Source organism: Citricoccus sp., from assembly GCF_035445025.1.
In the GTDB taxonomy this organism is placed as follows: domain Bacteria; phylum Actinomycetota; class Actinomycetes; order Actinomycetales; family Micrococcaceae; genus Citricoccus.
This window is the reverse complement of sequence record NZ_DAOMPX010000022.1, coordinates 1-52,891: the sequence shown is the minus strand read 5'-3', so window position 1 is coordinate 52,891 and position 52,891 is coordinate 1. Positions and strand designations below refer to the sequence as shown.

47 protein-coding genes and 1 tRNA gene are annotated in these 52,891 nt (G+C 72.0%); 17 read left to right on the top strand and 31 right to left on the bottom strand.

Features of this window, described 5'->3' with window-relative positions; genetic code table 11:
• Both PLJ28_RS09045 and PLJ28_RS09040 read left to right on the top strand, forming a co-directional pair.
• Window positions 1–696, top strand: a 696-nt coding sequence (locus tag PLJ28_RS09045; protein ID WP_324590047.1) for a DapH/DapD/GlmU-related protein, incomplete at its 5' end; no start/stop codon positions are given.
• Window positions 697–711: 15 nt separating this feature from the next.
• Complete coding sequence (locus PLJ28_RS09040) at window positions 712–1,566, top strand: hypothetical protein (RefSeq protein ID WP_298045550.1); 855 nt, start codon at window positions 712–714, stop codon at window positions 1,564–1,566.
• A 102-nt stretch (window positions 1,567–1,668) separates the two neighbouring features.
• On the opposite strand, the gene PLJ28_RS09035 is transcribed toward PLJ28_RS09040, so the two are convergent.
• The 13 genes from PLJ28_RS09035 to PLJ28_RS08975 form a co-directional block, all read right to left on the bottom strand.
• Complete coding sequence (locus PLJ28_RS09035) at window positions 1,669–2,952, bottom strand: citrate synthase (RefSeq protein WP_010144451.1); 1,284 nt, start codon at window positions 2,950–2,952, stop codon at window positions 1,669–1,671.
• 121 nt (window positions 2,953–3,073) lie between these two features.
• The gene (gene dapC, locus PLJ28_RS09030) at window positions 3,074–4,216 is read right to left on the bottom strand and encodes a succinyldiaminopimelate transaminase (protein WP_324590046.1); all 1,143 of its coding nucleotides are present in this window, start codon (window positions 4,214–4,216) and stop codon (window positions 3,074–3,076) included.
• Window positions 4,216–4,548: a ferredoxin gene (fdxA, locus tag PLJ28_RS09025; protein WP_010144448.1), complete on the bottom strand. Its 333-nt coding sequence runs from the start codon at window positions 4,546–4,548 to the stop codon at window positions 4,216–4,218. The genes dapC and fdxA overlap by 1 nt, the downstream gene beginning before the upstream one ends.
• 84 nt (window positions 4,549–4,632) lie before the next feature.
• Window positions 4,633–5,121, bottom strand: a complete 489-nt coding sequence (locus tag PLJ28_RS09020) for a hypothetical protein (RefSeq protein WP_298045546.1) — start codon at window positions 5,119–5,121, stop codon at window positions 4,633–4,635.
• The gene (gene typA, locus PLJ28_RS09015; protein WP_298045545.1) at window positions 5,108–7,015 is read right to left on the bottom strand and encodes a translational GTPase TypA; all 1,908 of its coding nucleotides are present in this window, start codon (window positions 7,013–7,015) and stop codon (window positions 5,108–5,110) included. The genes PLJ28_RS09020 and typA overlap by 14 nt, the downstream gene beginning before the upstream one ends.
• A gap of 110 nt (window positions 7,016–7,125) precedes the next feature.
• Entirely contained in the window at window positions 7,126–8,946 is a 1,821-nt protein-coding gene (locus PLJ28_RS09010) for an ABC transporter ATP-binding protein (protein ID WP_298045543.1), read from the bottom strand.
• Between the two features lie 14 nt (window positions 8,947–8,960).
• Window positions 8,961–10,349 (bottom strand): ABC transporter permease, encoded by a 1,389-nt coding sequence (locus PLJ28_RS09005; RefSeq protein ID WP_324590045.1) that lies wholly within the window; start codon window positions 10,347–10,349, stop codon window positions 8,961–8,963.
• Window positions 10,350–10,354: 5 nt separating this feature from the next.
• On the bottom strand, window positions 10,355–11,872 hold the full coding sequence (locus tag PLJ28_RS09000; RefSeq protein ID WP_183527099.1) for an ABC transporter permease: 1,518 nt from the start codon (window positions 11,870–11,872) through the stop codon (window positions 10,355–10,357).
• A gap of 187 nt (window positions 11,873–12,059) precedes the next feature.
• The gene (locus PLJ28_RS08995) at window positions 12,060–13,898 is read right to left on the bottom strand and encodes an ABC transporter family substrate-binding protein (RefSeq protein WP_298045541.1); all 1,839 of its coding nucleotides are present in this window, start codon (window positions 13,896–13,898) and stop codon (window positions 12,060–12,062) included.
• 272 nt (window positions 13,899–14,170) lie between these two features.
• A complete protein-coding gene (locus tag PLJ28_RS08990) occupies window positions 14,171–15,055 on the bottom strand; it encodes an HTTM domain-containing protein (protein WP_298045540.1) in 885 nt (294 codons plus the stop codon).
• The gene (locus PLJ28_RS08985) at window positions 15,052–15,819 is read right to left on the bottom strand and encodes a hypothetical protein (RefSeq protein WP_298045538.1); all 768 of its coding nucleotides are present in this window, start codon (window positions 15,817–15,819) and stop codon (window positions 15,052–15,054) included. Before PLJ28_RS08985 ends, PLJ28_RS08990 begins: the two co-directional genes overlap by 4 nt.
• Window positions 15,816–17,369, bottom strand: a complete 1,554-nt coding sequence (locus PLJ28_RS08980; protein ID WP_324590048.1) for a phytoene desaturase family protein — start codon at window positions 17,367–17,369, stop codon at window positions 15,816–15,818. Before PLJ28_RS08980 ends, PLJ28_RS08985 begins: the two co-directional genes overlap by 4 nt.
• A 243-nt stretch (window positions 17,370–17,612) precedes the next feature.
• The gene (locus PLJ28_RS08975; RefSeq protein ID WP_298045537.1) at window positions 17,613–18,713 is read right to left on the bottom strand and encodes a serine hydrolase domain-containing protein; all 1,101 of its coding nucleotides are present in this window, start codon (window positions 18,711–18,713) and stop codon (window positions 17,613–17,615) included.
• 134 nt (window positions 18,714–18,847) lie between these two features.
• Here PLJ28_RS08975 and zupT point away from each other — a divergent pair, with 134 nt between their 5' ends.
• Both zupT and PLJ28_RS08965 read left to right on the top strand, forming a co-directional pair.
• The gene (gene zupT, locus PLJ28_RS08970) at window positions 18,848–19,651 is read left to right on the top strand and encodes a zinc transporter ZupT (protein WP_183527117.1); all 804 of its coding nucleotides are present in this window, start codon (window positions 18,848–18,850) and stop codon (window positions 19,649–19,651) included.
• A 50-nt stretch (window positions 19,652–19,701) separates the two neighbouring features.
• Window positions 19,702–21,018: an MFS transporter gene (locus tag PLJ28_RS08965; RefSeq protein ID WP_324590044.1), complete on the top strand. Its 1,317-nt coding sequence runs from the start codon at window positions 19,702–19,704 to the stop codon at window positions 21,016–21,018.
• A 4-nt stretch (window positions 21,019–21,022) separates the two neighbouring features.
• Here the strand turns inward: PLJ28_RS08965 and PLJ28_RS08960 are convergent, their stop codons facing one another.
• Both PLJ28_RS08960 and tpx read right to left on the bottom strand, forming a co-directional pair.
• Window positions 21,023–22,384, bottom strand: coding sequence for a S1C family serine protease (locus PLJ28_RS08960; RefSeq protein ID WP_324590043.1), 1,362 nt, complete (start codon window positions 22,382–22,384; stop codon window positions 21,023–21,025).
• Between the two features lie 10 nt (window positions 22,385–22,394).
• Entirely contained in the window at window positions 22,395–22,895 is a 501-nt protein-coding gene (gene tpx / locus PLJ28_RS08955; protein ID WP_298045530.1) for a thiol peroxidase, read from the bottom strand.
• Window positions 22,896–22,926: 31 nt separating this feature from the next.
• On the opposite strand from tpx, the gene PLJ28_RS08950 reads away from it, so the two are divergent.
• Window positions 22,927–23,820, top strand: coding sequence for a patatin-like phospholipase family protein (locus PLJ28_RS08950; protein ID WP_183527129.1), 894 nt, complete (start codon window positions 22,927–22,929; stop codon window positions 23,818–23,820).
• Window positions 23,821–23,859: 39 nt separating this feature from the next.
• On the opposite strand, the gene PLJ28_RS08945 is transcribed toward PLJ28_RS08950, so the two are convergent.
• On the bottom strand, window positions 23,860–24,423 hold the full coding sequence (locus PLJ28_RS08945; RefSeq protein WP_324590042.1) for a PACE efflux transporter: 564 nt from the start codon (window positions 24,421–24,423) through the stop codon (window positions 23,860–23,862).
• A gap of 369 nt (window positions 24,424–24,792) precedes the next feature.
• Between PLJ28_RS08945 and PLJ28_RS08940 the strand changes: the two genes are divergently transcribed.
• Both PLJ28_RS08940 and PLJ28_RS08935 read left to right on the top strand, forming a co-directional pair.
• Window positions 24,793–25,752, top strand: coding sequence for a diaminopimelate dehydrogenase (locus PLJ28_RS08940; protein WP_298045528.1), 960 nt, complete (start codon window positions 24,793–24,795; stop codon window positions 25,750–25,752).
• Between the two features lie 212 nt (window positions 25,753–25,964).
• Window positions 25,965–27,029, top strand: a complete 1,065-nt coding sequence (locus PLJ28_RS08935; RefSeq protein ID WP_298045527.1) for a DUF808 domain-containing protein — start codon at window positions 25,965–25,967, stop codon at window positions 27,027–27,029.
• A gap of 31 nt (window positions 27,030–27,060) precedes the next feature.
• On the opposite strand, the gene PLJ28_RS08930 is transcribed toward PLJ28_RS08935, so the two are convergent.
• Window positions 27,061–27,495 (bottom strand): VOC family protein, encoded by a 435-nt coding sequence (locus PLJ28_RS08930; RefSeq protein WP_298045525.1) that lies wholly within the window; start codon window positions 27,493–27,495, stop codon window positions 27,061–27,063.
• A gap of 167 nt (window positions 27,496–27,662) precedes the next feature.
• Here PLJ28_RS08930 and PLJ28_RS08925 point away from each other — a divergent pair, with 167 nt between their 5' ends.
• Together PLJ28_RS08925 and PLJ28_RS08920 are read left to right on the top strand one after the other, a co-directional pair.
• On the top strand, window positions 27,663–28,571 hold the full coding sequence (locus tag PLJ28_RS08925; protein WP_298045524.1) for a macrolide 2'-phosphotransferase: 909 nt from the start codon (window positions 27,663–27,665) through the stop codon (window positions 28,569–28,571).
• Between the two features lie 122 nt (window positions 28,572–28,693).
• Entirely contained in the window at window positions 28,694–29,533 is an 840-nt protein-coding gene (locus PLJ28_RS08920) for a patatin-like phospholipase family protein (RefSeq protein WP_298045523.1), read from the top strand.
• Here PLJ28_RS08920 and PLJ28_RS08915 read toward each other — a convergent pair.
• Complete coding sequence (locus PLJ28_RS08915; RefSeq protein ID WP_298045522.1) at window positions 29,488–31,104, bottom strand: SDR family oxidoreductase; 1,617 nt, start codon at window positions 31,102–31,104, stop codon at window positions 29,488–29,490. The genes PLJ28_RS08920 and PLJ28_RS08915 overlap by 46 nt on opposite strands.
• A gap of 143 nt (window positions 31,105–31,247) precedes the next feature.
• Between PLJ28_RS08915 and PLJ28_RS08910 the strand changes: the two genes are divergently transcribed.
• A complete protein-coding gene (locus PLJ28_RS08910) occupies window positions 31,248–31,727 on the top strand; it encodes a pyridoxamine 5'-phosphate oxidase family protein (RefSeq protein ID WP_183527143.1) in 480 nt (159 codons plus the stop codon).
• Window positions 31,728–31,783: 56 nt separating this feature from the next.
• Here the strand turns inward: PLJ28_RS08910 and PLJ28_RS08905 are convergent, their stop codons facing one another.
• From PLJ28_RS08905 to PLJ28_RS08880, 6 genes are all read right to left on the bottom strand, one after another.
• Window positions 31,784–32,713 (bottom strand): NADP-dependent oxidoreductase, encoded by a 930-nt coding sequence (locus PLJ28_RS08905; RefSeq protein ID WP_298045521.1) that lies wholly within the window; start codon window positions 32,711–32,713, stop codon window positions 31,784–31,786.
• A 47-nt stretch (window positions 32,714–32,760) separates the two neighbouring features.
• Window positions 32,761–33,108: a hypothetical protein gene (locus PLJ28_RS08900; RefSeq protein ID WP_183527149.1), complete on the bottom strand. Its 348-nt coding sequence runs from the start codon at window positions 33,106–33,108 to the stop codon at window positions 32,761–32,763.
• Between the two features lie 147 nt (window positions 33,109–33,255).
• Window positions 33,256–35,031: a glycoside hydrolase family 15 protein gene (locus PLJ28_RS08895; RefSeq protein WP_298045519.1), complete on the bottom strand. Its 1,776-nt coding sequence runs from the start codon at window positions 35,029–35,031 to the stop codon at window positions 33,256–33,258.
• A gap of 32 nt (window positions 35,032–35,063) precedes the next feature.
• Entirely contained in the window at window positions 35,064–35,873 is an 810-nt protein-coding gene (locus PLJ28_RS08890) for an alpha/beta fold hydrolase (RefSeq protein WP_298045517.1), read from the bottom strand.
• Window positions 35,874–35,892: 19 nt separating this feature from the next.
• Window positions 35,893–36,867: an SRPBCC family protein gene (locus PLJ28_RS08885; RefSeq protein WP_298045515.1), complete on the bottom strand. Its 975-nt coding sequence runs from the start codon at window positions 36,865–36,867 to the stop codon at window positions 35,893–35,895.
• A 32-nt stretch (window positions 36,868–36,899) separates the two neighbouring features.
• On the bottom strand, window positions 36,900–37,280 hold the full coding sequence (locus tag PLJ28_RS08880) for an ArsR/SmtB family transcription factor (RefSeq protein WP_298045514.1): 381 nt from the start codon (window positions 37,278–37,280) through the stop codon (window positions 36,900–36,902).
• Between the two features lie 196 nt (window positions 37,281–37,476).
• Here PLJ28_RS08880 and PLJ28_RS08875 point away from each other — a divergent pair, with 196 nt between their 5' ends.
• Window positions 37,477–38,283, top strand: a complete 807-nt coding sequence (locus tag PLJ28_RS08875) for a SurA N-terminal domain-containing protein (protein ID WP_298045512.1) — start codon at window positions 37,477–37,479, stop codon at window positions 38,281–38,283.
• Here PLJ28_RS08875 and PLJ28_RS08870 read toward each other — a convergent pair whose 3' ends face one another.
• Both PLJ28_RS08870 and PLJ28_RS08865 read right to left on the bottom strand, forming a co-directional pair.
• Window positions 38,284–39,066 (bottom strand): SCO1664 family protein, encoded by a 783-nt coding sequence (locus PLJ28_RS08870; protein ID WP_183527180.1) that lies wholly within the window; start codon window positions 39,064–39,066, stop codon window positions 38,284–38,286.
• 9 nt (window positions 39,067–39,075) lie between these two features.
• Entirely contained in the window at window positions 39,076–39,726 is a 651-nt protein-coding gene (locus tag PLJ28_RS08865) for a histidine phosphatase family protein (RefSeq protein WP_298045509.1), read from the bottom strand.
• 76 nt (window positions 39,727–39,802) lie between these two features.
• Here PLJ28_RS08865 and PLJ28_RS08860 point away from each other — a divergent pair, with 76 nt between their 5' ends.
• From PLJ28_RS08860 to PLJ28_RS08850, 3 genes are all read left to right on the top strand, one after another.
• Window positions 39,803–41,236, top strand: coding sequence for a sigma 54-interacting transcriptional regulator (locus PLJ28_RS08860; protein ID WP_183527186.1), 1,434 nt, complete (start codon window positions 39,803–39,805; stop codon window positions 41,234–41,236).
• A 9-nt stretch (window positions 41,237–41,245) separates the two neighbouring features.
• Window positions 41,246–43,252 carry a vWA domain-containing protein gene (locus PLJ28_RS08855; RefSeq protein ID WP_298045508.1) on the top strand — a complete coding sequence of 669 codons (2,007 nt, stop codon included), beginning with the start codon at window positions 41,246–41,248 and terminating at the stop codon, window positions 43,250–43,252.
• A 67-nt stretch (window positions 43,253–43,319) separates the two neighbouring features.
• Window positions 43,320–44,006 carry an HD domain-containing protein gene (locus PLJ28_RS08850; protein WP_298045506.1) on the top strand — a complete coding sequence of 229 codons (687 nt, stop codon included), beginning with the start codon at window positions 43,320–43,322 and terminating at the stop codon, window positions 44,004–44,006.
• Window positions 44,007–44,030: 24 nt separating this feature from the next.
• Here PLJ28_RS08850 and PLJ28_RS08845 read toward each other — a convergent pair whose 3' ends face one another.
• Entirely contained in the window at window positions 44,031–45,197 is a 1,167-nt protein-coding gene (locus PLJ28_RS08845) for an FAD-dependent oxidoreductase (RefSeq protein WP_298045504.1), read from the bottom strand.
• A gap of 274 nt (window positions 45,198–45,471) precedes the next feature.
• Between PLJ28_RS08845 and PLJ28_RS08840 the strand changes: the two genes are divergently transcribed.
• Together PLJ28_RS08840 and PLJ28_RS08835 are read left to right on the top strand one after the other, a co-directional pair.
• Entirely contained in the window at window positions 45,472–46,632 is a 1,161-nt protein-coding gene (locus PLJ28_RS08840; protein ID WP_298045502.1) for a trypsin-like serine peptidase, read from the top strand.
• Window positions 46,629–47,126 (top strand): hypothetical protein, encoded by a 498-nt coding sequence (locus tag PLJ28_RS08835; protein ID WP_298045501.1) that lies wholly within the window; start codon window positions 46,629–46,631, stop codon window positions 47,124–47,126. The genes PLJ28_RS08840 and PLJ28_RS08835 overlap by 4 nt, the downstream gene beginning before the upstream one ends.
• Window positions 47,127–47,141: 15 nt before the next feature.
• Here the strand turns inward: PLJ28_RS08835 and PLJ28_RS08830 are convergent, their stop codons facing one another.
• The 4 genes from PLJ28_RS08830 to PLJ28_RS08815 all read right to left on the bottom strand — a co-directional run bounded on the left by PLJ28_RS08830 (window position 47,142) and on the right by PLJ28_RS08815 (window position 52,019).
• Complete coding sequence (locus PLJ28_RS08830) at window positions 47,142–48,608, bottom strand: hypothetical protein (RefSeq protein ID WP_298045499.1); 1,467 nt, start codon at window positions 48,606–48,608, stop codon at window positions 47,142–47,144.
• A 108-nt stretch (window positions 48,609–48,716) separates the two neighbouring features.
• Window positions 48,717–50,525, bottom strand: a complete 1,809-nt coding sequence (gene selB, locus PLJ28_RS08825; protein ID WP_298045497.1) for a selenocysteine-specific translation elongation factor — start codon at window positions 50,523–50,525, stop codon at window positions 48,717–48,719.
• Between the two features lies 1 nt (window position 50,526).
• Window positions 50,527–51,873 carry an L-seryl-tRNA(Sec) selenium transferase gene (gene selA / locus PLJ28_RS08820; RefSeq protein WP_298045496.1) on the bottom strand — a complete coding sequence of 449 codons (1,347 nt, stop codon included), beginning with the start codon at window positions 51,871–51,873 and terminating at the stop codon, window positions 50,527–50,529.
• Between the two features lie 51 nt (window positions 51,874–51,924).
• A tRNA-Sec gene (locus PLJ28_RS08815) sits at window positions 51,925–52,019 on the bottom strand.
• Window positions 52,020–52,058: 39 nt separating this feature from the next.
• Here PLJ28_RS08815 and selD point away from each other — a divergent pair.
• A partial coding sequence (selD, locus tag PLJ28_RS08810) for a selenide, water dikinase SelD (protein ID WP_324590041.1) occupies window positions 52,059–52,891 on the top strand: 833 nt, incomplete at its 3' end.

Below are 52,891 nucleotides of genomic sequence, written 5' to 3'. Positions count from 1 at the left end.
CTGCTGTCCCACCGCCTGGCGGCCCCCAACACCCTCAACCTGGACGGGATCTTCGGCACCCTGGCCAACGTGGTGTGGACCAGCGCCGGTCCCTGCTCGACCGACGGCTTCGAGGCGACCCGGCTGAAGCTGCGCGCCCGCGGCCCCGTGGCGGTGTACGGCGTGGACAAGTTCCCGCGGATGACGGACTACGTGCTCCCCTCCGGGGTCCGGATCGCCGACGCCGACCGGGTGCGGCTCGGAGCCCACCTGGCCGCGGGCACGACCGTGATGCACGAGGGCTTCGTGAACTTCAACGCCGGCACGCTCGGCGCCTCCATGGTGGAGGGCCGGATCTCGGCCGGTGTGGTGGTCGGTAACGGTTCCGACGTCGGCGGCGGGGCCTCCATCATGGGCACCCTCTCCGGCGGTGGCACGCAGCGCATCGTCATCGGTGAGCGCGTGCTGCTGGGCGCCAACGCCGGCGTGGGCATCTCCGTGGGCGACGACTGCGTGGTGGAGGCCGGGCTGTACGTGACCGCCGGGACCCGGGTGACCGTGAAGCAGGACTCGGGGACCGAGTCCGTGGTCAAGGCGCTGGACCTGTCCGGGGTCCCGAACCTGCTGTTCCGCCGCGACTCCTCCACCGGCCAGGTCCAGGCCCTGCCCCGGGCCGGGCAGACCGTCGTGCTCAATGACGCGCTGCACGCCAACTGACGCCCGGGCGTACCGATGAGCCCCCGCCGGACGCGGCGCCGGCGCGCACTCGGGGTGCTCGTGGTCTGCGCGGTGCTCGTGGCGGGCGGGTTCTGGGCCGCCTCCCGGTTCATCGACTCCTCCGAGATCCTGGTGCGGGAGCGGTGCACCGCCGTGGTCGGCACGGAGTCCTTCGGCCTCGCCCCGGACCAGGCGGCCAACGCCGCCCTGATCGCGGCCGTGGCCATGGACCGCGGGCTGCCCGCCCGGGCGGCCTCGATCGGCATCGCCACCGCCGTGCAGGAGTCCAAGCTGCGCAACATCGACTACGGGGACGAGGCCGGGCCCGACTCCCGCGGGCTGTTCCAGCAGCGGCCCTCGCAGGGCTGGGGGTCCGAGGAGCAGGTCATGGACCCGGTGTACGCCACGAACCGGTTCTACCAGGAGCTCGAGCTGCTGGTCCCGGACTTCGAGGACCTGGACATCACCGTGGCCGCCCAGACCGTCCAGCGCTCGGCGTACCCCGATGCCTATGCCGACCACGAACCGGAGGGCCGGGCCTACGCGTCCGCCCTGACCGGGCACTCCCCCGCCGGGCTGAACTGCGTGCTGCGCTCACCCGAGGGCCCCGGGGACGCCCGGGCCCTGGTGGCCGCCCTGACGGACCAGCTCTCGGACGTGGATCCCGCGGTCTCCGGGGACGGGCACACCGTGACCATCCCGGCCACGGGCGCGCGCGGCTGGGCCCTGGTGCAGTGGGCCGTGGCCAACGCGCGGCAGTACGGCGTCACGGCGGCGTCCTTCGGCGGCCAGGGCTGGGTCCGCGCGGACCACGGCTGGTCGCCGGCCACCGGGACCGAGGGCGCGGTCACCATCACCCTGGCGGGTTGAGCGGTCCCCAGACGCACGAATCCCGGTCATCCCGACCACGCCCCCGCCGGGACGGCCGGGGTGTCGTCGGGATGACCGGGAGACGCGGACGGGTGCTCGGGCTCAGCGGCCCGGGTAGTCCCGCAGGTCGTAGCCGGTGTAGACCTGGCGCGGCCGGCCGATCTTGGTGGACGGATCCTGCATCAGCTCGCGCCACTGGGCGATCCAGCCGGGCAGGCGGCCCAGGGCGAACAGCACGGTGAACATCTTCTCCGGGAAGCCCATGGCCTTGTAGATCACGCCGGTGTAGAAGTCGACGTTCGGGTAGAGGCGGCGCTCCACGAAGTAGTCATCGGCCAGGGCCTTCTCCTCGAGGCGCTGGGCGATCTCGAGCAGTTCGTCGTGGCCGCCGAGCTTGCCCAGGATGTCCTCGGCGGTCTTCTTGATGATCTTGGCGCGCGGGTCGTAGTTCTTGTAGACCCGGTGGCCGAAGCCCATCAGCTTGATGCCGGCCTCCTTGTTCTTCACCTTCTCCATGAAGTCCTCGGGGCTGACACCCTCGTCCTTGATGCGGTGCAGCATGTTCAGCACCGCCTCGTTGGCCCCGCCGTGCAGCGGGCCGTAGAGGGCGTTGATGCCGGCCGAGACGGAGGCGAACATGTTGGCCTGCGAGGAGCCCACGAGGCGCACGGTGGAGGTGGAGCAGTTCTGCTCGTGGTCGGCGTGCAGCATGAGCAGCATGTCCAGGGCCTTGACCATGTCCGGGTCCAGCTCGTAGGGCTCGGCCGGGACGCCGAAGCACTGGCGCAGGAAGTTCTCCACCAGGTTCAGCGAGTTGTCCGGGTACAGCATCGGCTGGCCCAGCGACTTCTTGAACGCGTAGGAGGCGATGACCGGCAGCTTGGCCATCAGCCGGATGGTGGAGATGTGGACCTGTTCCTCGTCGAACGGGTCCAGGGAGTCCGGGTAGAACGTGGACAGCGCGGACACCGCGGAGGACAGGACCGGCATCGGGTGGGCGTCCCGCGGGAAGCCGCCGAAGAAGCCCTTGAGGTCCTCGTGGAGCATGGTGTGGCGGCGGATGTTCTCGTCCCAGGCTCCCAGCTGGTCACCGGTGGGCAGGTCGCCGTAGATCAGCAGGTAGGCGACCTCCAGGAAGGAGGAGTTCTCGGCCAGTTGCTCGATGGGATAACCGCGGTAGCGCAGCACGCCCTCGTCGCCGTCGATGAAGGTGATGGCCGACTTGGTGTTGGCCGTGTTCATGAACCCCGGGTCGTAGGTGACCAGACCGGTGTTCTTCAGCAGGGGCCCGATGTTCAGACCGTCGTTGCCGGCGGTCGCCTGCTCGCGGGGTAGGTCGACGCTCGTGCCGTCGACGGACAGCGCTGCCGAAGTGTTCTCGGTCATGGGTACTCCCTCATGAGTTCGTCGGTGACGCGGACCACGGCACCGAGGGGTGGGGGTCGCGATGATTCAATCCTCGTCAACGCTACCAAGCACCGGGCTGATGCACGGAATCGGTGACGACCTAACGCCAGGCGCGAAGCCGTTCCGCGGCCCGGGCGACGGCGTCGTCCGTGGCCGTGATCGCGACCCGGACGTAGCCGTTGCCGGCCGTGCCGTAGAACGTGCCCGGGCCCACCAGGATGCCCCGTTCCGCGAGCTGTCCGACCAGCGCCCAGCTGTCCGCCTCGCTGGGCGCACCGTCCCGGGTGCCGTCCCGGGTCCAGAGGTAGAGCCCCGCCTCGGAGTGGTCCACGACCAGGCCGGCCGAGGTCAGGGCGTCCTTCAGCAGCGACCGCCGGGCGCGGTACCGGTCCTTCTGTGCGGCCACGTGGGCGTCGTCGCCCAGCGCGACCGTCATGGCGGCCTGCACCGGCGCCGGGACGATCATCCCGGCGTGCTTGCGGCTGTTGACGAGGTTCCTCACCAGGCCCGGGTCCCCCGCCGCGAACGCGGCCCGGTAACCGGCCAGGTTGGACTGCTTGGAGAGTGAGTACACGCTGAGCAGGCCCGTGTGGTCCCCGCCGGAGACCTCCTCGGAGAGGATGCAGGGCGTGCCGGCCGCGGAGTCGTCCCACCGGTCCCAGCCGAGCTCGGCATAGCACTCGTCCCCGGCCACCACCGCGCCGAGCCGCCGGGCCTGGTCGACGACGGAGCGCAGCCGGTCGGCGGAGGCCACCTGCCCGGTGGGGTTGGCCGGGGAGTTGGTCCAGACCAGTCTCACGCGGGCGCGGGTCCCGGCGTCGAGGTCGTCCAGGGAGTCCGCGGCGACGGCCTCGGCACCCACCAGCAGCGCGCCGATGTCGTAGGTGGGGTAGGCGACGGTCGGGCGGACCACCACGTCCCCGGGGCCGATGCCGAGCAGCAGCGGCAGCCAGGCGATGAACTCCTTGGAGCCCACGGTGGGGATCACGGCCTGCGGGTCCAGCCCGGGCACGCCGCGACGTCGGGCGTACCAGGCGGCGATGGCCTCGCGCAGTTCGGCCGTGCCGTGCGTGGTCGGGTACCCGTGGGCGTTGGCCGCCGCGGCCAGCGCACGCTGGATCAGTTCCGGGGTGGCGTCCACGGGCGTGCCGATGGACAGGTCGCTGATCCCCCCGGGATGGCCCGCTGCGGTGCGCCGGTAGGGCGCCAGGGACTCCCAGGGGTACTCGGGCAGTGTGAGCACTACAGGTCGGCCGGCTGTGGCTGCGGGGGCAGCGCGGCGACGAGCGGGTGGTCCTTGTTGATCAGGCCCATCTTGGCCGCACCGCCCGGGGAGCCGAGGTCGTCGAAGAACTCCACGTTGGCCTTGTAGTAATCGGCCCACTCCTCGGGCGTGTCGTCCTCGTAGTAGATCGCCTCGACGGGGCACACCGGTTCGCAGGCGCCACAGTCCACGCACTCGTCGGGGTGGATGTACAGCATCCGCTCCCCCTCGTAGATGCAGTCCACCGGGCATTCATCGATGCAGGCCTTGTCCTTCAGGTCCACACACGGCAGGGCGATGACGTACGTCACTTCAGACCGTCCACCTTCCAGCGGTTCGTCGGTTCGGGTCCGGGCACCACGCGGCGTGCCGGACGAGAGGTTTCTGCGGACAGTCTAGTCCCGTGACGCGGGCACCCGCAGGAGCGGCTGGGCCACGAGCATCGTGAGCACGGCCACCACGGGCAGGCCCCACAGCCAGACCGCGCCGGAGACCGCCGGGCCCGGGACCACGCGCAACGTGTACTCGGTCAGGGCCACCGCGAAGGTGTCCAGTCCCGGCCAGGCGGACAGCCCCAGCGCGGTGGTGAAGGCCACGATGGCGCTCACGCCACCGGCCCACGCGACCGAGCAGCGCAGCGTCCACCACAGCTGCGCGGACGCGGCCAGCACCAGCGCGAGGACGGCTCCCCACGGCAGGACGGTCTCACCCAGCCAGGCGAAGTGCGTGTGCAGCACGGTGCCCAGGACCCCGACGCCCGCCCCGACCAGGACCGCACCCAGCGCGGCGCGCCAGGGGGCCATGACCGCGGACGGGGCGTCGTTGTGCCGGCCGGGACCGTCCGGTGTCGGGGTGTTGCGCCGGGGCGCCTCAGGCGCGGGCACGGGCGCGGTTGGCCTTGTTCCGCTCGTTGGCGTCCAGGATCACCTTGCGGATGCGGATGTCCTCGGGGGTGATCTCCACGCACTCGTCCTCGCGGGCGAACTCGAGCGACTCCTCGAGGGTCAGCCTGCGCGGCGGGGTCAGCCCCTCGAAGGAGTCCGAGGAGGCCGCACGCATGTTCGTGAGCTTCTTCTCCTTGGTGATGTTCACGTCCATGTCATCGGCGCGCGAGTTCTCGCCGACGATCATGCCCTCGTACACCTCGGAACCGGGCTGGATGAAGAACGTGCCGCGTTCCTGCAGGTTGATCATCGCGAACGGGGTGGCGGTGCCCGAGCGGTCGGCCACCAGCGAGCCGTTGGTGCGGTACTCGATCGGGCCGGCCCAGGGCTCGTAGCCGTTGGCGATGGAGGAGGCGATGCCGGCCCCGCGGGTGTCCGTGAGGAACTGGGTGCGGAAGCCGATCAGGCCGCGGGCGGGGACGTTGAACTCCATCCGGATCCAGCCGGTGCCGTGGTTGGACATCTCGGTCATCCGGCCCTTGCGGGCGGCCATCAGCTGGGTGATGGCGCCCATGAACTCCTCCGGGGTGTCGATGGTCATCAGTTCCATCGGCTCGTGGACCTTGCCGTCGATGGTCTTGGTGACCACCTGGGGCTTGCCGACGGTCAGCTCGAAGCCCTCGCGGCGCATCTGCTCCACCAGGATGGCCAGCGCCAGCTCACCGCGGCCCTGGACCTCCCAGGCGTCGGGACGCTCGGTGGGCAGGACCTTCAGCGAGACGTTGCCGACCAGCTCGGCGTCGAGGCGGTCCTTGACCTGGCGGGCGGTGACCTTGGCGTTCTTCACCCTGCCCGCCAGCGGGGAGGTGTTGATGCCGACGGTCATCGAGATCGCCGGGTCGTCCACCGTGATCAGCGGCAACGGCTTCGGGTTCTCCGGATCGGTGAGGGTCTCGCCGATCATGATGTCCTCGATGCCGGCGACGGCCACGATCTCCCCCGGGCCCGCCGACTCGATCGGCTCGCGGGACAACCCCTTGGTGCCGAGCAGCTCGGTGATCTTCACCGTCTTCAGCTGCCCGTCCTGACGCGCCCAGGCCACCTGCTGGCCCTTCTTCAGGGTGCCGTTGAAGATGCGCAGCAGGGCCAGGCGGCCCAGGAAGGGAGAGGCGTCCAGGTTCGTGACGTGGGCCTGCAGCACCTCACCGGGCGTGTAGGTCGGGGCCGGGATGTGCTCCAGGATGGTCGCGAACAGCGGCTCCAGGTCCTCGCTGTCCGGCAGCTGGCCGTCCGCCGGCTGCTCGAGGGAGGCCCTGCCGGCCTTGCCGGAGGCGTAGACGATCGGCAGGTTCAGCACGGAGTCCAGGTCCAGGTCCTCGACCTCGTCGGCCAGGTCCGAGGCCAGGCCCAGCAGCAGGTCCATGGAGTCGGAGACGACGCCGTCGATGCGCGCGTCCGGACGGTCGGTCTTGTTGACCACGAGGATGACGGGCAGCTTGGCGGCCAGGGCCTTGCGGAGCACGAAGCGGGTCTGGGGCAGCGGTCCCTCGGAGGAGTCCACCAGGAGCACGACGCCGTCCACCATGGACAGCCCGCGCTCGACCTCACCGCCGAAGTCGGCGTGGCCGGGGGTGTCGATGACGTTGAAGGTCACCATCTCGCCCTTGGCCGCGGGACCGGAGTAGAACACGGTGGTGTTCTTGGCCAGGATGGTGATGCCCTTCTCGCGTTCGAGCTCACCGGAGTCCATCACCCGGTCCTCCACCTCACCGTGGCTGGAGAAGGCGCCGGCCTGGCGCAGCATCGCATCCACCAGGGTGGTCTTGCCGTGGTCGACGTGGGCCACGATGGCGACGTTGCGGAGATCGGTGCGCTGGGTGAGGGTTTCAGTCATAGAGGTGCCTGTTCATCGAGGACGGCGGAAGGTACGGGGCTGCCGGCAAAGCCGTCTACAGGCCCCGTCCGATTGTACGGGACGCCGGCAAGCGCTCCCGTCCGCCGTCCTCAGTAGGGGGTCTCGCCCAGGGACTGCAGCAGCTGGCGCCGCTCGGTCCGCTTGGCCAGCTGCTCGTCCGGGTCCGGGGCCGGGGCGGCCGCCAGCAGGCGCTTCGTGTAGTCCTCGGCCGGGTGGTGCAGCACCTCGGCGGTGGGGCCCTGTTCCACCTGGCGGCCGTCCTTGAGGACCAGCACCCGGTGGGCCAGCATGTCCACCACGGCCAGGTCGTGCGAGACGAACAGGCAGGCGAACTCGTACCGGGACTGCAGCTCGGCGAACATGTCGAGCACGGCGGCCTGCACGGACACGTCCAGGGCCGAGGTCGGCTCGTCCGCGATCAGCACCTCGGGGTCCAGGGTGAGCGCCCGGGCGATGGAGATGCGCTGACGCTGACCACCGGAGAGCTCGTGCGGGTACCGGTTGACCACCGAGCGCGGGAGCTTGACGGCGTCCAGCAGCTCGTAGGCCCGCTGCATCTGCGACGCCCTGTTGCCCACCTTGTGGATGACCATCGGTTCGGTGATGACGTCACCGATCGGGAAGCGCGGGTCCAGGGAGGCCGCGGGGTCCTGGAAGACGACTCCGATGCGCTTGCGCATCCGGCGGGCCTCGCCACCGGCCATCCGGGTCAGGTCCTCCCCGCGGATCCTCAACGAGCCCTGGGCCACGGGCAGCAGCCCCAGGACGGCCTTGGCGATCGTGGACTTGCCCGAACCGGACTCCCCCACCAGCCCGAGGATCTCCCCCGGGGACACCGTGAAGTCGATGTCGTGCACCACGCGGTTCTTCTTGCCGCGGTGGTCGTACTCGATGCACATCCCCTCGGCCTCGATGGCATAGCTGACCCTCGACTGGGTCTCGGTGACCGGCTCCGGTTCGGCGACCTCCAGCTCGGCACCGAGCCGCGGCACGGACGCCAGCAGCCGTTGCGTGTATGGGTGCTGGGGGTTCTGCATGACCTGGTGGACCTCGCCGGACTCCACCAGCTCGCCGCGCAGCATCACGCAGACGCGATCGGCCATGTCCGCCACCACGCCCATGTTGTGCGTGATGAGCAGGATGCCGGTGTTCAGCTGGTCCTTGAGCGAGCGCAACAGCTCGAGGATCTCGGCCTGGACCGTGACGTCGAGTGCGGTGGTCGGTTCGTCGGCGATGATCACCTCGGGCGAGCAGCTGATCGCCATGGCGATGACGATGCGCTGGCGCTGGCCTCCGGAGAACTGGTGCGGGTACTGCCGCAGCCGGTTCTTCGCGTCCTGGATCCCGACCATCTCCAGCAGCTCCGCGGCCCGGCGGTCCGCCTCGGTGCCGAAGGCGATCCCGTGCAGGTTCAGCGCCTCGGTGAGCTGGTCACCCACGGTCAGCACGGGGTTCAGCGCGGTCATCGGCTCCTGGAAGACCATGGCGGCATGGCGGCCACGGATCCGGCGCAGTCCGGAGGCGTCCAGTGCGGTGACGTCGCGGTCGCCCAGCATCACCGTGCCGGAGACGTTCGCGTTGTTCGGCAGCAGGCCCATGGCGGTGGCCGAGGTGACCGACTTGCCCGAGCCCGACTCACCGACCAGGGCGACGACCTCACCCGGCTTGATGTCGAAGCTGACCCCCTTGACCGCCTCGACCTGGCCGAACTCCGTGTCGAAGGTCACCGAGACGTCCTGGAAGGACAGGATCGGCCTGCCGTCGCGGTCCGGGTGGCGCTGGACCACCCCCAGCGAGCCGGTGGCCGGGGACGAGCCCGACGTCGGCCGGGCCGCGTGCGAGCCCGGCCCGGGAGCCTCGTCCACCACGTCGGCGGTCCCTTCACGGTTCTTGCGTCCGAAGATGCCCATGGCCTCTCCCCTCCTCAGTCTCTCGGTTCCTGGTCGTCACGACGGTGCTCGTCCGGGCGGTCTCCGCCCGGGTGGTCTCCGTCCGGGCGGTTCCTGCCCTTCCGGCGGTCCCCGTGCCGGCGGGGCCCCCCGTGCGGCTCATCGTCCGAGTGGATCTCGTCGCGCAGTTCCGCGGAGGTCGTCGTCGGCCTCAGCGCCCCGGTGGCGGGCACGTCCCGGCCGCCGGCTCCGGCGCTGGTCTCCGTGGCGGCCCGGTCGAGGGCCTTGTCCCGACCGGAGATGCCGAAGGTGCCCAGGCGGCGGTTCCTCCGCGCCGTGCGCGCGCCCTGGCGGGGGTCGAACGCGTCGCGCAGGCCGTCGCCCAGGAAGTTCACGGACAGGGCGATGGCCAGGATGAGCATGCCGGGCCACCAGAACAGCCACGGACGGGTGGTGAAGGCGTTCTGGTACTGGCTGATCAGCAGGCCCAGCGAGGACTCGGGGGCCTGGACGCCGAAGCCCAGGAAGGACAGCGAGGTCTCCAGCAGGATGGCCGAGGCGATCGCGAAGGTGGCGTTGACGACGATCACGCCGATGGTGTTCGGGAGCAGGTGCCGGCCGATCACGCGGGCCGGGTGGGCTCCCATGGCCACCGAGGCCGCCACGAACTCCTTCTCGCGCAGGGACAGCACCTCACCGCGCACCAGCCGGGCCAGGGAGGTCCAGGTGACCAGTCCCAGCACGACCGCCAGGGGGATGATGCCGGCATCGAGGCTGGAGGTCATCCGGCCCAGCACGGCGGCCAGCACCAGCAGCGGGATCACGATGATCAGGTCGGTCAGGCGCATCAGCAGGGAGTCGATCCACCCGCGGAAGTACCCGGCGATGGCACCGATGGTCGCACCGATCACGGTGGAGACCAGGCCGACCACCAGCGCGATGATCAGGGACTGCTGGGTGCCGCGCATGACCAGGGCGAAGTAGTCCTTGCCCGTGTTGTCCTGGCCGAACGGGTGCTCGCCCCAGCGGATGCCCTCCCCGCCCAGCCACTGCGGGACCAGGGACAGGGTGGGGGCGCCGCCGTCGACCACCGTGGACGAGGTCAGGTAGCTCTTGTCCCACCAGCCGGGGATCCCGGCCCAGCCGATCGAGCTGAACGCGAGGATGAAGATCAGGACCAGGAACACGGCCGAGGGCATGGCGGCCCTGTGGTTCCGGAACTTGCGCAGGACCATCTGGCCCTGGCTGTAGGACTTGCCGGTCTTCTGCCGCAGCTTCGCGTCCTCGACCTCGGCGAGGTTGGCCATGTCGACGGCCTGCTGGGAGGGGCCGGTGCCGTCCCGCAGGGTCGTGGCGGTTCGTGACGGGTTCTCGTCCATGGTCTTCGGGTCCTGCTCGTTGCGGGGGTCGGTGTCGTTGCGCATGCCGCTCACACCCGGATCCGGGGGTCGAGGACCGCGTACAGGATGTCGGCCAGCAGGTTGAACAGCACCGCGGCCGTGCCGGTGACCAGGAAGAAGGCCATCACCGGCGCGGGGTCCACCTGGTCCAGTCCGGTGGCGAACATCTCGCCCATGCCCTTCCAGCCGAAGACCCGTTCCGTGATGACGGCACCGCCGATCAGGGCCGCGAAGTCGAAGGCCATGATCGTGGTGATCGGGATCAGCGAGTTGCGGAAGGCGTGCTTGAGGATGACCTGCCGCTCGCCGAGCCCCTTGGCACGGGCGGTGCGGATGTAGTCCTGCTGGCTGACCTCGAGCATGGACGCGCGGGTGTAGCGCGAGTAGGTCGCCAGGGAGACCAGGGCCAGCAGGATGGTGGGCAGCAGCAGCTGGGTCCCCTTGTCCAGGAAGTCCTCCCAGAAGGTGCCGGAGAAGTTCGGGGTCTGCGAGCCGATGGTGGAGATCGGCCGCCCCACGATCTCGAGGTATCCCGGCCAGGCGCGGAAGAGGTGCTCCACGATGATCAGCAGGCCCATGACCCCGGCCGTGAAGAGGGACACGATGGTGGCCGCGCCCTTGGAGAACCCGCCCATCAGGCGACCCACGGCGACCGCCACGATGACCAGCACGACCGCCAGGACGAGCAGGGTCGTCCAGGTCGGGTCCCACAGCAGGGTGTAGGTGGCGTAATAGGACACGACGCCCAGGGCGGCGGTCACCAGCCCCGCGTACAGCACGCGGCGGTTCTGCAGGCCGGCGCCCAGCGCGGTGGCCCCGACGGCGGCCGCGGCCCCGACGAGCGCGATGACGACCGGGCCCAGTTGCGGGTACTGGGCGAAGTTCAGCCAGTCCAGGTACGGGATGGCCAGGACGGTGAAGAGGAAGGCGCCCAGGAAGGTGAAGAGGCGGCGCCTGGCCGGACCGGCCAGTACGGCCTGCAGGACCACCCCGAGCAGCAGTCCGGCGACGATCGCCGCGGGCCAGGTGAAGCCCGGGTCCGCCATCCAGTCGTTGAACCCGATGGCCAGGTACTCCTTGAGCAGCACGGCCGCCCAGAAGACCGGCAGCGAGAAGAACAGGAACGTCAGGAAGGTGACCGCGTAGTCCATGCCGGAGTACTGGCGGATGGCGGTCAGGATGCCGATGACGATGCCGAAGACCATGGCGATCACCGTGGCCAGCACGACCAGGCGCAGGGTCGAGGCGGCGGCCAGCCCGAGCAGGTCGACGACCTCCTGGCCCTGGCGGTTGGTGCCGAGCTCACACTGGCCGATGAAGCACTGGCCCACGCCGGTGAGCCAGGTCCAGTACCGCTGGTACCAGGGCATGTCCAGGTTCATGAACTGGGTGCGCTGCTGCATGAGGTAGTCGCGGTTCTCCGCGTTGGACTCGCGCAGGTCGGCCAGGGGATCGCCGGAGTTGATGGTGAGCACGTAGAGCAGCACCGAGGCTCCGAGGAGCACCAGGAACGAGCTGCCGAAGCGCCTGAGGATGAATTTCAGCACAACTGAACGTTGCCTTCCGTACCAAGGGTGTCGTGGACGTGGTCATGATCACACCACGGGCCGCTCCCCCGACACGGCCGGACCCGCCGGGTCCGGCCGGTCGTGGGGAGCACGGCTGAGGCCCGGCCGGATGATGGCCGGGCCTCAGCAGTGGTCATGGATCATCCCCGTGGGGGTCAGCCGAGGGTCACTCGGCGCGGACCCACTGCTGGGCGTTCCAGACGGCCCCGGACTGGGTGGCGGTGTCGCGGACGTTGGCCACGTCCGCCGAGTGCGCCACGACGCCCGGGTGCGCGTACAGCGGGATGCCGAACAGGTTGTCCCACAGGCCCTTCTCGATGACCTTCACCTGCTCGGCGTGCACGGCGGGGTCGACGGATCCGGCCAGGGTGTCCCAGGCGGCGTCGACCTCCTTGTTGGAGAACTTGCCGTAGTTCTGCTGACCGGTGGAGTGGTAGATGTTGCGGCCCGAGGCGATCTGGCCGGAGCCGGCCCAGGCGAACAGCGCGACCTCGTAGTCACCCTGCGGCATGGTCTTGTCGAAGAAGTCGGCGGAGCCCACGTCCTCGATCACGAAGCCGGCCTCGTCACAGGAGGACTTGATGGCGGCCACGGTATCGGAGCGGCGCGGGTTCGGGGCCGAGTAGCCGATGCGGACCTTGGTGCCCTCGGCGCCCTCGGCCTCGACGATCTTCTTGGCGCCCTCGACGTCGACCTCGTCATAGCTGCCGTCATAAGCGGCGTCCACGACCTCCTGGTAGGTGTCCTGGAACGGGAACACCTCGCGGGCGTTCATGACCACGGCCTCGGGGTCGACCGGCTTGATCAGGTTGTCCACGATCTGCTGGCGCGGCACGCACATGGCGAAGGCCTTGCGCAGTTCGAGGTTGTCCGCGAACGGCGAGCCGTCCATGAAGTTGAAGTCCAGGTGCTCCCAGGTCAGGGAGGCACCGGTCTGGATGACGATCTGGTCGCCCAGGTCCTCCAGCTGGGACAGGGTGTCCACGGTGGCCTGCGGCTCGATGACGTTCAGGTCACCGTTGGCGAGGGCCTGGACGTGGGTGTCGGCGGCCGCGAAGCGGATGACCAGTTCCTTGGTGGCCGGCGGGGTGCCCCAGTAGTTCTCGTTGGCCGTCAGGGTGATGGACTGGCCCGGCTCCCAGCTCTTGAACGTGTAGGGGCCGTTGGAGGGGGCGATCGACTCGTCCGGAAGGGTGCCCGGGGAGGTGTTCCAGCCGGTGTTCCAGAACTCGGCGGCGGGGGCCAGGGCCTTCGCGTCCTCGTTCCGGACGGCCTCGAGCATGGCGTCCATGCCCATGCCGGACTCCTCGGCGACCACGTGGGCCGGCAGGGCGGTGTCCACGAGGATCGGCCAGTCGGCGTAGGGCTCCTTGAAGGTGATGGTGAATTCCTTGCCGGCGGGATCACCCTCCGGCGCCTCGCTGACGTACTCGCCGAAGGACTGCGAGATGGCATTGAACAGCGGCGCCGCCTCCTCGCCCGAACCGGTGGTGATGCGCGGGTTCTCGACGCCCCACTTGAGGATGTAGTCGGCGGCGGTGACGGGGGTCCCGTCCGACCACACGGCCTCCTCGTTGATGGTGTACTTCACCGTCAGCGGGTCATCGGAGACCTTCTCGTAGGTGCCGTACTCCTCGTTCTGGTAGATCTGTCCGTCGGTGCCGAAGTAGGCGAAGGTGGAGATGAGCCGCTCGGTGACCGCCGAGTTGTAGGTCGAGTAGGTCTCCGGCGTCATGGAGTTGTAGGAGATGAACTCGTCCTCGCCCACCGAGTAGGCGATGGAGCCGTCCTGGGTCTCGATCTCCCCGAGGTCCGCCAGTCCGGTGTCGGCGGGTTCGACGGTGTACTTCTCCCCGAAGTCGCCGGTCGCGACCTCGCCGTTGCCCTCGGGGGCGGCGGAGCCGGTGTCAGAGTTCTCGGCCGGGCCGCCCGGCGCGCAGGCGGACAGGACGAGCGCGGAGCCGGCCAGGAGGGCGGCTGCGGCAGAAAGCTTTGTGTACTTCATCAAAGCGTCTCCATTCAGACAGGTGCGAGGCGTGCTGTGCTCCCGATCCGACCCGTCTGGGGTGGAGGGCCGGTCTCCGGCCGAAATCCGGTTTCCCCTCCCCGGCCGGTAGTGAGCGACACCACAAGGTGTGCAAGACATTAGTCCCGCAACATGTAAAAGCACCATTGAATAGTCGGCCGCCGACCGGATCGTTACCATCCCGTAACTTGGCGGCCACCAGCGGAAACATGCTGTTTTCAAGACTTCATCGGCGGTTCACAAGCGGGCTCTCACCGGGGCATTTGGGGCCCCGCCGGGACGTACGGCAGGTAGGAGATCCCGGAGACGTTGTACGTGAACCTGATGCCCATGACGATCCGGATCCCCACGTGCATGCCCCACGCCCCGAGGGCGAACGCCTGGCCGAGCCTGCGGTGCACGAGCGACAGCGGCGCCCCGAGCTCCACGGTCAGGGAGACGGCGGCGAGAAGGGTGAACAGTCCCTTCTGCCGGTACAGCGCGGAACCGGCCTCGGTCCTGGCGGAGCCGAAGAGGTCCTTGCGCAGTCCGTCCACGGCGATCTGGCCGCGCAGTACGTCGCCCTGTGCCCACCTCATCCCGAGGGGGCCCCGGACCTTCGCCACGCCGGAGATGAAGTAGACGGCGCAGGTGGCGATGTTCAGCACGGTCGGGACCGCGCCGTAGGCCCGGTCGAAGCGCTGCGGGAGCAGGGTGCGGTCACGGACCAGGGCGTCGACGCTCAGGGCGTCGGCGGAGCGGGTGGTTCCCAGGACCATCTGGTGCATCGTCATCATGTTGTCGTTGTGCAGCAGCATCGTCCAGGAGTTGCGGTAGGTGATGGTCCACAACTGCAGCGCCGCGTTCAGCGGACCGGTCACCCGGTGGCCGATCCCCAGCGTCGCCGCGATGTTGACCGCCTGGGCGGTGTCGAAGAGGGCGTCCGCCACCGTCGGCGGCAAAGGCCTCCTCAGCACCCTGACCACCCCGACAGGGGTGAACTGCGTCTCGTCCTGGCGGTGGAGCCTGCGGAACATGGGACGCCGGCGGATGTTGTGCACCGCGGAGAACGTGCCGGTGGCCAGGCGCAGCACGGCCGGGCGCACGGGTTGGGCCGCCGGGCGGAGGTGGTCGACGAGGGTCTGGACGAGGGTCATCGGGTGGTCTCCTGCGCGGGGGCCCGCACGGTGCGCGGTGCGGCCTGGACGGTGTGCTCGGTGCGGTAGTCGGCCGGCGTGTTCCCCTGGCCGATGGGGGCGGGTGGCGTATTGCCGAGCCCGGATCGGGCCATCGGCCCGGTGGGCGGTCCCTGCGGGTCCTGGGTGGGGTCGGTGCGGGTCTCGGCGACCTCGACGGCCGTGCCTCCGACGTCCGCGCGGGCGTGGACGGTCTCGACCTGCGGGGTGGTGTTGCCCGCGTAGTAGGTGTCGAAGAAGTACCGCGAGCGCACGACCTCGACGCGGACGATGCCGGATTCGCGGCGGCGGCGGACGGCACCGGGGCCCCCTCCGCGCGGCACGGGCCGCTCACCCTGGGCGGCCAGGGCATCGGCGTAGCGCTGGGCGACCTCCACCGCGCGGCCCTGGCGGACCATGCGGGTGACCTGTTTGCGGACCTGGTTCAGCCCGCCGGCGCCGAAGTGGCTGTAGTGCGGGACGATCCGCTCACCCTCGGTGGTGAACCCGGTCACGTGCGGGATGCGGGTCCGGTCCTTGCGGTGGTCCGAGAACATCGGATAGGTCGAGAGCGGGAAGGAGTCCTCCTCGGCCTTGTCCCTGCCGTTGAAGTAGTGGCGCACCGGGGAGAGCAGCACGGCGGCCAGGGCGGCTCCCGCGGCCAGCGCCCAGAGGTCCCGCTCCGTCGCTGCGGGGGCGGTCAGCACCCCCGGCAGCGACGTCGGACGGGTGGGGTCGTCTGTCATGGTCTGTCCTCTCGAGGGGTGCGGGGGTGCGTGTGACGCCGGGTGCGGCCCCGCGCCGCGTCGGCCAGGGCGGCCCGGGCGGCGTGCAGTCCGGCCATGCCGTGCACCCCGCCTCCGGGCGGGGTGGACGAGGAGGCCAGGTACAGCCCCGGTGTGCCGGTGCGGTGGGGGCTGAGCACGGGGGCCGGTCGCAGCACCTGCTGCAGCCCGCCCATGGATCCGCCGGCCACGTCCCCGCCGATGAGGTTGGGGTTCCAGGACTGGAGGGCCGAGGGGGTGGTGGCCACCCGGTGGACGATCCGGTCCCGGAAACCCGGGGCGAAGCGTTCGATCTGTTCGGCGATCAGGTGCTCGACCGGGGCGTCGTACCCACCGGGGACGTGGGCGTAGGTCCACACCACCGTCTTCCCGGCGGCCGGGCCGGTGGCCCGGGACGGGTCCCCCGCCTGCTGCTGGCAGACCATGACGAACGGCCTGTCCGGCATCCGGCCGGCCTTGGCCTCGCGCTCGGCGTGCTCCAGCTCGGCCAGCGTGCCGGTCACGTGGACGGTACCGGCGCCGGCCACCCGGGAGTCGGTCCACGGGATCGGCCCGTCGAGCAGGTAGTCCACCTTCGAGACCCCTGTCCCGTAGCGCCAGCGCCGCAGGTGCGCGGCATAGCGGTCACTGAGGTCCGCCCCGTCGAGGGCGAGCAGCTGCCGGGGCGTGAGGTCGAGCAGGATCGCGTCCGCGTCCGGGAACTCGCGCAGGTCGGTGACCTCGTGGTCCAGGTGGATGCGCCCACCGTGAGCAGCCAGGACGGAGGCGAGCGCCGCCGTGATGGCACCGGAGCCGCCCTTGGCCACGGGCCACCCGCGGGTCATGCCCAGGGCACCGAAGATCAGGCCGAACGCGGCCGTGAACAGGTGGGTGGGCGGCAGGATGGCGTGGATCGAGGAACTCGCGAACAGGGACCTCGCCGTCTCGTCCCGGAAGATGGCCCGGCCGACGGCGCCCGCGGGCCAGAGGGCCCGGATCCCGAAGCGGGCCATGCTGACCGGGTGCCGCGGCACGCGCACCAGTGACGGGCCGAGGATGTTCTCCAGGTGCGCGTCGATGTCCTCCACGAGCGGGGCGTGCAACCGGGTCCACGCCGTGCCGTCCTGACCGAGTCCGGCGGCCGTGGCCTCGAGGGTACGGTGCAGGATCGCCGCCGGACGGCCGTCCAGCGGGTGTGCCATCGGGTAGTCACTGTGCAGCCATTCGAGGCCGTGTGCGCCCAGGTCCAGGTCCCGGAACACGGGGCTGGCGACACCGAAGGGATGACCCGCCGCCCCGAGGTCCACGATGGTCCCCGGGCCGAGCACGTCGGCGGAGGCGGAGGCACCGCCCGGGGCCGTGTGCCGCTCGTAGACGTCGACCTCCCAGCCCGCGCGGGCCAGCACCGCGGCGGCGGTCAGCCCGTTGGGTCCGGAGCCGACGACGACGGCGCGCCGCCCGTGCGTGGATCGCCTGGATCGACCGGTGGGTCGGGGAGTGTGCGCCTGCTGCGCCGGCTCCTGGTGCGTCATCACGTCTGTTCCTGTCCTTGGAAGATCCTGTGAATATCCTGCGGGACCGGTATGAGACGGGGATGAGTCGACGATGAGACGACGATGAGGGCCCCGGCCGGGTCGGCGATCCCGTCCTGCCGAACCTATCGGATGGCCCTGGTCCTGGGGATGGGCCCGGTCCTGGGAGGGGCGTGGCCCGCAAAGAGTCTGCGTCTCGGGACGGCCCCGAACCACGCGGGCCGGTCAGTTCCGGAACGCCGGTCAGCACCGGCGGGCGGCGGCGCGGATCGCGTCCGAGACCCGCACGAGCAGCCTCTTGTCCGCGGGGTGGCCGCTGGCCCGGTCGGTGACGAGGCCGACCGCGAGGTCCAGGTCGGGATCCGCCCAGCCCAGGCACACGTCCGAACCGTTGTGCCCGAAGGACCGCACGGTGCTGGTGGCCCCCAGCGGGCACCATGCACCGGTGCCACCGAGCTGGATCCCGGTCCCCCACCGGGTGGGCAGCCGGGTCCAGGCGTCACGGCCGCCGTCCGAACTGGGTGCGCACAGTGCCTCCCGTTCCGGGGCGGAGAGCAGGTCGCGGTAGAACAGGGCGAGCTGGCGGGCCGTCGTCGAGATCCCCGCCGCCGGGATCCGTGCCTGGCGCACGGACCGCCGGTTGACGATGGCCGCGACCACCGGTCCGCCCGGCAGGGCCCGGTGCGAGCCGTCGAAGGGCAGGCACCGGTGCAGCTGGTCGTCCGGCACCCCGGGGTGGACGTCATGCAGTCCGGCGGGGCCCAGCACCAGGTCGTGCAGCAGCTGCGGCCACGGACGGCCGGTGGCCCGGCGGGCCACCTCGGCCAGGATGAACCCGAAGTCCAGTGGCTGGTAGGCGGACAGGCCCGGATAGCGGTGGTCCCGGCGTCGGCCGCGGGCCACCCGCTCGAGCGAGGCCTCGAGGCGGTGCATGGCCAGCACCGCCGCCGGGTACGGTCCCGCCGTGGGGGCGGCCGCGCGGTGGGTGAGCACGTCCCGGACGGTCGTGCCGGCCTTGGAGCCGTCCCCACCGGTCCCGAACTCGGGCCAGTACTCCCCCACCGCGGCATCCAGGTCCAGCACGCCCCGGCCCGCCAGCCGGTGGACCAGCAGGGACGTGAAGGGCTTGGAGGCCGAGAACAACCACCCCAGGGCGTCCGGGTGGCAGCGGACCGCCCCGTCCAGGACGATGACCCCGCGGTGGATCACGGACAGCTGCACGCAGGCCCCGCGCGAGGCGGCCAGGGCCAGGACGTCCCGCCAGCCACCCTCGGACACCGGACGGGCGTCCGGCGGCGGGCCGGCGCCGGCGGGACCACCTGCCGGGTCCGGCGTCGTCATCATGGGGACAGCGTACTGAGGCCCGTTCCGCCGCCCCTACACTCGGGGCATCCCCCGGCACCGGTGGCATTCGGCGGACGCCGGGGTGCACGGGGGGGCACGACCCTGCAGGACACGGACGCAAGGAACGGCTCGGCGTGGAGAACTTCTGGCTGGCATTGGGGCTCACCGTGCTCGCCGGGTTGTGCACGGGCATCGGCGGGCTCATCTCCGTGCTGCCGCGGCGCACCAGCGGCCCGTTCCTGTCCGTGGCCCTGGGCTTCTCGGCGGGCGTGATGCTCTACGTGTCCTTCCTGGAGATCATGCCCAAGGCGCTGACGTCGCTCACCGCCGCCACGGACCCCACGGGGGGCCACTGGGCGGCCGTGGCCTCGTTCTTCGGGGGCATCGTGGTGATCGGGGTGATCGACCGCCTCGTCCCCGCACCCATCAACCCGCACGAGCCCGGCCAGGTCCACGACCCGGCCACGGCCGCCCGGCGCCGGCGGATGATGAGGACCGGCACGGTGACCGCGCTGGCGATCAGCCTCCACAACTTCCCCGAGGGCTTCGCCACCTTCGTGGCCGGGCTGACGGACCTGTCGATCGCCCTGCCCGTGGCCCTGGCGATCGCGCTGCACAACGTCCCGGAGGGCGTGGCCGTGGCGGTGCCGGTCCGGGAGGCCACCGGGTCCCGCCGCAAGGCCGTGCGGTGGTCCTTCGTCTCGGGGCTGGCCGAGCCGGCCGGTGCGCTGATCGGTTTCGCGCTGCTGATGCCGTTCCTGAACGACGTCCTGCTGGGCATCACCTTCGCCGTGGTGGCCGGGATCATGGTGTTCATCTCCCTGGACGAGCTGCTGCCCACGGCCCGGGAGTACGGCAAGCACCACCTGGCGATGTACGGCCTGGTGGGCGGCATGGCCGTGATGGCGGTGTCCCTGCTGCTGTTCGCCACGGTCTGAGGTCCCCCCTCCCCCCGGACCCGCGGCGACGAACGGTGTAGAACTGGTCCATGACCAGTAGTGACCCCGGCGCCGACGCACGCACCGCCCCCGACAGCCCGGCCGACGCGGGGCGGGCTCCGCAGCCGGCACCTGCGGCGGGCACGGGTCGGTCCGCGCGTCCGGGGACCGTCGGCATCGTCCTGGCGGTGCTGGCCGTGCTGTTCATCGCGGCGAACCTGCGCCCGGGCGCCACCTCCCTGGGACCGGTCCTGGCCGAGGTCTCGGCGTCCTTGGGGATCGACGGCGGCGTCGCCGGGGTGCTGACCGCGCTGCCCGGGCTCATGTTCGGGGTGGTGGGACTGCTCGCGGTGCGGATGGGCCGGCGCGCGGGGCTGTCCCTGACCATCGCCCTGAGCCTGGTGCTCGTGGTCGCGGGGCTGCTGCTGCGCCCGGGCTCCGGCTCGGTCTGGGCGTTCGTGCCGCTGACCGCGCTGGCCCTGGCCGGGATGGCCGTCGGCAACGTCCTGGTCCCGGCGTGGGTCAAGCGGCACGGCCGCCGGCACACGGTGGTCCTGATGACGCTCTACAGCATGTTCCTGACCGTGGGAGGCTCGGCGGGCTCAGGGCTGGCGGCCCCGATGGCCGGCCTCGCGGGCGCCCTGGGCGACCCCGCGGACGGCTGGCGCTACGCCCTCGGGTTCTGGGGACTGATGGCCCTCGTCCCGTTGGTTCTGTGGCTGGTCGTCGCCCGCCGCACCGGGCACGACTTCCCCACGGCCCCGCCCCGCGAGCACCCGGACCGGAGCCTGGCCTCGTCCCCCACCGCCGTCGCCCTCATGGTGCTGTTCGGCGTGCAGGCGATGAACGCCTACGTGCAGTTCGGCTGGATGCCCCAGGTCTACCGGGACGCCGGCCTGGATGCGAACCTCGCCGGTTCCCTGACGGCGGTCATCGCCGGTATGGGCATCATCGGCGGGCTGGTCATGCCCACGGTGATCGAGCGCTCCCGCACGCTCGCACCATGGATGCTGGGCTTCGGACTGCTCACGGCGGCCGGGTACATCGGCCTGCTGCTCGCACCCGTGGCCGGTGCCTGGCTGTGGTCGGTGCTGCTGGGCGCCGGCGGTTTCGCGTTCCCGACGGCGATCTCGCTCATCCCCGCCCGCAGCCGCGATCCCCACGTCACCGCCCGGCTCTCCGGATTCGTCCAGCCCTTCGGCTACATCCTGGCGGCGCTGGGGCCCCTGGCCGTCGGCTTCCTCCACGCCGGGCTCGGGGACTGGACGCTGGTCCTCGTCCTGCTGGCCGCCTCCGGCGTGGTGATGGCGGTGGCGGGACTGCGCGTCTCCGGCCGGGTCTTCGTGGACGACGAGCTGGCCGGCTGAGCGGTCAGTACACCACGGCCGCCTGCAGGTCGACCTCACCGGCGCGCTCCTGGCCGTCCACGGTGGTCCACTGCACGGAGACGATGTCCCCCACGTTGTGGTCGTTGACGATCTCGGACAGCTCGGCCGCCGAGACCACCGGGTGCCCGTCGACGGCGTGCACCGTGTCCCCGACCCGCAGGCCGAGCCGTTCGGCGGAGGAGCCCGGGGACACCTCCCTGACCACCGCGGCCCCGTCCTCGGTCTGCACGGTGATCCCCAGGGCCCCGTCCACGCCGATGCTGACGGTGTCCGTCTCCTCCCCGGACAGGACCTGGGCCACGATCTCCAGCGCGGTGGCCACCGGGATGGCGTAGCCGTCCACGGCCTCCGCGTCCTCGCCCTGGGAGGCGGCGGTGGTGATGCCCACCACCTGGCCGTCACCGTCCACCAGCGGCCCGCCCGAGTACCCCGGCACGACGTCGGCACTGGTCTCGATCAGGCCCGTCAGCCGGGAGTAGTCGTCCGGCACGCCGGAGGAGGCGACGATGGACTCGCCCAGTGCGGTGACCTCACCGGTCACCGCCGTGAGGAACCGCTGTCCTCCGCCGTTGCCGACGGCCGCCGAACGGTCCCCCAGTCGCGGCACCTCCGGGTCGATCGACGCCGTGGGCAGGTCCGGGGCGTCCTCGATCTGGAGGACGGCGACATCGTGCAGGGAATCGCGCCCGAGCACGGCGGCGTCGTAGGTCTCACCGGTGTCCGCCACGGTCACGGTGACCTCCGAGGCGTCCTCGACCACGTGGTAGTTCGTGATGGCCAGTCCCTCCCCGCTGAGCACGATCCCGGTGCCGGTGCCGATGCCGGACATGAGCCGGGTGTCCACCATCAGCACGCCTGGTGCCTCGGTGACCTTCCGGCCCTGGTCCAGCCCGGCCTCGTCGAGGTTCGGGCCGGCCGCCCAGTCCACCCGGATGCCCTCGTGGGCATGCCGCAGCGTCTCCCCCAGGGGCTCCCCCTCCGCGGCGGGCCGGGCCGTCTCCCCCTCCTGGACCGCGACGATGTCCCGGATCTCCTGGACGGTCAGCACGGTGACCCCGCCCGCGAGGATGAGGGCCCCCGTGACCCCGGTGGCGATGATCAGGCGGTACACGCCGCCGCGGGGGCGGCGGGGCGGCCGGCCGGAGGGGAACTGCTGGTGCGGGTACTGCCCGTACGGGACGTGCTGGTGGGTACCGGCGTGGTGCCCGTGCGGAGGGTGCGCGCCCCGGGCCGGGTACTGCCCGGGCACGGGGAAGACCGGCCCGACGACGGGGGGCCGGCCTGGGTAGGGCGGGACCCCGGCTGCGTCGCGACCGGGATCCCGGGGGTCGGAGGGGTCGTTCACCGTGCTCCGGTCAGGCGCGGGCGGCGGCGATCGCCGCGTCGTAGTCCGGCTCGGTGGTGATCTCCGGGACCACCTCGGTGTACGTCACGGTGCCCTGGGGGTCGATCACGATGACCGCACGGGCCAGCAGCCCCGCCATGGGTCCATCGGCCTGGGTCACGCCGTAGTCCTGGCCGAAGCTGGAGCGGAACACGGAACCGGTGACGACGTTGTCGATGCCCTCCGCGGAGCAGAACCGGCCCGCGGCGAACGGCAGGTCGGCCGAGACGGCCACCACGGTGGTGTCCTGGAGCCCGGCGGCCAGTTCGTTGAACGTCCGGACGGAGGCGGCGCACACGCCGGTGTCCAGCGAGGGGAAGACGTTCAGGATGACGGTGCGGCCGGCCAGCGACTCGAGCGAGACGGGCGACAGGTCGGAACCGGTGAGCTCGAAGGCGGGGGCGGAGGACCCGACGACGGGGAGTTCGCCGACGGTGCTGACGGGGGTGGACTTGAATGCTGTGGTTGCCATGCGTTCAAACCTAGCCGTTTAGGCTGTCGGCGTGGAACTGCGCAGCAACGTCACCGACACCGCACTGCTCTTCGAGGGCGGCGGCATGCGGGCCTCCTACACCTCGGCCATGGTGGTGGCCCTGCTGGAGGCCGGGATCCACCTGGACTTCGTGGCCGGGATCTCGGCGGGGTCCTCCAACACCGCGAATTACCTCGCCCGGGACGCCTGGCGGGCACGGCACTCCTTCGTCGACTTCGCGGCCGACCCGAAGTTCGGCAACTGGAGGACGTTCGTGCGGGGCGACGGGCTGTTCAACGCGAAGTACATCTATGAGGAGACCGGGCTGCCGGACCAGGCGCTGCCGTACGACTGGGAGACCTACTGCGCGAACCCGGCCACCGTCCGCATCGGGGCCTTCGACGCCGAGTCCGGTGAGCAGGTGTGGTGGGGGCGCCAGGACACCCCGGCGATCCAGGACCTCATGGTGCGCGTCCGCGCGTCGTCCACCATGCCCGTGCTCATGCCCCCGGTGCACCTGGACGGCCGGACCTACGTGGACGGCGCGCTGGGCCCGGACGGCGGCATCCCGGTGTCGGCGGCCGAGGAGGCCGGGCACGAGCGGTTCCTGGCGGTGCTCACCCGCGAACGGGACTACGTGAAGGGTCCCGAACGCTTCCCCCGGTTCTACCTGCGTTACTTCCGCAGGCACCCCGCGATCGCCGAGGCGCTGCTGACGCGGTGGACGCGGTACAACCAGACCCGGGAGCGGCTCTTCGACCTCGAGCGCCAGGGCAAGGCCTACCTCTTCGTCCCGGAGCGGATGCCGGTCTCGAACGGGGAGCGGAACGTGGCCAGGCTGCGCGCCTCCCACGAGGCGGGGCTGGCCCAGGCACGCGGCGAGATCCCCGCGATCCGGGACTTCCTGGGCCTGCCGGCCGTCTAGGCCTGAGATCGCCGCGGCAACCCGGTTCCCCGTACGGGGCTACTGCGCGGAGTCGGGCAGGCCGAAGATGCGGTCGAAGCACCAGGCGTAGACGGCGTTGTAGACCAGGAAGAAGATGATCAGCGCCAGTTCGTAGAGGAACGCCTCCCAGAGGCCGACCTGGAGGATCAGCGCCACCGCCGGGACGAGGACCACCACGAGCCCGGCCTCGAACAGGAACGTGTGCAGCAGGCGCATCCACAGGGGCCTGCCGGTGTGCCCGGAGCGACGCTCCCACCACTCGAACAGGGTGTTGAACAGCATGTTCCACAGCAGGGCGACGACCGAGGACACCACCCCGACGACGGCGCTGGAGCCGGCCGGGTTGCCCAGGGCGGCCAGGATCAGGGTGGTGAACACGATCGCCAGGGCCTCGAAGACCACGGCATAGGCCACCCGGCGCTGCATCGGCGACGAGAAGACGCGCCGGCCGACGAGGGCGGGGCGGCCGCCCGGGGCCGCGGGCACGTCGCCGGTGTGCCGGCGGGCCCGGCCACCGGTCACCTCGGCGGGTGCGGCGCCGGGTGCGTCACCGGTTGCCTCAGCGGCAGCGTCGACAGGCATATCGGGGCGTGGGCTCGCGGGCATGGGTACTCCTCCATGGTTCTGTCCATGGGAAGTCCTCTGCCGGTTTCGCGTCCATGGAATCGGATGCTCGGCGCGCAGGTCCCGTCCCCGGCCGACGGCGGACACCCCCGACCCGGACGGCCTCGACGGCGCCGTGGCCCCAGTCTAGCAAGGCCCCGTCACGCGAGACGACGAGACGGTCCCTCGCCCGCGGCGGCGTCACCCCCGGCCTAGGATGTCGGGGATCGCGGGCGCCGCGGTCCCCCGGCCGGGCCGGCCGGAACGGACGCGGCACCGCCACCGCAGCACATCGTGGAAATCGTGGAAATCGTGGAAATCGTGGAAATCGTGGAAAGAGGACAGCACATGACCATCAGGGCCGCCATCGTCGGGTACGGCAACCTCGGCCAAAGCGTGGAGAGGCTCGTGCGGCTCCAGCCGGACATGGACCTGGTCGGGATCTTCTCCCGGCGCAGCGGCCTGGACACGGACACCCCGGTCCTGCCGGCGGCCAGTGCCGCCGAGCACGCGGACGAGGTCGACGTGCTGTTCCTGTGCCTGGGCAGCGCCACGGACATCCCCGAGCAGGCCACCGGCTACGCGCGGCACTTCACCACGGTGGACACCTATGACAACCACCAGCTCGTCCCGGACCACTACCGGGCCATGGACGCGGCCTCCCGCGAGGGCGGCCACGTGGCGATGGTCTCCACGGGCTGGGATCCCGGACTGTTCTCGCTGAACCGGACCCTGGCCGATGCCCTGTTCCCGGATGCCCAGCAGAACACCTTCTGGGGCAAGGGCCTGTCCCAGGGCCATTCGGACGCCGTCCGGCGCGTGCCCGGCGTCCGGCGCGCCGTGCAGTACACGATCCCCAGCCAGGAGGCGATCGAGGAGGCCAGGGCCGGCCGGGGCGCCGAGATCACCGGCGCCTCCGCGCACGTGCGGGAGTGCTACGTGGTGGCCGACGAGACCGACCACGCGGCGATCACCGAGGCCGTCACCACCATGCCGGACTACTTCGCCCCGTACCGCACCACCGTGAACTTCATCACCGAGGAGGAGTTCGAGCGCGACCACCAGGGCATGCCGCACGGCGGGCACGTCATCACCTCCGGGGACCTCGGCGGGTCCCGCAGCTCGATCGAGTTCGCCCTCGAGCTCGGCAGCAATCCCGACTTCACCGCCGCCTCCCAGGTGGCCTACGGGCGGGCCGCCGCCCGCCTGCGGGCCGAGGGCAGGACCGGTGCGTTCACCGTGCTCGAGGTCGCGCCCTACCTGCTCTCCCCCACCCCGCTGGAGGAGCTCATCCGCCGCGACGTCTGAGCCCGCTCCGCCCCCCGCCGGGCGCGGCCGCGGGAGCAGGCCGCGCCCCGCGGGGAGGAATGGTCCCCGCGGGAGGACCGGCCCCCTCGGGGGACGACCGTTCCGCACCCGCCTGGACGGTCGCCGTCGTATGCTCGGGACATGCCGATCACGAGCGAGACCCGTGTCCATGACCGCCGCCCCGGCCAGCCCTCCCAGGACGGGGGCACCCGGTGAGCGGCGGCCTCGTCGCCCTGCTGGACGACGTCGCGGCACTGGCCCGCATCGCGGCCGCCTCCGTGGACGACGTCGCGGCCGGTGCCGCCAAGGCGAGCACGAAGGCCGCGGGCGTCGTGATCGACGACGCCGCGGTCACCCCGCAGTACGTCTCCGGGGCGGACCCGTCCCGCGAGCTGCCCATGATCAAGAGGATCTTCTGGGGCTCGCTGCGCAACAAGCTGCTGGTCATCCTGCCCGCCCTGTTGCTGATCAGTGCGTTCATCCCCTGGCTCATCCCGTTCATCCTCATGCTGGGCGGGACGTACCTGTGCTACGAGGGCGCGGAGAAGGTCTGGCACAAGGTGCGCGGTCACCACGGCACCGAGGAGACCCCGGCCGTCGAACGGGGCCCCGCGGCCGAGGACAAGGTGATCAAGGGCGCCATCACCACCGACTTCATCCTGTCCTGCGAGATCATGGTCATCTCCATGAATGAGGTGGCCGACGAGTCCCTGTGGGTCCGCGCCCTGATCCTGGTGGTCGTGGCGATCGCCATCACCGTGCTCGTCTACGGCGCGGTGGGGCTGATCGTCAAGATGGACGACATCGGTCTGCACCTGACCACCAAGGACTCTCCCGGCACCCAGCGGTTCGGCAGGTTGCTGGTCCAGGGCATGCCGGCCGTCCTCGGCTTCATCACCTTCATCGGCACCATCGCCATGCTCTGGGTCGGTGGCCACATCATGCTCCAGGGCGCGTATGACCTCGGCTGGCACGCACCCTACGACCTGGTCCACGTGCTGGAATCCCCGTTCGCGGGCCTTCCCGTGGTCGGCGGGTTCCTGGCCTGGCTGGTGAACACGATCTGCTCGGCCATCCTCGGCCTGGCCTGGGGCCTGGTGATCATGGCGATCCTGCACCCGCTGCTCAAGGTCCTGCCGTTCGGCAGGGGAACCGCCACCGGCGAGGGCACGGGCGAGCACGAGGAGGGCGACCTCCGTGCCGCGCTCGCCGGCCACCGTCGCGCCGACCGGGACCCGCGCCCCGGCGCCGGAGGGGCCGGCGGGCCCACGCACTGAGGCCGGTCCGGGCCCGGGCCACGTGACGGGTTCAGGCCTGGGGCGCCTCACCGTCCACGCTGAACGCCCACATCACCCCGTAGCGGTCGAAGACCTGTCCGTACCAGCCACCCCACGGGGCCCGTTCGAAGGGCATGCCCACGGAGCCACCGCCGTCCACGAGCCGCTGGATGACCGACTCGGCCTCCTGGGTGCTCTCCAGCGTGTAGAGCAGTGAGTACGCGGTGTCCCGCAGCGGGTACTCCTTCTCGTCCATGACGTCACCGCCCGCGAGCTCGCCCCCGGGCAGGCTCAGGGTGACGTGCGCCACGGACTGCGGGTCCGGTGTGAAGGGCATGCCCTCCATGGCCGGCATGTCCCCGTAGCGCATGATCTCCAGCTCGCCCCCGAAGACCTCGTGCCAGTGCTCGAAGGCCTCCGCTGTGGTGCCGGGCAGCGAGATGTAGGTCGCCAGGTTCTTGCTCATGATCATGCTCCTGTGCTCGGCGGGTGCCGGTCGGGGCCGGGCCGGTTCTGGGTGGACCGCCGCGTCAGCCCTCTGAATGGGTGGCTCCAGCTTCCCCGCCGCCCGCCCGGCGGCGCATCTCCGATCCTGCTCAGCACGAGAGACGGGTGTGATCCTAGACTGGGCCGATGGCCACCGACGACCCCTCGGCGATGACCGGGACCGCGATCCGTGCCCTGGCGGCCTCGGCCGGACTGTTGCTCGACGACGGCCCGATCCGGGTCAACGAGATGGGCCTGGACTTCCGCGTGGCGATCGCCCGGGACACCGCCGGCCAGGACTGGGTGCTGCGGATCCCCCGCCGCCCGGACGCCACCGCCCGGGCCCGGGACGAGGCCGTGACCCTGCGCCTGGTGGCCCCTCACCTGACCCCGGCCGTCCCGGACTGGCGGATCAGCACACCGGACCTGATCGCCTATCCGCTGCTGCGCGGCGAGCCCGGGCTCACCCTCGACGACGACGGCACCCCGGTCTGGCACCTGGACACGGCCTCGCTGCGCTACGCCCGGTCCCTCGGGGACTTCCTGGCCGAACTGCACGGCATCGACCCGGACGAGGCCGCCGGCGCCGGGGTGCGGACCCGGGGTCCGGCCGAGGTGCGCCAGGCGTGGCGGACGGACATCGACCGGGTCCTCGCCGCGTTCGAGGTGGCACCGGACCTCCGGGACCGGTGGGGAGCCTGGCTGGACGAGGACAGCTACTGGCCGCAGTGGTCGGTCCTCACCCACGGGGAGGTCTACCCCGCGCACACGCTCGTGGTGGACGAGCGCATCACGGCGGTCCTGGACTGGACGACGGCGGCCGTGGACGACCCCGCCCGGGACTTCGCCTTCCATCACGCCTCGGCCCCACCGGAGGCCTTCGCGGTGACGCTCCAGCGCTACACGGAACGCGGTGGCCGGGTGTGGCCACGGCTGGCCGCGCACTGTGCCGAATTGATCGCCGCCAGCCCCGTCGCCTACGGCATCTTCGCCCTCGACACCGGCGTCGAGGAGCACCGCCGGGCCGCCGCGGAACAGTTGAACCCCGCGGGCTGACCCGGCAGGGCGGACCCTGCCCACGGACCGCCCGGTCGGCCCGGCACGAGCCGTTCACCCCGCGGACGCCGTCCAGCCACCAGCGGTGACGTCACCTCGTGTGGGCGGTCTACCATGACGGCGTGGAGAACAACAGACCGGTGACGGCCTTCGTGCTGGCCGGCGGTGGCGTGCGCGGCGCCGTGCACGTGGGGCAGTTGCGCGCCCTGCTGGAGCGGGACATCACCCCGGACATGATCGTGGGGACCTCGGTCGGAGCCCTCAACGGTGCCGTTGTCGCCCGCAACCCCCACCCCGACGTGGCGCACGAACTCCTCGAGATGTGGCAGACGGACGAGGCGCGCGCCATCTACGGACAGTCCTGGCTCAGCCAGGCCGGACGGGTGCTGCGGGGCCGGACCCACACCCTCTCCGCGCAGCCGCTCTGGGACCTGGTCAGCATGCACTTTCCCCACGACGCCCGGATCGAGCACCTCGAGCTGCCCTTCATCACGGTCGCCACCTCGATCGAACGCGCCTGCGAGCAGGCGTTCGACTCCGGCCTGCTGGTGCCGGCCGTCGTCGCCTCCTCCACGGTGCCCGGCCTCCTGCCTCCCACGCAGATCGCCGGCGAGCACTACCTCGACGGCGGCCTGGTCGCCTCGGTGCCGCTGGGCCAGGCGGTGCGCCGCGGCGCCACCACCATCTACGTGCTGCAGGCGGGCCAGCTGGACCGGGAGCTCACCGTCCCGACGTCGATGCTCGACACCCTGCGGGTCTCCCTGGCCATCTCCCGCCGCCACAGCTTCACGCACGCACTGGAACACGTCCCGGACGGCGTCACCGTCCACGTCCTGCCCACCGGTGGCCGCCCGAACGTGCGCGGACTGAAGTCCATGGTCTCCCTCGAGCACACCGTGGAGCGGGCCGAGCTGGCCTACGCGGCCACCTCGACCGCCTTGGACCGCGGGGTCATGCTCTGATCGTCCATCTCCTGGGCGGCGGCCAGGATGTTCCTCGCCATGGCCGGGAAGACGAGCGCGTGGAACGGCAGGATGGCCCGCCAGTAGAGCCGTCCCAGGATCCCCTGCGGGATGAACACGGCGCGCTGGCGGTACCTCGACCCACCGCCCTCCCGCGCCTCGACGCCCAGCTGCAGCCAGGCCCGTCCACCCGTCTTCATCTCGGCCCGCAGCGTCAGCAGCCGGCCCGGCTCGATCGCCTCGACGCGCCACCAGTCCACGTGGTCGTTCACCTTCAGCTGGCCCGGGTCACGCCGGCCGCGGGCCATCCCGTAGCCGCCCAGCACCTGGTCCATCACCCCGCGGATCCGCCACAGCACCGGCGTCGAGTACCACCCGGTGGTCCCCCCGATCGCCTCGATGGCGCGCCAGACCGCGTGGGGTGAGGCCTCACCGTCGCGCTGGCGGACATCGGTGAACACCGTGTGGCCGGCCCACTCCGGATCGGAGGGCAGTGGTTCGGCGGGGTCCCGCACGGCCAGGACGTCGTCGTCCCACGTGGCCGGGACGTCCCCGGCGAGCTGGCGGGCGATGGCGCGCCGGCAGGCCTCGCGGTAGGGCGTGAGACCGCCGGGCGGGTCCGGGATCAGGGCCGCGATGTCGTGCTCCTCGGTGACCGCGTCCTCGGCCATGGACGCTGCCAGGGGCATCGCGATCCCCCGCGGGATGGGGGTGACCATGCCGATCCAGAACCCGGAGAGCCGCGGCGCAGGCAGCCGCGTGGCGAAGATGGTGCGCTTGGACAGCCCGGCCACCTCCGCGTAGTCGGACATCATCGTCTTGAACGGCTGGCTCGTCCCGCAGCCGATGTCGAAGGCGCGATTGACCGGCGCGCTCAGGGCGCAGGCGTGGGCGAGGTAGTAGAGCACGTCCCGGATGGCGATCGGCTCGATCCGGTTGTCCAGCCACTTCGGGCCGGGCATCACCGGCAGCCGCTCCGTGAGGTGCCGGATCATCTCGAAGGACACGGACCCGGAACCGATGATGACCCCGGCCTCGAACACCAGGGCCGGGACGGTGCCCGCCAGCAGGATCCGGGAGACCTGCTCTCGCGAGCGCATGTGGTCGGAGAGGTCCTCCAGGGGCTTGTCCGGGTGCAGGCCGCCGAGGAAGACGACCTGCTGGACGCCGGCGTCGGCCGCGGCCTGTGCCACCGTCTCGGCGATGAGCCGTTCACGGTCGATGAAGTCATCGCCCCTGCCCATGGAGTGGACGAGGTACAGCACGGTGTGCACGTCCCGCATGGCCTCGCGGACCTGATCGGGTTCCTGCAGGTCCGCCTCGGCCCGTTCGACGGCGTCGAACCAGTCCCGCGAGGCCAGGTCGTCCAGGTGCCGGGCCGTGGCCCGCACGGTGAACCCGGCGGCGAGCAGTTCCGGGACCAGTCGCCCTCCCACGTAGCCGGTGGCACCGGTGACGAGCACCCTGCGGCCGGCGCCGTCCGGCAGGGACAGGCCGAGGGGCGAGTCGGGGAGGTCCTGGTCGGAGGGGTCGGACGAGGAGGAGGGGCGCTGCTCGGCGTGCTGGCTCATGGACCCACGCTAGCCGCAGGCCTGCGGGGACGGTACCGGTGGCGCGGGCGCGCCGGTCATCCGGTCCCGGCACGGGCGTGCCACTGTTCAAGCCCCGTGTCCGTCTGCTGGACTGCAGGGACACCGCAACCGAAGGAGAGCCCATGAGCACGAAGGATCCCGTCAAGACCCTGCTGGAGAAGCTGGCGGACACCAGCGTCTGCATGCTGACCACCACGCACGAGGGGCGCATCCACAGCCGCCCCATGGCCCTGCAGGAGGTCGACGAGGACCATGCCCTGTGGTTCCTGACCCGGCTGACGAGCCCCAAGATCGCGGACACGACCGGCGGCCAGGCCGTGAACGTGACCGTGGCGGAGAAGGGCTTCTGGGCCTCCGTGTCCGGCACGGCCACGGTGGTGCGGGACGTCGAGCGCCAGAAGGAGTACTGGAGCAAGGCGACCGAGTCGTTCTACGGCGACGCCTCACCGGAGGACCCGCAGGTCGTGCTCCTGAGGGTCGAGCCGGACACCGCCGAGTACTGGGACTCCCCCGGGCTGGCGGCCACGGCGTTCGAGATGGTGCGGGGCAAGGTCACCGGGCAGCCGGCCCGGCCCGGTGACAACCCCACCGTCCAGCTCTGAACCGGTGACCGCGACCGCCGGCCGGCCCCGCGCTCTCGCGGGCGCCGGCCGGCGGCTCAGCGCTCGACGTCGATCACGATCTTGCCCCGGGCCTCGCCGGACTGGCTGAGTCGGAAGCCCTCCGCGACCTCGGCCAGGGGCAGCACCCGGTCGATGTCCAGGGTCAGCTCTGCCCGCTCCACCCGCGCCAGCAGGTCCGCGAGGCCATCGCCGTCGGGGCGCACCCACAGCCAGCGCCCGCCGTGGTCCTCCACGGCCGGGTCGGCGATGGACACGTGCCGGCCGCCGTCGCGCAGCACCGCCAGGGTCGTCTCCAGGACCCCCTCGGCGCCGGAGAAGTCGGCGACCGCCTGGACGCCGTCCGGGGCCAGTTCACGCACGCGCTCAAGGAGCTCCTCGCCGTACCTGACCGGGACCACGCCCAGGGCCTCCAGCTTCGGGAAGTTGGCCTCGGAGGCGGTGCCGAGCACACGGGCACCGGTGGCCACCGCCAGTTGGCAGGCCAGGTACCCGACCCCGCCGGAGGCCGCGTGGATCAGCACGGTGTCATCGGCCGTGGGGGCCAGCGCGTCGAGGGAACGGCGCGCGGTCAACCCGGTGAGGGGCAGCGCCCCGGCCACGTCGTCCGTCACGGCCTCGGGGATGAGGGCGGCGAACTCGGCCGGGACGGTCACGTACTCGGCGAAGGTGCCGCCGGAGACGACCATCTTGCGGGCGTAGGCCGCGACCCGCTGGCCCGGGCTGAACTCCGGGGTGTCGGGCCCCACCTCCTCGACGACGCCCGCCACGTCCCAGCCGGGCACCACCGGGAAATGGGCGTCCATCATCGCGTCCAGGCCGCCGGACATCACCTTCCAGTCCACCGGGTTGACCGAGGACCGCCTGATCCGGATCAGGACCTGACCGGGGCCCACCTTGGGCCGGGGCAGGTCGGTCATCTCGAGGACACTGTTGTCTCCGTACCGGGAATACGTCATAGCTCGCATACCGGGCGCAACCATGGATCCGCGGCGGCTATTCCGTCCCGCCGGCCTCACTGGGTGTGCGAGGTGGCGATGTGCAGTTCCTCCAGGATGGACAGCACCGGCGTGCCCGGCTGCCCGATGGCGTACAGCATGCTGGCCATGGCCTGCCGGACGGCCGCGGCCGGCCGCGTGGACCCGTGGGCGTTGGCGAACCGCATGAGGTGCTCGACGAGGGTGATGCGCTCGGTGGTGCGTTCCTCGCTGGGGTCGTTCAGGGTGTCCTCGACGGCCAGGATCGCCAGGCGGGTGGCCACGGCGGCCAGCGTGTCATAGCTGGCCCCGCAGCTGGTGAACGCCTCGGCGGTGCGGTAGTCGGCGGTCAGCAGGGGGGTCGGGGTGGTCGTAGGGGTGGTCATGACGACCTCGGGTGGGTGAGTGCTCTTTCCGTTGGACGAGACCACCGTAGGACCGGGCACGGACACGTTAAGCCGCCCCTGCCGGGACCCCGGGCACGGGGTGCAGCGGCCTGCGGCGTGAGCGCCTCACCGGGGAGGCCGGCGGCGTCAGTGGTCGGTGAGGGGGACGGAGAGGTGCCGGGCGGTGTTGACGAGTCCGACGTGGCTGAAGGCCTGCGGGGTGTTGCCGAGGTGGCGGCCGGAGAGGGGGTCGTACTCCTCGGCGAGGATCCCGAGGTCGTTGCGCAGTCCCAGCAGACGCTCGAAGAGCTTCCGCGCCTGGTCGGTCCGGCCGATCCCGTGCAGCGCATCGGCCAGCCAGAAGCTGCACGCCAGGAACGCCCCCTCCACCCCGGGAAGCCCGTCCACGTCGGCCCCGGACCGGTAGCGCAGCAGGAGCCCCTCCTCGACCAGCTCGCGCTGGACCGCGTCGACCGTCCCGGCCACGCGCGCGTCGTTCCACGGCAGGAACCCCACCCTCGGGATCAGCAGCAGGGCCGCGTCCAGCCCGGCGGAGCCGTAGGACTGGGTGAAGGTGCCCCGCACCGGGTCGTACCCGCGGTCGCAGACCTCGTCGTGGATCTCCTGGCACAGGGCCCGCCACCGCTCGACCGGACCGCACAGGCCGAACCGGTCCACACCGCGCACCGCCCGGTCCAGGCCCGCCCAGGCCATGACCTTGGAGTGCACGAAGTGCCGGCGTGGTCCGCGCACCTCCCACAGGGAGTTGTCCGGTTCCCGCCATCGGCCCTCGAGGTGCTCCACCAGCGCCTGCTGCAGGTCCCAGGCCTCGGCGACGGGTGACAGCCCCGAGGATCGGACCACGTGCAACCCGTCCAGCACCTCCCCCCACACGTCGAGCTGGAGTTGGGCCACCGCCGCGTTGCCGATCCGTACGGGGCGCGATCCCCCGTACCCGGAGAGCCAGTCCAGCTCCAGCTCGGTCAGCCGCCGGGAGCCGTCGATGCCGTACATGATCTGCAGGTCGGCCGGGTCCCCGGCCACCGCCCGCAGCAGCCAGTCCCGCCAGGCCCCGGCCTCCTGGACGTAACCGGTGCCGAGCAGTGCCTGCAGCGTGAAGGTCGCGTCCCGCAGCCAGCAGTAGCGGTAGTCCCAGTTCCGGGTCCCGCCGAGCCGTTCGGGCAGGGAGGTGGTCGCCGCCGCCACGATCCCCCCGGTGGGGGCATAGGTGAGGGCCTTGAGCAGCACCAGCGAGCGCGTGACAGCCTCCGTCCACTCCCCCGTGTACTCCGCCCGGCCCACCCAGTCCGTCCAGAACCGCTCGGTGCAGGACAGGTCCCCGGCTGCGTCACTGGGCGCAGGAGGGCTGTGGTGTGAGGGGTGATAGGTCAGGACGAAGGGCACGCTCTGCCCGGCGGCGACCTCGAACTCGGCCACGGTCGCCAGGTGCTCACCGTGCAGCGCCACGGGGGTGTCCAGCCAGACGGCGTCGGGGCCGGCGATCGCGGAGAGCCGCTCCCCGTGACGGCGCACCCACGGCACGATGTGCCCGTAGTCGAACCGCAGTCGCAGCTCCATGCGCATCGGCACCCGCCCGCGGACCCCCTCGACCACCCGGACCAGGTCGGTGGCCTCGCCCTCACGGGGCGGCATGGCGTCCACCACGCGGACCGTTCCCTCCGGGGTCTCCCACTCGGTCTCCAGCACGAGCGTCTGTCCCCGGTAACGGCGCCGGGTGCACGGCCGGGCGTCCGCCGGGGCGATCTGCCAGAAGCCGGCCTCGGCGTCCCCGAGCAACCGGGCGAAGCAGGCGCCGGAGTCGAACCGCGGCAGGCAGAGCCAGTCGATCGACCCGTCCCGGCCGACCAGGGCCATGGTGTGCAGGTCCCCGATGACCCCGTAGTCCTCGATGCCCTGCCCCATGGGTCTCTCCCGCCGCCGTCGGCGAGCCGGAATCAGGCCCCGGTGTGCTGGAGGAACCCGCGCAGCACCTCGACGAACTTCTCCGGCTCCTGCGAGTGCACCCAGTGGCCGGCCTCGCGGATGGTCACCCGGTGGGTCCTGGGGAACAACCCGCGCATGATGGGGGCGTACTCGTCCCGGACGTAGTCCGACCGGCCGCCGGCCACCCAGAGCACCGGCCTATCGTAGACCGCGTCCCCGGTGTCCGGGAAGCCGCCGATCGCGTCCAGGCTGGACCGCAGCAGCTCCAGGTTCGGCTCCCAGTGGAAGCCCTCCCGTCCGCTGCGCAGGTTCTGGAGCAGGAACAACCGGGTGGTGTCCCACGGGATGGGCTCCTTGAGGGCCTCGTCCGCGTCCGACCGCCGCTGGAGCGCGGACAGGTCCACGGCGGCCAGGCTGTCCAGCAGGTGGGCGAACTCGCCCTCGGCGCCCCCGGCCTGGGTGGGGGCGATGTCCACCACGACCAGCCGGGAGACCAGGTCCGGGTGGCGCAGTGCCAGCACCATCGCCACCTTGCCACCCATCGAATGCCCGACTACGGCGACCGGTCCCTGCGCGGCGAAGCCCTCGCGCAGGGACCGGGCCAGGGAGTCCGCCATCTGCCGGTAGTCCACCGTGTCCGTCCAGTCGGACTGCCCGTGGTTGGGCAGGTCCACCAGCAGGCTCCGGTAGTCCGGCGCCAGGTCCTTGGCGATCCGGGTGAAGTTCTTGCCGCGCCCGAACAGGCCGTGCAGGAAGACCACGCGGTCACCGTGGTCGCCGATGGCGGTGGTGTGCAGGGAACTCGTCTGGATGTCAGCCACAGCTTGAGCCTAGGTGAGCTCAGGCGGCGGCGAGGACCTCCGACTCGAGGCGGGCGTAACTGGCCTCCATGCCGTCGGCCATGCCGGTGCCCAGGACGGTCTCGCGCGCACCCTCGGGGAAGGTCATGAGCAGGGACAGCAGGGTGCCGCCCTCGACCTCGGTGAGGGTGAGTTCGTTGACCACCGGCGGGCCGTCCTGGCCGGTCATCGACTCCGTGGTGACCACGCGGTGCGGGGCCTCGATCTCCAGGACCTCGCCCGTGAAGCCGAACCGGTTCCCCCCTCCCTCCTGTTCCCACTCGTACCGATAGGTGTCCCCGACGGCGGTGCCGACCTCGCAGACCGGCATGGACCAGCCGTCAGGACCCAGTTGCCACCGCGTGAGCAGCTCCGGGTCGTGGTGGGCCCGCCAGACCTGGTCCTTGGTGCCGTGGACGATCCGGCTGAGCCGTGCCCGGTCCTCCCCGATCAGCTGGGTGCGCACCGGTTGTCCCGCGGCGAAGGACTGCCGGTCGGCCAGGACGGCGTCCATCTGGCCCATGGCGGACAGGGTGCCCTCCTCCATGCCCATTCCCAGCAGCTGCTCGAGCTGCTCGGACGAGTCGAAGTGGGTGGTGGTGGTCACCCGGGAGCCGGCGTCCGTCTCCTCGAAGGTGAAGACCATGCGCATGGTCGGCATCTGCCGGTCCTTCGACCCGTCCTCGGCGCGGAAGCCGTCCAGCACCTCGAAGGAGCGGCCGGGGTCCACCGCGAGGTACTCGAAGTACCCGCCGGCCTGCTGCCCGTCCGGGCCGGTCATCAGGTAGTGCGACTCCCCGCCGGGGTAGAGGTCGTGCCGGGTGAAGGTGGCCGGCCAGTCGACCGGGCCCCAGAACCGCTCCAGCTGGCGCGGGTCCGCGTAGGCGTCCCAGAGCCGGCGGACGGGGACGGGGAACTCGGCCACGATGGTCATGGTCAGGGTACGGGGGTCCTTGGTGACGTCGATGACAGGCATGTCGGTGCCTTCCAGTCGGGGCGAGGCCGGGGTCAGGCGGGGGCCGCCGGGTCCGCGGGCGGTCCGCCGGCCGGGTCACCGGCCAGCAGCGCGTCCAGGCGGTCGATCCGCCGGCGCCAGAGCTCCTCGTACTGATCCAGCAGGAGCTGGGCCTTGCGCAGGGTGTCGGGGTTGCCGCGGACGAGGCGTTCGCGGCCGTGTCGGTTCTTGTGCACGAGTCCCGCCGATTCGAGGACGGAGACGTGCTTCTGGACGGCCGCGAACGACATCTCGTACGCGGCGGCAAGGGCGGAGACGGTGATCTCCTCCGTGAGGGTCCGCCGGACGATGTCCCTCCGCGTCGCATCCGCGAGGGCCCGGAAGATCCGGTCCACCTCGTCGTCGCTCAGCGTCAGTGACGTGTCATCGACCACCGTGGCCTCCTGGTGTGTCCCGGTCAGATATACAACCGGATGGTTGTACGTTAGGACGTGGCCTCCTCGGCGTCAACCCCCTGCCGGCCCGGCAGCGTCGTCCGAGTCTGTGCGCGTGCTGACCGCTTCCTGACCGCGACGCCCAGCGTGGCTTGCTACGGTGCCCGGGCCATCTCCAGAAAGGACGGTCATCCTCATGCGGAGGAAACTGCTCACCAGCGTCGCACTCGTCGGCTCGCTCCTCGCCCTCGGGGCCTGCGGCAGCGCGGATGCCGAACCCACCACCGCCGGCACGGCCTCCACCGAGGCGGCCAGCGCGAGCCAGGCCGCGCCCGAGAACGGTCAGGAGGCCATGCCGGAGCCCGACCTGAAGGGGATCCCGGACGTCGTCGCCACCGTCAACGGCGAGGAGATCTCCGGGAAGGACTTCTCGGGTGTCTACGAGTCCCAGTTCCAGCAGATGGCCCTGCAGGCGCAGATGTCCGGCCAGGAACTCGACCAGGACGCGTTGAAGAAGCAGACCCTGGACTCCATGGTGGGCAGCGAGCTGCTGGTCCAGGACGCCCAGGCCAGCGGGCACGAGGCCACGGACGAGGACGTCGACGCCCTGCTGGAGGAGACCGCGAAGTCCCAGCAGCTCGGCTCCGTCGACGAGCTCATGGCGGCCTACAAGGAACGGGGCTTCGCCGAGGACCAGGTCCGTTCCGATGCCCGGAAGCAGGTGCTCATGACGGCCGCCATCCAGGAGATCGACGTCCCGAAGCCCACCGAGAAGGAACTGAAGGCCCTCTACGACCAGGCCGTGGCCTCCCAGCAGCAGGGCGGCGGTCAGGACGGCGGTCAGGAGGGCGAGGGCGGGGCCAGCCCCTCCGCCAAGACCCCGTCCTTCGAGGAGGCCAAGCCGCAGCTCGAGCAGCAGGTCACCTCACAGAAGCAGAACGAGGCCATCATGCAGCGCATGGAGGAGCTGAAGAAGGACGCGGACGTGGAGGTCAGGCTCTGATCAGATGAGCGGCCAGGGGAAGCGCATCCCGCTGGGGTCCTGCGGGAACCGCGGTGCGGTGAGCAGCTGACGGACCCGCGCCTGCAGGGCATCGGCCTCACGCCAGTGGAGCAGGTCCGCCAATTCCCCGGGCACCTCCTCGGCGAGCGGGGCGACGTCGGCCACCAGACCGGGGTCGATCTCCTCACCGGCGAAGTCCCACATCACCGTGCGCAGCTTGTACGGGGCGGCGAAGCACAGCCCGTGGTCGATCCCCCACAGGCGCCCGTCCGTCCCGGCGAGCACGTGCCCGGCCTTGCGGTCCGCGTTGTTGGCCACGAGGTCGAACAGGGCCAGCCGGCGCAACTGGTCGACCACGGCGAGGGGGTCCTCGGGGCCGGCCGGTCCCGCGAGCGCCACCGCATCGGCGGCGCCGTCCAGCAGGACGAAATAGTGCCGGTCCGGGTCGTGCTCGATGAACAGCTGCAGCGACCCGACGCCGAAGGGGGCCTCCTCGCGCACGACCGTGGGTGGCACGAGACCCCAGCCGAGCGCCTCGCTGAGCAGGAAGGCGGCGCTCTCCCGGCGGTGCAGCCCGGGCGGGAAGTCCCGCAGCGGCCGTTCACCGAGCTCCGGCTTGTAGATCGCCCAGTGCTGCACCTCCCCGAGGGTGAGTTCGGCGAGGAAGGTCTCGTTGCTGCTGTTCACCATCCGGCCCAGCAGCTCGATCTCCCCGCGCCGCAGCAGGTCCACGTCCGGGACGCGCGGTGCACCCGCGGGATCGGGGGACACGTCGGCGGACACGGCGGGGACCTAGGACGCCCGGAGCTCGGCCAGCGAGTCCTGCGTGGAGTTCACGGTCAGCACCACCGGGTCCTCACCGTCCCGGTAGGCGATGGCCGAGACCGAGCAGGGGCCCACGCTCAGGCGCTGGAAGCGGTTCAGCGGCGTGCCCAGGGCGTCGGACACGGCCACCCGGATGGGGTCCGCGTGGGAGAAGCACACGACCGTCCCGCCCGCATGGGCCCGCCGCAACCGCGTCAGGGTGTGGGCCATCCGGTCCCGGATCTCCACGAAGCTCTCCCCGTTCGGGAAGCGGAACGCCTCCGGTTCGTGCTGGACGGTGTGCCACTCCGGCAGCCGTGCCAGCTCGGCCAGCGACCGGCCGGTCCAGTCGCCGAACTCCCCCTCGATGAGCCCCGCCTCGGTGAGGACCGGCACCCCGGTGCGCTCCGCCGTCGGGCCCGCGGTCTGCAGGGTGCGTTCCAGGGGCGAGGAGTACACCGCGGTGACCGGCAGTGCGGCCAGTCGCCCGGCCACCCGGTCGGCCTGGTCCCGGCCGGCCTCGGACAGGTGCAGTCCCGGGGCACGGCCCGGCAGCACCTGTCCGGTGGTGGGCGTCTGTCCGTGCCGCACCAGCAACAGCAGGGTGGGGGGCTGGGGGGTCTGGCTGTCCTGGTCCATCACGGCCAGCCTAGGACGCGCCCGGGTCCCGGGACACCCCTCGACGCGTCCGGGGCGCGGGACTAGCGTGAGGACCGTGAGCACCCGTCCCGAGATCAGCACCCTGGCCGAGCTGCGCGCCTCCGGGCACCGCATGCGGACCCTGCGCGAGGAGATTCGCGAGAACCTGCTGGCCGCCCTGGCCGCGGGAGTGGACCCCTGGCCCGGACTGCACGGCTTCGGGACCACCGTCATCCCGCAGCTGGAGCGTGCGTTGATCGCCGGGCACGACGTCGTCCTGCTCGGCGAGCGCGGGCAGGGCAAGACCCGGTTGCTGCGCACCCTGAGCGGGCTGCTGGACGAGTGGTCGCCCGTGATCGCCGGCTCCGAGCTCAACGAGCACCCCTACGCACCGATCACGGCCGAGTCGATCACGCGCGCCGCCACTGACGGGGACCGGCTCCCCGTGGCCTGGCGGCACCGCTCCGAGCGGTACGTGGAGAAGCTATCCACCCCGGACACCTCGGTGGCCGACCTCATCGGGGACGTGGACCCGATGCGGGTGGCGGAGGGCCGGCGCCTGGGCGACCCGGAGACCATCCACTACGGACTGGTGCCCCGCGCCAACCGCGGGATCGTGGCCCTGAACGAGCTGCCGGACCTGGCCGAGCGGATCCAGGTGGCGCTGCTGAACGTCATGGAGGAGCGGGACATCCAGGTCCGCGGTTACGTGCTGCGCCTGCCGCTGGACGTCCTGGTGGTGGCCTCGGCCAACCCGGAGGACTACACCAACCGAGGCCGTATCATCACCCCGCTCAAGGACCGCTTCGGGGCGGAGATCCGCACCCACTACCCGCTCGAGCTGTCCGATGAGATCGCCGTCATCCGGCAGGAGGCCCACCTCACGGCCGAGGTCCCGGACGTGCTGCTGGAGATCCTGGCCCGGTTCACCCGCGCCCTGCGCTCCTCCTCGGCGGTCAACCAGTCCTCGGGCGTCTCGGCCCGGTTCGCGATCGCCGGGGCCGAGACGATCGCGGCGGCGGCCCGCCACCGGGCCACGGTGCGCGGCGGCACCGGCGGTCGGGGCGAGGACGGCCCGGCCGGCGCCGACGAGGCGGTCGCCCGGCTGGTGGACATCGAGGCCGCGGTCGACGTGCTCGGCGGCAAGATCGAGTTCGAGTCCGGTGAGGAGGGCCGCGAGGACGAGATCCTGGAGCACCTGCTGCGCACCGCCACCGCGCAGGCGGTGCGCGAGCACTTCGCGGGGCTGGACCTGGCCCCGCTCGTGGACGCCTTCGACGGGCACCGCACCATCACCACCGGGGAGCGGGTCACCGCCGGGGAGTTCCTCGCCGAGCTGCCGGAACTGGAGGACCCGGGACTGTACGACGAGATCGCGGCCCGGGCCGGGGCCAACGGCGCGTCCAGCCCGGGCCACCGCGCCGGGGCCATCGAGCTCGCCCTGGAGGGGTTGTTCCTGGCCCGGGAGCTGTCCAAGGAGTCCGGGGACGGGCAGACCGTCTACGGCTGAGGAGACACCATGCGCCACGGCAGGTCATCACGCTACGGCCGCTATGCCGGCGGCCCCGATCCGCTCGCGCCCCCGGTCGACCTGTCCGAGGCCCTGGACGCCGTGGCCGAGGACGTCATGGCCGGATACTCCCCCGAACGGGCCCTGCGCGAGTACCTGCGCCGGGGGTCCCGGACGATGACCGGACTGGACGACCTGGCCGGCCGGGTGGCCCAGCGCCGCAAGGACCTGCTCGGCCGGCACCGCCTGGACGGCACGCTCCAGGAGGTGCGGCGCCTGCTGGACGAGGCGGTGCTCGAGGAGCGCAAGCAACTGGCCCGGGACATCCGGATGGAGGAGACGGACCGGTCCTTCCGGGAGATGCAGCTGCAGAACCTTCCCCCCTCCACCGCGGCCGCCGTCACCGAGCTGTCCTCCTACGACTGGCAGTCCTCCACGGCCCGTGAACGCTACGAGCAGATCAAGGACCTGCTGGGCCGGGAGATGCTGGAGGCGCGCTTCGCCGGGATGAAGGACGCCCTGCAGAACGCCACGGACGAGGACCGGGCCGCCATCACCGAGATGCTGCGCGACCTCAACGAGCTGCTGGCCAAGCACGCCCGCGGCGAGGACACCCCGCAGGACTTCGAGGACTTCATGGCCCGGCACGGCGACCAGTTCCCGGAGGACCCCCAGGACATCGACGAGCTGATCGACGCCCTGGCCAAGCGCTCGGCCGCCGCCCAGCGCATGCTGCGGTCCATGACGCGCGAGCAGCGGGAGGAGCTCATGGCCCTGTCCGCCCAGGCCTTCGGCTCCCCCGAGCTGATGGACCAGCTCAGCCGGCTGGACGCCAACCTCCAGGGCCTGCGCCCCGGTGAGGACTGGTCCGGTTCGGAGTCCTTCGACGGGGACCAGGGCCTGGGACTGGGCGACGGCACCGGCGTGCTCCAGGACCTCGCCGAGCTCGACGAACTGGCCGAGCAGCTCTCCCAGTCCTATGCGGGCTCGACCCTGTCCGACCTCGACGTCGACGCGCTCGACCGCCACCTGGGTGATGACGCCGCGGCCTCCGCCCGGACACTGGCCGCCCTGGAGAAGACCCTGCGCGACTCCGGCCTGCTGCGACGAGGCACCGACGGGGACCTGCGGCTCTCACCGCGGGCCATGCGCCGGCTGGGGCAGTCCCTGCTGAAGGACGCCGCGGGCCGGCTCTCGGGCCGCCAGGGCCAGCGGGACACCCGCCATGCCGGGGCCGCCGGGGAACTGACCGGATCCAGCAGGCCCTGGCAGTTCGGGGACGCCGAGCCGTGGGACGTCACGCGCACGGTGACCAACGCGATCGGGCGAACGGCCGCCGAGGGCCGGGATCCGGCGTCAGGGCTGCGGCTCCAGGTCCAGGACGTGGAGGTCCAGGAGACCGAGGACCGCACCCAGGCGGCCGTGGTGCTGCTGGTGGACACCTCGTTCTCCATGGCGGCCGAGGGCCGCTGGGTCCCCATGAAGCGCACCGCGCTGGCCCTGCACCACCTGGTCTCCACCCGGTTCCGCGGGGACGCGCTGCAACTGGTGAACTTCGGCCGCTACGCCCAGACTGTCACCGTCGACGAGCTCACGGCCCTGCCGCCGCTGCGGGAGCAGGGCACCAACCTGCACCACGGGCTGTTGCTGGCCAGTGCGTTCTTCCGGAAGCACCCCACCCGGCAGCCCGTGCTGCTCGTGGTGACCGACGGGGAGCCCACCGCCCGCCTGATGGCCCACGGGGAATCCTGGTTCTCCTACCCGCCCGAGCCGGAGACCCTGCGCGCCACGGTGGCCGAACTGGACCGGGTGGGCCGGAACGGGGCGGAGATCACCTTCTTCCGGCTGGGCGACGATCCCGGGCTCGAGCGTTTCCTCACCGCCATGGCCCGCCGGGTGGGTGGTCGCGTGGTGGCGCCGGACCCGGAGGACCTGGGGGCCGCCGTCGTCGGGGAATTCCTGCGCAGCCGACGCCCGCGGTTCCCCTCCTCCTTCGGTGACCTGGACTGGGACTGACCGCGCCCTTCCGTCCAGCGGGACACCGGGCTGGACGACGACGGTCCGTTCGCCCAGCATGGCAGTCATGAGCCCGCAGACACGCCCCGCCGCCAACCAGCTGGGACGCGACGTCTCGGCGTTCCTGCCCGACCGCGCCAGCCTGCGCGGACTGCCCGACCTCGACGAGGCCCAGCGGCGGATCTGGGACCTGGCCGCGCCCCACCTGCGCGTGCGCGGCAACGACCGGCATTCGCTCTACGCCTTCGGGATCGCGGCCGCGCTGCTCGAGTTCCACCCGGAGGCGGACGCCGACGTGGTGCTCCCGGCCATCCTGCTGCACGACGTCGGCTGGTCCCGGGTCCCGGAGGACGAGGTGCTGGAGGCGATCGCCCCCGGTGGCGGGAGACCGGACCTGGTGCTGCTGCACGAACGGGAGGGCGCCCGGATCGCCGGTGAGATCCTGACGGAGGTGGGTCACCCCGGTGAGCGCATCCGGCGCATCCTGGAGATCATCGACGGTCACGACAGCCGCAGGGAGTCCCTGTCCATCGAGGACTCGATCGTCAAGGACGCGGACAAGACCTGGCGGGTGACCCCGTCGGGACTGGACACCATCATGGGCTGGTTCGGCCTGGAGCGGCCGGCGGCACTGGCCCTGGCCGCGTCCCGCGTGCTCGGCCACCTGTTCACGGACGAGGCCCGGGCACTGGCCATGGGGCTCACCGCCCTGGAGTCGCTCGCCGGGTCGGAACCGGTGCGCGCGCTGGACTGAACCGGGTCACCCCGACGGCCCCGGTCACCGTGCTGATGACGTCCGGCCCGTGACGCCCCGGGCGAGCAGCCGGCCGGCACCCGGCAGGGCCATCAGGTGCAGCATCAGCAGGCGCCGGCGACGGGCGGCCTCGGATCGCGGCAGGAACCACTCGGCACCCCGGCGGCCGGCCCGCTGGGCGGCGGTGACGACGGGGCGCCACTGCTCCTGGTACCCGCGCAGCGCGGCGGGGACGGAGGGCGCGGTGACGAGGTGGTCGGCCAGGACGCAGGCACCGGCGACGGCCAGCGAGGCCCCCTGCCCGGCGAGCAGTGAGACCGCCTGGCAGGCGTCACCGAGCAGGACCACGTTCCCGCGCCGCCAGTCGGGCACCTCCACCTGGGCGACCTGGTCGTAGTAGACCTCCTCCCCCAACGGACAGCGGTCCAGGGTCCGGTCGGCCACCCAGCCCAGGCCGGCGTACCTGTCCCTTAACGCCGCCCGCCGGTCCGCCGGCAGGTCCGGGTCATCACTGGTGTGGGCCATGAACGCCGCCACGCGGTCCCCGTCCAGGCCGTACAGGCCGAGGGTGCGGTCGACCGTGTCCGTCATGACGAACCGGCCGGCCAGGGCGGCGTGCACCTGCCGGTCGTCGAAGGTGTAGGCCGCCGTGTGCAGTCCCAGGTACCGGATGAACTGTTCCTCGGCACCCCACAGGTGACGGCGGACGTGGGAGTGGATCCCGTCGGCGCCGACGAGCAGCCCGGCGTCCCGGACGGATCCGCCGGCGAACGCCACCCTCACCCCGTCGCCCCGGTTCGTGACCTCCCGGACGGTGTCCCGGTAGCGGAACTCCGCGGCGTCACCGATCGCCTCCCGCAGTGCCCGTTCCAGGTCCGGCCGCATGATGCTCAGCAGTCGGTCGTCCAGGGCGCGGGCCAGACGGGCGTACCCCACCGAGGCACGGGTCCGTCCCCGCTCGTCCACATAGGCCAGGGCGTCGACGTCGTGGCTCAGGTCCCGGAGCCGGCCCAGCAGTCCCATCCGCTCCGCGGCCTCGTACCCCGGTCCGAAGAAGTCCATCATGTATCCCTGCTCACGGAGTCCCGGCGCGCGCTCCACCAGGGTGGCCTCCCAGCCGTGGCGCACCAGTTCGTGGGCCAGGGACAGCCCGGCGATGCCGGCCCCGCAGATCACGGCAGACCCGATCATGGCGGCGACGGTATCAGCCGGTTCCCCGCCCGTCACCGCCCGTCACCGGCCGCCACCCGCGCCCGCCCCGGCCCTCCCGCCCGCCACGCAGGTGCCGTCGGCACACGGGCCCACACCGACCCGGAGGACCGTGGACCGCCGGAACCTTGACTTCTGTCCGGGCCGCGTCCAATCATGTGAGCCACCGACGCTCTGGTGACCCCCAGACCGCGGCTGTCCGGTTGCCCCTCGACGAGGTGTGGCCGGATCCGCAGACCGACCGAGGGATGGACCCATGGACCACGCGAACCCACGGAGATGGTGGTTCCTCCCCACCGCAGCACTGGCGGCAGCCGCCCTGGTCACCTCCCCGGTGCCGGCGTACGCCGACGCGGACGGGCGGCCGGGCCGGGAGGCGACGACGACGACCGTCACCGCCGCGCCGGTCACGGACGACCTGACGGGCCTCGCGCCCACCGCGGGGTCCCAGGACCCGGGGACCGCCGTGGACGACGTGGAGGCCGTGACGGAGTACTGGACGGCCGAGCGCATGGAGAGGGCCATCCCGGCCGACGGACCGGAGGGCGACGGCACCGGTCAGGAGTCCGGTGCGGGGGCCTCGGCCGACGCCGTGGACGAGGCCCCCTCCTCCCCCGCGGACGAGTCCGACCCGCCCACCATCATCGCCGAGCCGGCTCCTCCCGCCGACGACCCGGCCGGGGCGCCGGCTCCGACCAGCGCCGAGTCCTCCCCCATGGAGGCCGGTGACTCCCCCACCAACGGCAAGGTCTTCTTCCGCAACCAGCAGGACGGACGGGATTACGTCTGCTCTGGGTCCGCGGTCAACAGCGCCTCGAAGCGTCTCGTGATCACGGCCGGACACTGCGTGCACGGCGGACCGGGCGAGACCTGGCACGCGAACTGGGTGTTCGCCCCCGGGTACGATCACGGCCCCGGGACCGAGGGGACGTTCGCCGCGGCATCGTTCAGGGCCTTCGACGAGTGGATCACCCATGGCGCGAGCGGCCGGGGCTTCAGTTCCGACGTGGCCCTCGTGACCACCCAGGACAACGAGAACGGCGAGACCGTGGCCGACGCCGTGGGGGGCCACGGCCTGGCGACCGGCGGCAGCCGGGAGTTCGACGCGTCCATCTTCGGTTACCCCGTCAACCTGGACGCCGGCGAGCGGATGTGGACGTGCACGGGAACGACCGTCACCCAGCAGGTCGAGACCTTCCTGTTCCCCTCGATCAGCGGTTGCGACTTCGGCCCGGGCTCCTCCGGTGGTCCGTGGCTGACCGAGTACGACGACTCGACCGGCCGGGGCTACGTGCGCAGCGTGACGTCGTTCGGTCCCTCGAACAGCACGGCCTACATCAGTGGCCCCTACTTCGATGAACGCGTCGAGGAGCTGTACGCCGCCGCTGAGGACGACGGGAGTGGTGAGACCCCGTGAGACCGATCTCCCGCGGCGGGTACCGCCTCGTGGCCGTCCTGGCCGGGGTGGCCCTGCTGACGGCTGCGGGGGCCGGGTGTGCCCGTCAGGATCCGGGCGGCGGGGACGAGAGCGGTGGCAGTGGGGTGAGCGGCAGTTCCACCGCCCATTCGGCCCCCACGCAGGACACCACCGGGGACGCCGTCGTGGACGACGAGCCCCGGGACGACCTGACCGGCCAGAAGGTCGTGGAGTGGACGGACTACGAGGTCGTCTCGGAGCGGGAACTGCGCTTCCACTTTCCCACCGGGACGCCCGACTGCTACGGATCGCGCACCGCCGTCGAGGAGGACGACTCCGGCATCCGGGTGGCCACGATCGTCGGTTTGGTGCCCGGTGCACCGGAGAACTGCGCCCTGGTGGGCCGGACCGCCTCCATCGTGGTGACGACCGAGACCCCCGTCGGGGACCGGACGGTGGAACACCTCGAGGTGGCTGACGAGGACCTGCCGTAGCACCCGGGGTGGCCGTCAGTGCCCGTGCCCCCCGTGGTCCTGGTCTGCGTCGGGCTGCTCGCCCTCGGAAGCGGCGGCGCCTGCCGTGATCGACGCGGGGGCCTCGGGGTGCCCGGTGACGACGGCCATCTCCACGGGGCTCACCGGCAGGTCGACCTCCTGGACGACCTCACCGGCCTCCAGGTCCACGACCACCAGCTTCTGCTGTTCGGCGTCGGTGACGTAGGCCATCGACCCGGCGGTCTTGAGGATGGGGCCGGGCTGCTGCCATTCGTCCTTCTCCTCCCAGGACTCGATCACCGGGATCTCGCCAGTGATCGTCCCGGTCTGCTCGTCGATGACCGTCAGCTCACCGTCATAGGTCAGCACCAGGGCCTCCCCCTCCGGACCCCGGGCCAGGGACCGGAACCAGTAAGACGAGCCCAGCTCCACGGTGGTCAGAGAGTCCTCCAGGGAGTCGATCAGGGCCACCTCGGTCGGGCGCTCCTGCTCGGCCTCGGCGTCGGTCTTCATATCGGCCAGGACGATCGAGGAGTGCTCAGAGCCGGCCAGGTTGCCGTTGCGCACGTAGTCACCGTCGACGGGCACCTTGTGGAAGGCTCCGCCGCGGTAGACGACCGGTCCGTCCTCGCAGCCCAGCACCACCACGTCACCGCTCTCGTCCGGAGCGGCCGCGGTCTCACCGTGTACGCCGGGGCATTCGGAGGTCTCGGCGACGACCTCGTCGCCGTCCCTGACCTGCACGGTGTCACGGGACTCCTCGGTGCCCTGGGTGGTCAGCAGGGTGCCATCGGTGAGCTCCAGGGCCACGCCATGGTGGGCGGCGTCCGTGAAGGCCTGCTCGGTCCGGGGCTGGCCCTCCTTCAGGTGCTCGGACGTGAAGGTCTGGACCGAGCCGTCGCCGTCGGCGAACAGCGTGGTCAGCCCGTGGTGGACCACCACGTGCCCGGCATGCGGGGCCTCGAAGCGGATCCCGCTCAGGCCCGGATCCGAGGTGTAGTAGTGGAAGTGGTCGCCGTGGCCCTGCGCGTCGATGCCGGCGTTGTAGACCTCGAAGGCATCCCCCTTCGTGACCATCACGTGCTGGCCGTCCCCCGCGTTGTTCAACCGCAGGAACCCTGGCAGGTCCTCCTCGTGGACCGTCTCGCCGGTCTCGGCGTCAACGGTGAGCAGGCCCCCCTCATGGCTGAGCACCACCCGGGGGGCGATCGCGGCGACCTCGGTCCGGGAGGCGCGCTGCTCCGCGTTGACCGGCCCCTCGGTGGTCGATGCGGCGGGGGAGGACGCACCGGTGCCGCCGGTGTCCGCGGAACCCCCCGTCCCGGCACCCGGCCCCGGTGCGCAGGCGGAGACGACCAGTGCGAGGGCGCCCAGGGCGACGGCCCCACCCAGGGGGCGTCGAGCGTGGGGGGAGGTGCCCGTCGTGCGGAACGGGACGGTCGCGGGAGAGGGGCGCTCGGCAGGCGGGAACGAGGTGTGCATGCCGACGACTCTAATCGTTACTGAGAATCATTTGCAACAAGAGCGGATCGGCGGGCCTGCATGGGGCCGCCTGCCGGAGTGCTCCGTCGTCGAGGGCCGGCGCCTGCGTCAGCGCACCACCTCGCGGTGTCCGGCATCCAGCCGGCGGGTCCAGCCACGGGCGTCGAGCAACTCCAGCAACGGGATCGCCACCCGCCGGGTGGTGCCCAGGGCCCGGCGGGCCTGGCTGGTGGTGAAGGGCTGGTCCAGCCGGGCCAGTTCACGCATCGCCAGGGCCGGCGCCGTGGGCAGCAGCACCACGGACCCGTCCAGCCGCAGCAGGCGGCCGAGCCGTTCCGCCGCGGCCAGTTCGCGGGCCCCCAGCCGCAGGGCCGTCAGCTCGTCCCCCTCCGGGGCGCTGAACGGGTCCCGTGCCAGGCGGTCCTCGACCGCGGCCACGGCGTGCTCGGCGGCGCCGAGTCCCCGGTGCGCACCCGGCAGGACGAGGTACCCGGCCTCGTGCACGAGCCCGGCCTCGGCCACCACTGCGTCCAGCAGGACCGGGTCCGGCACGGCCAGCAGGTCCAGCGCGGCACCACGGCTCACCCCAGGGGCCAGCGGGTCCCGTTCGGCCAGCCCGGTCACGGCGCCACGCACGCGTTCGCACCAGCCGGTCAGGACGGGTTCGTGGACCCACCACTGCCCCAGCCGACGGACCCCCGCGGCGTCCGCCGGCACCGTCAGCCCCAGCCGGTCCAGGTCCTCGGCCCGCACCGCGCCCCGGCGGGTGATCTCCCCGAGGGGATCACCGCCGTCGGGCATGGCCGCCAGGGTCGCGGCGCGGCGCGTGCCGTCCCCCCGGCGGGTGAGCTCCGGCGGGTCCACGTCCAGCACCCGCACCCCTCCCAGGATCGTCCGGGCCCCCGGATCGCGCAGCACCAGCCGGTCACCGGGCACCAGCGGCAGGCGCCGCTGGAGCGTCAGCCGGGCGTGGGTGTCGTCGAAGGGACGCACGTGGACCGGGACCGTGGCGGTGCCGACGTGCACCAGCAGCTCCGCGGCGGCCTCGACGAGGCTGTCCCCGGTGGTCCGGCGGACGTCCACGACGCTGGCCAGGGGCCAGGCCCCGGGCGTGACCAGGGCGTCCCCCCGGTGAACGGCCTCGGCGTCCACCCCGCGCAGGTTCACCGCGACCCGGTTGACCGGGCCGATGGACTCGTGGGGGGCGTTGCGGCTGTGGAGCGCGCGGACGGAGACGTCGCGCGGGGCTCCCGCGCCGAGCAGCTCCAGCCGGTCACCGGTGGACAGCGTCCCGGCGGCCAGGGTGCCGGTGACCACGGCGCCGGCCCCCCTGACCGTGAAGGACCGGTCCACCCACAGCCGGACCCGCCCGGTGGCGTCCGGGGCGCCGGTGGCGGCCAGCACGTCGTCGAGGGCCCGGCGCAGGTCCTCGAGTCCGGCACCGGTCGCCGCGGACACCACGACGGCGGGTGCCCCGGCAAGCCCGGTCCCCGCGAGCTCGGCGCGGACCCGGTCCAGCACGGAGTGGATCCGTGCGGCCGCCGCGTCCGGGCCGTCCTGGGCGACGAGGTCGGCGCGCGTGATGACGATGAGGCCGTGCTCGATCCCCAGGGCCGCGATGGCATCGCGGTGGTCCCCGGACTGCGGTTTCCACCCCTCGTCCGCGGCCACCACGAGGCAGGCCACCGGTGCCGGTCCGAGCCCGGCGAGCATGTTGGACAGGAACCTCTCGTGGCCCGGGACGTCCACGAAGGCGACCTCGCGGCCGGAGGGCAGTGCGGTCCAGGCGAAGCCCAGGTCGATGGTCAGCCCGCGGCGCCTCTCCTCCGCCCAGCGGTCCGGTTCCATGCCGGTCAGGGCACGGACGAGGGTGGACTTGCCGTGGTCGACGTGCCCGGCGGTGGCCACGACGTACATCTCAGGAGTCTCCGCTCAGCGCGTCCAGGGCCGCGCGCACCGCGGCGGTGAGCGCCTCGTCGCGTGGCTCGGGGACGCAGCGCAGGTCCACCAGACAGGCGCCGTCGTGCACGCGCGGCAGGACCGCGGGATCCCCGGCGCGCAGCAGCGGGGCGACCGCCTCGGGCAGCCGCACGGCCCAGCCGGGCAGGGGGACCCCGGACGCTCCCCCGCCGCCGACGCGACCGTCGTGCGGGACGACCGTGGCGTCACCACCCCGCGCCCCGGCCAGGTCCCGGGCCAGCGTCTCGGTCCGTTCGCGCAGCCGTCCCGGGTCGGCGTGCAGGGACCGGGCGACCGGAGCGGGACCCCCGATGAGCGTGGCCTCCAGGGCGGCCAGGGTGAGCTTGTCCGCGCGGACGGCCCGGGCGAGCGGGTGCCGGGCCAGGCGCTGGATGACCTCCGCACGGCCCAGCAGCAGTCCGGCCTGCGGGCCGCCCAGCAGCTTGTCCCCACTGGCGATGACGACGTCCGCGCCGTCGGCGAGGGCCGAGGCCAGGTCCGGTTCCTGCGGCAGCGCCGGGTCGTGGCGCAGCAGCCCCGAACCGACGTCCACCACGAGCGGCACGCCCCGCTCGAGGGCCAGGTCCCTGAGCCCTGCGACCGGCACGGCGGCGGTGAACCCGCTGACGCGGAAGTTGGACGGGTGGACCTTGAGCAGGCAACCGGTGTCCGGACCGACCGCGTCGGCGTAGTCGGCGAGGTGCGTCCGGTTGGTGGTGCCGACCTCGCGCAGCCGCGCGCCCGTGGAGGCGATCAGGTCCGGCAGCCGGAAGCCGGCGCCGATCTCCACGAACTCCCCGCGGCTGACGATGACCTCGCGGCCCGAGCCCAGGGCGGTGGTGGCCAGCACGAGCGCGGCGGCCCCGTTGTTGACCACCAGGGCGTCCTCGGCCTCCGGCAGCGCTGCCAGCAGCGCCGCCCGCGTTCCCGCGCCCCGCCGGGACCGCACCCCGGAGGCGAGGTCCAGCTCCACGTCCACGTAGCCGCTGGCCGTCACCAGTGCCTGGACGGCCGCCTCGGACAGCGGCGCCCGGCCCAGGTTGGTGTGGACCACCACCCCGGTGGCATTGAGCACCGGACGCAGGCTGGTGGCCGAGCGGGCGGCGAGGTCGGCCACCAGGGCGGGGGCGACGTCGTCGGGGGCGATCTGGCCGGATCGGGCCCGTTCCTGGGCCCGCCGCACCGCCTCCCGCAGCACCGTCTCGCTGAGCCGGGACCGGGCGGCCGCGACCTCGGGCAGGGCCAGCAGGTCATCGGTGCGCGGGATCCGGCGGCGGGGGTCCTGCGCGAGGCGCTGCTCGGTCACGGTCCTCCTCGGGCAGGCGGGCGGGTGCGCTGCGCGGGCAGGCACCGTGGTTGGCGGAGGCGGACGGGAATCGAACCCGCCAGGCCGGGATGCCCGGCCTCACCGGTTTTGAAGACCGGGGGGCCCACCAGGACCCGGACGCCTCCATGGTCGAAACTACCACCGGGCGTGGCTACAGTGGCCGCATGGAGACCACCGCGCCGGGCACGAGGACCGAGACCCCCACCACCGACACCACCGACACCACCGCTGCCCGGGGCGAGGACCGCACGAGCCCGACGACGACCGCCGCGGTCCGGCTGACCGGGTACGCCAGTGGTGGCGGGTGTGCCTGCAAGATCCCGCCGGGTGAACTGGAGGACGCCGTGCGGGGGCTGGTCGGCCGGCAGACGCCGGGCGCGGCGGAGGTCCTCGTCGGCCTGGACGACGGTGACGACGCCGCGGCCGTGCTGCTGCGGGAGGACCTGGCCGTGCTGTCCACGGCGGACTTCTTCACCCCGATGGTGGACGACGCCTATGACTTCGGCCGGATCGCGGCCGCGAACGCCCTCTCGGACATCTATGCGATGGGCGGCACGCCCGTCGTCGCGCTGAACCTGGTGGGCTGGCCGCGGTCCGTGCTGCCGATGGAGCTGATGACCGAGATGCTGCGCGGCGGGCTGGACGTGGCCACCGAGGCCGGCTGCCCGGTCATCGGCGGGCACTCCATCGACGACCCGGAGCCCAAGTACGGGATGGCCGTCACCGGTGTGGCCCATCCGGACCGGCTGCTGCGCAACGACGCCGCCGAGGCGGGACTGCCGATCACGCTGACCAAGCCGATCGGGGTCGGGCTGCTGAACAACCGGCACAAGCAGACCGGTGAGGTCTTCGCCGCGGCCATCGCGTCCATGACCGCCCTGAACAGGGACGCCGCGGACGCGGCCCTGGCCTCCGGGGCGCGCGCCGCCACCGACGTCACCGGGTTCGGGCTGCTGGGCCACCTGCACAAGATGATGCGGGCCTCGGGCGTGGGCGC

Excerpts from the sequence above, each read along its gene's own strand:
- PLJ28_RS08830 (WP_298045499.1), bottom strand. The coding sequence starts at position 48,608 with ATGCACACCTCGTTCCCGCCTGCCGAGCGCCCCTCTCCCGCGACCGTC.
- PLJ28_RS09035 (WP_010144451.1), bottom strand. The coding sequence starts at position 2,952 with ATGACCGAGAACACTTCGGCAGCGCTGTCCGTCGACGGCACGAGCGTC.
- PLJ28_RS08875 (WP_298045512.1), top strand. The coding sequence starts at position 37,477 with ATGCGGAGGAAACTGCTCACCAGCGTCGCACTCGTCGGCTCGCTCCTC.
- PLJ28_RS08855 (WP_298045508.1), top strand. The coding sequence starts at position 41,246 with ATGCGCCACGGCAGGTCATCACGCTACGGCCGCTATGCCGGCGGCCCC.
- PLJ28_RS08865 (WP_298045509.1), bottom strand. The coding sequence starts at position 39,726 with ATGGACCAGGACAGCCAGACCCCCCAGCCCCCCACCCTGCTGTTGCTG.
- tpx (WP_298045530.1), bottom strand. The coding sequence starts at position 22,895 with ATGGCAACCACAGCATTCAAGTCCACCCCCGTCAGCACCGTCGGCGAA.
- PLJ28_RS08905 (WP_298045521.1), bottom strand. The coding sequence starts at position 32,713 with ATGCGAGCTATGACGTATTCCCGGTACGGAGACAACAGTGTCCTCGAG.
- PLJ28_RS08975 (WP_298045537.1), bottom strand. The coding sequence starts at position 18,713 with ATGATGACGACGCCGGACCCGGCAGGTGGTCCCGCCGGCGCCGGCCCG.
- PLJ28_RS08995 (WP_298045541.1), bottom strand. The coding sequence starts at position 13,898 with ATGAAGTACACAAAGCTTTCTGCCGCAGCCGCCCTCCTGGCCGGCTCC.
- PLJ28_RS08965 (WP_324590044.1), top strand. The coding sequence starts at position 19,702 with ATGACCAGTAGTGACCCCGGCGCCGACGCACGCACCGCCCCCGACAGC.
- PLJ28_RS08990 (WP_298045540.1), bottom strand. The coding sequence starts at position 15,055 with ATGACCCTCGTCCAGACCCTCGTCGACCACCTCCGCCCGGCGGCCCAA.
- PLJ28_RS08980 (WP_324590048.1), bottom strand. The coding sequence starts at position 17,369 with ATGACGCACCAGGAGCCGGCGCAGCAGGCGCACACTCCCCGACCCACC.
- PLJ28_RS08925 (WP_298045524.1), top strand. The coding sequence starts at position 27,663 with ATGGCCACCGACGACCCCTCGGCGATGACCGGGACCGCGATCCGTGCC.
- PLJ28_RS08840 (WP_298045502.1), top strand. The coding sequence starts at position 45,472 with ATGGACCACGCGAACCCACGGAGATGGTGGTTCCTCCCCACCGCAGCA.
- PLJ28_RS08850 (WP_298045506.1), top strand. The coding sequence starts at position 43,320 with ATGAGCCCGCAGACACGCCCCGCCGCCAACCAGCTGGGACGCGACGTC.
- PLJ28_RS08895 (WP_298045519.1), bottom strand. The coding sequence starts at position 35,031 with ATGGGGCAGGGCATCGAGGACTACGGGGTCATCGGGGACCTGCACACC.
- PLJ28_RS09010 (WP_298045543.1), bottom strand. The coding sequence starts at position 8,946 with ATGGGCATCTTCGGACGCAAGAACCGTGAAGGGACCGCCGACGTGGTG.
- PLJ28_RS08900 (WP_183527149.1), bottom strand. The coding sequence starts at position 33,108 with ATGACCACCCCTACGACCACCCCGACCCCCCTGCTGACCGCCGACTAC.
- selB (WP_298045497.1), bottom strand. The coding sequence starts at position 50,525 with ATGTACGTCGTGGCCACCGCCGGGCACGTCGACCACGGCAAGTCCACC.
- PLJ28_RS08845 (WP_298045504.1), bottom strand. The coding sequence starts at position 45,197 with ATGATCGGGTCTGCCGTGATCTGCGGGGCCGGCATCGCCGGGCTGTCC.
- PLJ28_RS08930 (WP_298045525.1), bottom strand. The coding sequence starts at position 27,495 with ATGAGCAAGAACCTGGCGACCTACATCTCGCTGCCCGGCACCACAGCG.
- PLJ28_RS08910 (WP_183527143.1), top strand. The coding sequence starts at position 31,248 with ATGAGCACGAAGGATCCCGTCAAGACCCTGCTGGAGAAGCTGGCGGAC.
- typA (WP_298045545.1), bottom strand. The coding sequence starts at position 7,015 with ATGACTGAAACCCTCACCCAGCGCACCGATCTCCGCAACGTCGCCATC.
- PLJ28_RS08940 (WP_298045528.1), top strand. The coding sequence starts at position 24,793 with ATGACCATCAGGGCCGCCATCGTCGGGTACGGCAACCTCGGCCAAAGC.
- PLJ28_RS08985 (WP_298045538.1), bottom strand. The coding sequence starts at position 15,819 with ATGACAGACGACCCCACCCGTCCGACGTCGCTGCCGGGGGTGCTGACC.
- PLJ28_RS09005 (WP_324590045.1), bottom strand. The coding sequence starts at position 10,349 with ATGCGCAACGACACCGACCCCCGCAACGAGCAGGACCCGAAGACCATG.
- PLJ28_RS09040 (WP_298045550.1), top strand. The coding sequence starts at position 712 with ATGAGCCCCCGCCGGACGCGGCGCCGGCGCGCACTCGGGGTGCTCGTG.
- PLJ28_RS08885 (WP_298045515.1), bottom strand. The coding sequence starts at position 36,867 with ATGCCTGTCATCGACGTCACCAAGGACCCCCGTACCCTGACCATGACC.
- PLJ28_RS08945 (WP_324590042.1), bottom strand. The coding sequence starts at position 24,423 with ATGCCTGTCGACGCTGCCGCTGAGGCAACCGGTGACGCACCCGGCGCC.
- PLJ28_RS08915 (WP_298045522.1), bottom strand. The coding sequence starts at position 31,104 with ATGAGCCAGCACGCCGAGCAGCGCCCCTCCTCCTCGTCCGACCCCTCC.